Here is a 57,671-nt window from a genome sequence, read left to right as displayed (position 1 = left end):
CAATGGCGGCATCCCCGCGCTCAAGGCGCTCGCAGCACCCCTCGCCGCCGCCCGCTTCTGCCCGACCGGCGGGATTACCGAAGACAATGCCCGCGACTGGCTCGCGCTCAATGCCGTGCTCTGCGTGGGCGGAAGCTGGGTCGTCCCACCCGGCAAGCCCGATACCGCAGACATCGTCAGGCGCGCCAAGGCGGCGGCGGGGTTAGAGCGTTCCTGATGGAATGACCGTGGGACGACGGAGGCGTCAGTCCACCCGTTCTTTTCTGGCGCATCTGGCAAGACCCGGGAGCGACCCGTCGAAGGTGCGCTCCCGGAGAATGATCCAGCTTATTTGAAACCGGCCTTCAGCAGATAATTCGCGCTCTCGCGCAGCGCGGTTTCCGGATCGCTGACGGTATCCTGTTCGACGAAGTAATGCTCGACGCCGGTCTGTTCGGCCGCCGCGAGAATGGCCTTGAGGTCGATCGCACCATCGCCGAGATAGGTCATGTACGGGAACAGTTTGATCCACTGATCGGGGGTGCCGCCGTCCCCGTCGAAGTGATGGATCTGCTTCATGTCCTTGAGGTGCAGCATTCGATACCGCCCCTTGTAGCGGTTCAGATAATCGACGGGATCGCCGCCGCCCGCCACGGTCCAGTAGATATCGAGCTCGAAGAAGACATGGGCCGGATCGGTGCCGCTCAGAAGGATGTCGAGAGGGCGCTGGCCATCGGTCGGCTTTAGGCCATAACCGTGATTGTGATAGGCGAATTTGACGCCGTGTCTGCTCGCATCAGCGCCAACTTCATTGAAGAGTTCGGCGGAGCGCTTGAAATCGTCGAGTGTCTTGCGATGCTGCTCGGGAAGCGAGGGAAGGGTGACATAGGTGGCGCCAAGCTGGTGAGCGGCTTCGGCGAGAGGCCCCATATGGTTCTGGAGGGTCAGCAGATCGGTGTGCATGGATGGCACGGTCATGCCGTTGGCGCGCAATATCGACCGTGCCTCCTGAAGCGTCTTCCCGAAAAAGCCGCTGCCCGAGAAGCCGAGACTGGTCGTTATCCGTTTCCAGTTCTCGATCTGCTTCGGGTCGCTGAACGTGTACGGCCCGTAGGTTTCGATCTCCCGGTATCCGAGCTTTGCCAGAAAGGCGATCGCCTTCGCATAGTCCTGCTCGAGCAGCTTCGGGATCGAAAAGAGCTGGATACCGAACTTTCTCGCCTGACCGGCGGCGAGGGAAGGGGCGGCGCCGAACAGTGCGGCAAGGGCGCCCGCATTGGCGAGAAAGTGCCTCCGGTTCATCAGATCACGCCTCCAAATATATTCAGCGGTCTATCTGCCGCCAGTCGATAATGTAATCGGTAACATAAATGCTGGCAAATTCCGAGTTCGACCTTCGAGGTTATCGCGCCGGTCTGCTCAGATGCCGAGGATGTCGCGGTTGCGCTGGTCGTCGCGGGCCTTGCCGCCGACGAAATCGTCGAAACCGTGCTGGGTGACGGGAATGATATGCCGCCGCACGAATGCGGCGCCCTCGCGCGCGCCGACGCCCGAATCCTTGAGCGCACATTCCCACTCGACCACAGCCCAGCCGGCGAAATCATATTGCGCCAGCTTCGAGAAGATCGCTCCAAAATCGATCTGGCCATCGCCCAGCGAGCGAAACCGGCCCGGGCGATCGACCCAGCTCTGGTAGCCGCCATAGAGGCCGCTGCGGGCGTCCGGCCTGAACTCGGCATCCTTGACGTGCATCATCTTGATGCGCTCGTGGTAGAGGTCGAGGAAGCCGAGATAATCGATCTGCTGCAGATAGAGGTGGCTCGGATCATAGAGGATCGACGCGCGAGGATGGTTACCGACGGCCTCGAGGAACCGCTCGAAGCTGACGCCGTCGTGCAGATCCTCGCCGGGGTGGATCTCATAGCAAAGGTCGACGCCGACATCCGCATAGGCATCGAGGATCGGACCCCAGCGCCGCGCGAGTTCGGCGAACCCCTCCTCGACGAGGCCCGCCGGCCGCTGAGGCCAGGGATAGACGGTGTGCCAGAGGAGCGCGCCCGAGAAGGTGGCGGACGCATCGAGCCCCAGGCGGCGGCTCGCCTTGGCGGCGAACAGCAGCTGCTGCCTCGCCCAATCCAGTCGTTCTCTGTCCGAGGCGCCGCGCAGTGCTTCGGGCAGGAAGCCGTCGAATAGGGTTCGATAGGCCGGGTGAACGGCGATCATCTGTCCCTGAATATGCGTCGAAAGCTCGGTGATGACGAGGCCATGCTCGGCGAGCGTGCCTTTCAGTTCGTCGCAATAGGTGTCGCTTTCGGCGGCGAGCGCCAGGTCCATGCAGCGGGCGTCGTTCGACGGCAGCTGAACGCCCACATACCCACATTCGGCCACCCATGGGGCGATAGAGGCCAAGCTGTCGAACGGTGCCTCGTCACCCATGAACTGGGCGAGGAAGAGGGCGGGGCCTTTGAGGGTGCGCATGAGGGGCTCCGGCGCGATCAGTTCTTCACCGTGACCCACGTGCGGGTCCGGCTGCTTTCCAGGGCGGCATCTACGAAAGCGAGGCTGCGCAGTCCCGCATCGATGGTCGGCAGCGCCAAGGCATGGCCTTCGGAGCCGCGGAGATGGAGGGCGAAAGCCCGATAGAGATTGGCGAGAGCCTCGATATAGCCTTCCGGATGCCCGCCGGGCAGTCGCAGGGCTTCCCGTGCGGCGGGATCGGAGAGCATGGCCGGGCTTGCCGAGAGAGTGGTGGAGCGACCGGCGCCGTCGGTCAGGGTCAGCTGGGACGGCTGTTCCTGAGCCCAGCGAAGCGAGCCTTTCGATCCGAACAGTGCGACCTCCAGACGGTTCTGGTCGCCAGCGCAGATCTGACTGGCGATCAGGGTTCCGCTCGCTCCACCTGCAAGACGGAAGAGTGCGCTGCCGTCATCGTCGAGTCTGCGGCTGTCGAAGCTGCTTTTCAGATCGGCCATCACCTCGGAAATCGTCTCTCCCGACAGAAACTCTACCATGCTCTGCGCATGCACGCCGATGTCCCCGAGACAGCCGCTCGCTCCGGATCGGGCCGGATCGGTGCGCCATGCCGCCTGGGCATTGCCATCGCGCTCGACGCGCTCCGAGAGCCATCCCTGGGTGTAGCTGACGGTGACGCGGCGCAGGTCTCCAAGGACCCCGGCGGCGATCAGCGCGCGTGCCTCCTGAACCATCGGATAGCCCTGATAGGTATAGGCGACCGCGATCCGGTCGCGGTGCGCCGCCGCCAAATCCGCCAAGGCGCGCGCTTCACCGATATCGCGCGCCAGCGGCTTCTCGCAAAACAGCGCGAAGCCGCGCTGCAACGCTGCCACCGACAGTTCGGCATGGACGTCGTTCGGAGCCACGATGCTGACCAGTTCCGCGCGCTGTCCGGGGGGCAGCGCCGCTTCGCGGTCGAGCAGGGCGATCGCATCGGTGCTCGATCGTTCGGCCGAGACGCCGGCGTCCACCGCTGCGGCGCGGTTGCGGGCTTCATCGGTGCTGAAGGCGCCGGCGACCAGCTGTATGAGGCCATCCATGGCTGCCGCGCGTCGGTGAACCGGACCCATGAAGGATCCCGGGCCGCCACCAATCATCGCCATCCGTACCGGGTGCATCGTCTCCCCTTTCCGGTTTCGGTTTAAGCAGCAATGTAAACAATTACAATAGTCGTCGATGACAGCCTGCCGTCGGACATGGCGGAGTCGATACAGCGCAGCAAATCGAGCATATAGATCGACCGATCTTGACAGAATCGGAGGTGCGGTTGCAGTGTGAAAACGGTTTCATTTCGGTCGGCGAAAGCTTCGATATCGCTCGGGAGCAGGGCGGAGGCATCGACGGAATCGAGACGCCGATCCAGAGGGGCTGAACGTGGCTAGAGATTCAGATCCGAGTGCGAATATAGGCATGCTGGCGTCCGCAATGGACCGCCGCACCGCCCTGCGGGCGGGAGGCGTGCTTGCCGCCCTGCTCATGTCCGGTGCGCTCGCGGGACCCGCAGCCGGCGATGCCGGTCTGGCGCCGCTGTTCCGGACGGTCGGCGACATCATCATCCCGCCCACGGATACACCCGGCGGCGGAGCGGCGGACGCTTTCATATTCGTCTCGCGCGCCGTGGAGAGAAGAATTCTCGGGGCGCCGGCCGATCTGCTGCAGACCATCAAGCGTGAACTGAATCGCCGCGCCGGCGGTGATTTTCTGTCGCGGTCCGCGAGCCAGAAACTGGGGATCGTCACGGGGCTCGATGCAGAGAGCTTCGGCGCCAATGTTCCGATCGACGGCGTCTGGCTGACCTATAAGGCACTGGTTCTGGTCGGCTATTACACCTCCGAGGCGGGCGGCTCGAAGGAGCTCGATTATGAGCCCGTGCCGGGGCGCTACGATCCCGACATACCGATCGGGCCCGGTCAAAAGGCGCTCTCCAATGACTGGCAGGGCCTTTCGATCCGCAAGGGAGCGATGAAGACATGAGCGAACAATTCGACGCCATCGTGGTTGGGTCGGGCATCACCGGTGGCTGGGCCGCGAAGGAACTGACCGAACGCGGCTTGTCGGTCCTCCTGATCGAGCGCGGCCCGATGCTCGAGCATCAGACGGACTACAAGACGGAGATGCTCGCGCCCTGGGAGCTCCAATATCGCGGCCATGGCGATCCCAAGCTGTTCGACGAAGACTATGCGATCCAGAGCAAGGGAATGTCGTTCAACGAATGGACCTATACCCATTTCGCCAACGACCGCGAGAATCCGTACCAGACCACGGAAAAGGACCCGTTTCAGTGGCGGCGCGGCTATCAACTGGGTGGCAAGTCGCTGCTCTGGGGGCGGCAATGCTATCGTTGGAGCGACGTCGATTTCGGCGCGAATGCCGCCGACGGCCATGGTTGCGACTGGCCGATCCGCTACAGCGACGTCAGCCCCTGGTACGATCATGTCGAGCAGTTCATCGGCGTCTCGGGATCGAAGGAAGGGCTTCCGCAGCTTCCTGACGGGCATTTTCAGCCACCCATGGCGATGAACGCGGTGGAACTGGCGCTCAAGGCCAAGATGAACGAAGCCTATTCCGACCGGAAGCTGGTCATCGGCCGCAGTTCGAACATGACCGAAGCCAAAGGGGATCGTTCGCCCTGCCAATATCGCAACATATGCGCGCGCGGCTGTTCGTTCGGCGCCTATTTCAGCACACAGAGCTCGACGCTTCCGGCCGCGCGGGCCACGGAACGCCTGACCCTGATCACCGACAGTCTGGTCGACTCGCTCGATTATGATGTCGCGACTAAGCGGATCACAGGCGTCAGGGTGCTCGATACAAAGACCAAATCACGCAAGACCTACACCGCCAAGGCGGTCTTCCTATGCGCGGGAACGATCAACAGCGTCAGCGTCCTGCTGCGCTCTGCGAGCGATGCGCAGCCCAATGGCCTGGCCAACAGCAGTGGCACGCTGGGTCATTATCTGATGGATCACGCGCTGACGATGTCGGTCGTCGCGGAGGTTCCCGGTTTTCTCGACCATGGCTATTTCGGCAATCGCCCGAACGGCATCGTCATTCCGCGCTTCTACAATCTCGACAATCGCGAATCCGAACTGTTGCGTGGCTACTCCTATCAGGGCGGCGCCTATCGCCGCGGCTGGGCACGCGGCGCCGCCATGGAGGGCGTCGGCAAGGCGTTCAAGGAAAAGCTCCATGGCCCGGGTGAATGGAACATGCTGCTTGGCGCCTTTGCGGAATGCCTGCCGCGCGCGGACAACCGGATCACGCTCGATCGCGCCAAGGTCGACGCCTTCGGTATTGCCCAGACGCGTATCGATTTTTCCTATGGAGCGAATGAGCGCCGCCTGCTGGAAAAGGCGGGGCGCGAGGCGAAGGAGATGGTAGCCCTCCTCGGCGCCCAGGTGCTCAGCTATTCGGAAGAGCCCGGCCTGGGCGGTACGGCCGTCCACGAGATGGGCGGTGCGCGTATGGGCAAGGACCCGACAACGTCGGTCCTCAATGCACATAACCAGGCGCACGACGTCGCCAATCTGTTCGTGACGGACGGTGCGGCGATGGCGTCGTCGGCATGCCAGAACCCATCGCTGACCTATATGGCGTTGACGGCGCGCGCGGCCGCTTATGCCGCGGAGCGCATCAAGCAGAACGCATTGTAACAGAGTCCCCTCGATCGAGCGAACCTTGATCGCGATGGCGGGGGCGGGGCCGGTCGACCGGGGTGACTTGCCGGCCCCGCTCCAGATCGATCGCCTATCGGCGGCGACGCCAGTCGTTCACGGCGATGAAGCCGAAGACCAGAACGAGCGCGAGCGGGATGAGCATGACCGCCTGGAAGGAGGCGGTCGCGGCAGCGCGCAGCGGCGCTTGCAGCGCTTCGCCGCTGAGCTGCGCCAGCTGTTCCGCGCCGCCGGCCGCGGCAAGCTTGGCCTCGTCATAGATGCGACCCAGCTGCGGAAGGACGATATAGGTCGCGACGGCGCCGGCCGATCCCATAAGGCCATAGACCAGCGTTCCGCCGCGGGGATAGCGTTCCGCCACCGTGGCGAGCATCGTTGGCCAGAAGAAGCAGACGCCGATACCCCAGGCCGTCGCGGCGGCAAAGGCGGTGAAGGGACTGTCGGCGAGGCTGAGGCCATAGAGGCCCAAGGCCGCGAAGATCGAGCAGGTGAAGAGAAGCCCCACGTTCGAAAGCCGCTTCACCAGCGGGCCGGCGAAATGCCGCATAACGAACATGAGCACGCTCACATAGATCAGCAGCAGGATGCCGCGCATGCCGACGATCGAGCTGAGCGCGAAATCGACCCACTGGCCCGGCGCGAACTCGGTCGCGGCCGTCATCGTCATCACGCCAAACCATAGGAAAATAGAGGGTTGGCGGATCACAGCGGCCAGCATTTCGCGCATCGACGTGCCCTGCGTCACATCGGTAGCAGCGGGGAAGCGCTCACGCAGCGCGAGCAGCAAGACAGTGAAGGCGATCGCAGCCAACGGCGCGGCCGACCAGCGCCAGTCGATTCCGACCGCGTCTATACCCAGGCCGAGCAGCGATCCGGCGACGATCCCCGCCGGATACCAGGCATGCAGCATATTGAGCCAATGGGTCTTCTCGTCAGGATAGAGGCTGCTGGTCAGCGGATTGATGACCGCCTCGACCAGGCCCCAACCAATGCCCTGCAACAGCGTCGCGAAGGTCAGAAGCCATAGGATGGACGGACCCTGCGCGATCAGGCCCGCACCGGCCACGAGCGCCATGCCGATGATCAGAAGCGACGCGGCGCCGATGAGCGCGCGGCGCATCGTTATGATGTGGAGCAGGGGGCTGACGACAAGCAAGGTCACCGAGAAGCCGGCAAAGGCGGTGCCGAGGACACTGCCGAGATTCTCGCTGGCGTGCAGCGGATCGAGCGGATCCAGGAAATCCGCACGGATATGCGAGGCTATCGCTGCGCGGAGCGCTACGGTCCCGGCGGCGGCGAACAGGGACAGGATCATGATCAGGAAGATGCGGTTACGCCGTATCTCTAAACCATCACCACGCGCGTTGCTTTCGAAGCCCACGTCCATGATCCTGCTCCCTTAAAATCTTGTCACGCCATGGGTGGAACCAAGCGTCGATTGCCATCCGATGTAAATGATTACATTTCGTGCTGCAATGGGCTTTGCACGTTGGGGGGCGTCTAGCTCTTGGCGCGCCGTGTCGGGCGTGCGCGTCGCGGGGGCGCCGTCGACAACCGCCGTCCCGTCGATTCCCGCACGATCAGTTCGTGGGGCAACACGACGCGCTCGCCTGGCGCGACGCTGGCCGTGAGGACCCGGATCATCAGCCGCATCGCGGTCTCGCCGATCTCGATGGTCGGCTGGGCAATGGTCGTGAGGGGCGGCACGGCATATTGTGCGAACCGAATATCGTCGAACCCGACGACCGCAAGGTCCTCCGGCATGTCGAGCCCCAATTCCCGGGCGGCTTTCTGGGCGCCGATCGCCATTTCGTCATTGGCGCAGACGACCGCGCTGGGGGGAGGGTTCAGCGCCAAGAGCTGAAGCATGGCCTGATAGCCCGACCGAATTGAGAAATCGCCCTCGACGACGAGTTGTCGATCGAAGCGAATCTGCGATTTCCGAAGTGCTGCGCGATAGCCCTGGAGGCGATCGACGCTGAGGGTATTGGCTGACGGCCCGCTGATCGTGCCGATGCGTTCATGCCCCTGACCCAGCAGATGCTCGGTCGCGAGGCGCGATGCGGCGACGTTGTCGATTTCCACGCTGGGGCTCAACAGACCATCGAAACGTTCGCAAGCGAGGACCAGCGGGACGGGAGATTCCTTTCCAGCATTGATGCTTTCGCGCACCACGGTCGGCAGCAGCGAGCCGAGAAGAACAAGGCCGTCGGCGCCGCGGCTCGCAATCATCGCTGTGTAACGATCCAGCCGATCCTGATTGTCCTGCGTCTCGCCCAGCAGAATCTTGTAGCCATTGTCATGGGCGATGTTCTCGATTCCCTGCACGATCCCCGAGTAGAAAGGATTGTGAATGTTGGGAACGACGACGATGATGTTGTCGCTGCGCTGTCGGCGCAGGCTGCTCGCGACCGCATTGGGGCTGTAATCGAGCGCCGCGATGGTGCGCTTGACCTTTTCGATCGTCGCCGGACGCACGACTTCCGGCTTGGTAAGTGCGCGAGACACGGTAGCGACAGATACACCGGCCAGCTTAGCGATATCTCGGATATTCGTCACTTTTTTGCACACTTTACAGGTTAGAATGCCGAACGCGTAACAGGCTTTCCGCTATAAATCGATGGCGGAACTCGGCGAAGCGATTGCTGTGATCGCACTTCAGCGGACCAGCTTCATGCTCGATGACGGGCGCCCGATAAATTGCGCTTCCATTCTGTCCCAAAATGTAAGATGTAAACGATACCATTTAGGCGTGACCCCAATGGGTGCAAGCCGAAAGTGGTGAAAAACCGCGCTTTTGGCACGAATTATGTAATCGATAACATTCTGGCGAGAGGAGTCGGAGGCATGATTGGGAGGTATGGCTTGTCCGGACATCGGAAGCATGCCGCAGCCAAGAGGCGCGGCTCGATCGGTTCCAGCGAAAATCCAAGGGGTCGCCAAGATCTCGGCGGTCATCATATTTCTACCAACATCAAGTCCGGAAAGGGGGACGATATGGCCAGACTCGTAACTTTCGAAAAGCGGCGCCTGTTGATGGGGGCGGCAATGGCTGCCGCGATCCTGGCTCCGAGCGTCGCCATGGCTCAGGACGCCGATACCGGCGACAGCGTGGGGATCGCGGAAATCGTCGTGACCGCCGAAAAGCGTGAGACGACGGCGCAGAAGACACCCATCGCCATGTCGGTGCTCGATGCGAGCGCGCTCGAGCGGAATGGCGTTTCCAACCTGCTCGACCTCACCTCTCTGGCGCCGAGCCTCAACTTCGCCCAGAACTCGGTCAACACCATCATCACGATCCGTGGCGTTTCGAGCCGCGACACCACCGAAATCGGTGATCCGGCGGTTTCGATCAGCCAGGACGGCTTCTATTATCAGCGGCCATTCGGTTTCAACGACACGATCTACGATCTCGAACGCGTCGAAGTGCTGCGCGGCCCGCAGGGGACGCTTTATGGCCGCAACGCGACCGGCGGTGCGATCAACGTCATCACCGCGAAGCCGACCAAGGAGTTCAGCGGCAAGGCATCGATCGGCTACGGAAATTATAATGCGATCACCGCCGAAGGCGCCGTGAACGTCCCGCTGTCCGACACGATCCAAGCGCGCGCATCGTTCATGATGAACAAGCGCGACGGTTATCGGAAGAACAACTATAATGGCCGCGACGGCGACGACGCCGATTCCGTTTCCGGTCGCCTCCAGGTCAAGTTCACGCCGACCGAGCGGCTTTCGCTGCTGCTGTCGGGCCAGGTGACGAGCATCGGTGGCGTTGGTCCGACCTTCTACGGCGTGCCGTTCAACGGACCCGTCAACAACAACGTGCGCCCGCCGCTCGATCGGAACGGTTCGGTCTTGGGACTTCCGCGGCAGAGTCTCGACGGCACCAACAAGTCGATCCAGCTGACCGCGGACTATGATTTCGACTTTGCGACCCTGACCTATCTGGGCGGTTACCGGAACCAGAAGTATCGCCAGGTGCGCGATCTCGACGGCATCGCCAAGTCGGACGCCTATTTCCTTCCCAGCGAAGATGCGCGCGACTGGCAGCACGAGGTTCGGCTGACATCGAACGCCGATGGTCCGTTCAAGTGGCAGGCCGGCGCATTCTACTTCCGCGAGAAGAACAGCACCGAGACCTTCTTCTCGACGTTCACCAGCCCGATCGCCCCCGGTCAGGCGCTTGCCCGCTTCGCCTTCATCTATCCGAGCGTCATCGCACGTTCGAAGGCGGCTTTCGGCCAGGCATCGTACGAGATCATTCCCGGTCTTCAGCTTGAAGCCGGCGTCCGCTATTCGAAGGATTACAAGGCGCGGCGCGGTTATGCGAACACGACCAACACCGCCTATACCGGTATCGGCAATGTTCCGACCGACGTGAGCACGAGCAGCAGCAAGTGGACCACCCACTTTGCCGCCAACTATCAGATCAATCCGCGGATCCTGGTCTACATCAAGCGCGATACCGGCTATAAGGCGGGTGGTTTCAGCGACGTGCAGAACATCGGCAACGTTCCCTATGGCCCCGAGAACATCACGTCCTACGAGATCGGAACGAAGACCCGTCTGCTCGACAATCGCCTGCAGCTGAACATTTCTGCTTATAATTACGATTACAAGGATCAGCAGATCAGCCAGTTCAACAACGGCTTCACGGCGATCTTCAACGCCGGCAAGTCGAAGATCCGCGGCGTTGAGGTCGAAACCGTCTTTCAGCCGATCTCTGGCCTGAGGTTCGACAGTTCGGTCGCCTACATGGACGCCGAGTTCAAGGACTTCCTCGTCGGCACAGTCCAATATGCCGGAAACACGCCCCCGAGCTCGCCGAAGTGGCAGCTTGGTGCCGGACTCGAATATGACATCATGGTCGGCGACGGCAAGGTGACGCCGCGGATCCAGACGCACTACGAGACCGAATCCTATCTCGCCTTCACCAACTTCGGTCGAGAGCGCCAGGGCGATTTCTCGCGTACGGACATGATGCTGACCTACACCGCTCCCGACAATCAGTGGAGCCTGCAGGGCTGGATCCGCAATATCGAGAACCGCAAGGTCATCACAGCCGCTGCGGCCAGCGGCCTGTTCGGAGCCTATACCTACCAGCTCACGCCGCCGCGGACCTACGGCGCCCGTCTGAGCTACAACTTCTGATGAAAAGTCGATCGCTGCGGGCTCCGGGCCGTCGGGGTCGACACAAGCGAGGCGCGATCGGGGCGGTAATGGCCCTGGTCGCGCTGACCGCGCTCGGCAATGGCCCGGCGCAGGCTGCCGAATGGCATCCCCTTTTCGACGGCCGCAGCCTCGATGGCTGGATCCCCAAGATCAATCATCATCCGCTGGGCGAAAACGCCTACCGCACTTTCGAGGCGGCCAACGGCATATTGCACGTGCGCTATGATCGGTATCCGTCATTTTTCGATCAGTTTGCGCACCTTATCTATCATCGACCTTTCTCGAGCTATCGGCTGCGCTTCGATTATCGATTCGTCGGTACCGACACGCCCGGCGGCCCTCCCTGGAGCAAGCGCAACAGCGGCGTGATGATCTATGGGCAGGTGCCCGCCACGATCGGGCTCGACCAGCCCTTTCCGATCTCGATCGAGATTCAGTTGCTCAACGGCGAGGGGGCCGATCAGAAGACGACCGGCAACATCTGTACGCCCGGCACGAACGTGGCGGTCGACGGCAAAAGGGTGCCGACGCACTGCGTCCTGTCGTCATCCCGGCCCTATGAGGGTGAAGCCTGGGTGCATGTCGAGATCGAGGTCAACGCCGGAAGCACCACGACCGTCGATGTCGACGGGGTGCAGGTCGCCAAGTTCGACAAGCCAGAACTAGACCCGACCGACCTTACCGCCATGCCGGTGTATCTGGCCGGCGGCGCGCGCACCGTCAGCCTGACGTCGGGCTATATCTCGTTGCAGGGGGAGGGCCATCCGATCGACTTCCGCCGGATCGAGATCCTGGACCTTTCGGAAAAGCAGCGCTGATCGCGCGGTCGAAGCCGGTTCAGTCGATCGCTTCCGCATCATAGACGACGACGCGCTCCCACAACGGCGACAGATGCTCGACGAACGCGAGGTGGATCGGATCGACCTGATAGGAATCCTGATCCGCCTTGCTGGCGAAGACCAGCATCCAAGAGACGGAATAGGATTTGTCGATCACCGGCCGGTCGGTCGCGGCCGGAACGCCGATATGGTGAGCCTTGATCGTCTTCACCGAGGACAGCGTCTTCAGTCCGTCGATGAGCCTGGCGCGATCCCCGGCGCTGTTGGGCTGCTTGAGCCAGAAATAGACGTGGTGGACGAAGGTGCCCGAAAGGTCTTGCGCCGATGCGGGGCTGCCCGCGACGCTGCCCATGGCGACCGCCGCTGCCGTCATTATGGCCAGCGACCAACGAACCCTCTTCTTCGGCATCATCGCCTCCTGCATATGTAACCGATTACGGTGGTGCCTTCCCGGGACATCGGATGTCAACTGCTCCCCGTCGGGATTTGGTCGGCGGAAATCGTGTCGATCGATAGGACTGCCATTGACAAAGCCGCGTCCAAATTGAACGATGATAACGATTACATCTTTATTCTCAGGAGTCAGTGCGATGGATCGACGGCAGTTTCTGGAACGGTCTGCGCTCGCCATGCTGGCGGGGGCGCTGCCGGCGACCGGATGGGCGGCACATCGGGGAGCGGCGCGGCGTTGGGGGTTGCAGCTCTTCACCGTCATTGCGCCGCTGGAGCAGGATTTCGAAGGGACGCTGCGCCAAATCGCGCGCATCGGTTACAAGGAGGTCGAGACGATCGGCAGCTTCGGGCGGGATCCTGCGCTCGTGCGTGGTCTGCTCGACAAATATGGCCTGGTGTCGCCGTCGCAGCATATCGCCTCGACCGAGTTGTACGCGTCCTTCTCGGCCTGGTCGAAGCGCCAGATCAGCACCGAGCAGAACCGTGCCAATTATGTCGCTCTGCTACAGCCCGACAAGGCCGCGGCCCTGGTCGACGAAGCGATCCGCTCGGCCAAGATCCTGGGCCAGTCCTATGTGGTGTGGCCGATCCTGATGACACCGCACCTGGCGACGCGCGACATCCTCGACGCCTTCATCCGCGCCTTCAACGCCGCGGGCCAGGCGTGCGCGCGGGAAGGGTTGACCTTCGCCTTCCACAACCACGACCGCGAACTGGCGCGGCTGGGCAATGACGTGATCTACGACCTCATCCTGAAGGGTACCGATCCCGACAGGGTGAAGATGGAGATGGACTTCTACTGGTTTCGCAAGGCCAAGGCCGACCCGATCGCCTATCTGCACAATTATCCCGGGCGGTTCCGGCTCGTCCACGTCAAGGATATGGCGCCCGATGGGGATTTCACCGTCGTCGGCGGTGGCATCATCGATCTCAAGGCGCTGATCCGAAAAGCGCGCAAGGCGGGGGTCGATCATTTCTACGTCGAATATGATCGTTCGGCGGACCCGATGAAGGAAATCCGGACGTCGTTCGACTATCTCCGCAAGATCGGCTGATCGGCTGATCGGCTGGATGACGGGCGGCCGCGCGGGCCAGAAACGTCGGAGTCGGGCCGCGACCAGGTGGTCCGACATCCCGCCCAGGCCCGGACCAGGGTGGGTCGACGTATCTGCAATCGCCGCGTTCCGCTGATGTCAGCCGCTTCCGACGATGTCTCCGGCACGCTCGATCTCGTCCGCTACATCCTGACCCAGGCGTCGCTGCCGCATGACGGGCCTGGGGACCTCAGTGCTCGATCTGCTGGTGCGGCATCTGGTGCTGCACCATTCCGATGTTACCGCCAATCACGGGCCACTTCCCGACAGCGTTCGGCGCGCCGAAGCCTATATGCGCGACAATCTCGCTGAATCCGTGACCCTGACCGATCTGCCAGCATCGGTGCGCAGCTCTCCCAGGACTCGGACGGCCGCGCGAACGGCAGCTTACGGGACAGCCGGAAGTGACCTCGAACGACCGACATTGAGGCGTGTTGCTGCCAGACGGTTTCACGCCGGCCGAGCGACGGGTGTTAGCAGAAGCTGTCGTTGAAAGCGCGACCCGCGGACGACGTGGTTTGGTCGGGAACTGCCCGTCCGCTTCTAGCCGAAGACACGCGGAAGCGGACGTTCGGCTAACCCCGCGAACAGGCGACGCTGAACCTTAGTATAGGATCCCTCATTCTCGACGCCTTTTCTTCCCTCCCGTACAACGGACGCTGTCGAAAGAGATTTCGGACGCGAGATATTCCTTCGGATAACTCATTCGAATTTCAGGAAAAGGACAGGATCATGCCCAGGAACATATTGATCGTCGGTTCGGGTTTCGCAGGGACGATGGCCGCGCTCGAAGCGTCGCGCATGCGTGACGAAAAGGGTGTGTCGCCGGATGAACTGGCGATCACGGTGGTGTCGCCGGAGCCGGTGATGGTCATCCGCCCGCGCCTGTACGAACGCAATCCCGAGACCATGGTCGCGCCTCTGACCGACCTGTTCGCAGCTACTGACATCCGCCATCATGTGGGCCGCGTCGAAGCGATCGACAACGGCGCGTCGACCATTACCGTCGCAGCGTCCGATGGCAGCACGAGCAGCCTGCCCTATGAGCGCCTGGTCCTCGCTGCCGGCAGCGAAGGTTTCAGCCCCCCCATCCCGGGCTTGGCCGAATTCGGCTTTGCCGCCACGCAGTTGGACGAAGCGGTCATGCTCGATCGTCACCTGCAGGGGCTGGCGGAAAAGGCGGCATCGCCCGGCCGCAACACCGTCGTCGTCGGGGGCGCAGGGTTCACCGGTCTAGAATATGCGACCGAGATGCCCGCCCGCCTGCGCGAGATCCTCGGCGAGGACAGCGCCGTTCGCGTGGTCATCGTCGATCGCTCGGACCATGTCGCAGCGGCGATGGGCGACGAGCCACGGCCCTTCATCGAAGAAAGACTGCGCGCGCTGGGCATCGAGACCCGGCTCAACGTCGGCGTCGCCGCGCTCGATGCGGATGGCGTTACGCTCAGCGACGGCGAGCGCATCGAGACCTCCACGGTGATCTGGTCTGGCGGAATGCGCGCATCGCCGCTCACCGCCCAACTTCCGGCAGATCGCGACAATCTCGGTCGCACGATCGTCGAACCCGACCTTCGCGTACCGGGAGCGCCGAAAATCTTCGCGACCGGCGACACTGCGAAGGCACAGACCGACAGTCAGGGCAACGTCGCCGCAATGTCGTGCCAGCATGCCCGCCGCCTCGGCGCGTTCGCCGGGCATAATGCCGCCGCCGATCTGCTCGGCGAACCGACGCTGCCTTATGATCAACCGGCCTATGTCGTCTGCCTCGATCTGGGTCCGGATCACGCCATCTTCGCTCGTGGCTGGGACTCGAAGGTCGAAGTCACCGGCGCCCAGGCCAAGGGGATCAAGAAGGAGATCAACGAGGTCTGGATCTATCCCCCCGCCGCCGATCGGGCAGCGGCCTATGAGAATGTCCTGGCCGCCCGCACGATCGACTTTTGAGGGCCGCCGCCAACCAAGACACCGACGGCAACGGGCTTTCGGGCATCGATTTCCCGTTGCCGTTCCCCCCAAAGGAGCTGCGCCATGCTTCTCGAAACGCATAATTGGTCTGGCACCGAATGCTTGGAGATCTCCACGCCGCCTTCCACTGCCGATGCTCCTGTCGGGCATCCGGCCAGCGCGCAGAAGTCGCTGCCGCCGGGGCTTACCGGGCGCGAGCAATGCGTCGTGGCGATCTCCCTCTTCGATCATCGCTCCAGCATCTACCCGCCCGTGGGCATGGCGCGCCTGTTCGGTCGGCTGTTCGGATCTCGCCCGGTGAACCAACTGGCAGATCCGAAGCTGGAGGCACTGCGCCGCTACTGCATCCTGCTGCGTACCAACGACGAAGCGCTGCCGCCGATGGAAATCGACCGGATCCGCACCGCCGGCTACTCCGATGCAGCGCTGGCCGAAGTGCGCCGGCTGCTGGCGGGCGCTCGTCCCCGCCGCTGAAACAAACCGCACCAGGCGGCGCATAGCGCCGGGGCGCTGCCAGACCTGTCTCCACCGACAGCGACCTCAATCGCAGCCTACACAGGCCGCGTGCTATTGCGCTCGAAGCGATAAAACGCTCGCGCCCCGTTGGCATGGCGATACCCGCCGGTGCTTCCGATGCCTAGCCCACATGTCAGCGCCCTCAAGGCGGCATCCCAGCCGCGACGGCATCCGCTCGTCCGATTTCCGTTCGCATCGCTGGCTGTAGGATCGAAGCTGTGCGCCTAGCGCAAACCCGCCCGCGGCCACTGCTCGAGGTATCAGCCGCCCCGCCATTCGGATGCCGGGACCTATACCATCGTATGGCCCGCTCCAGCCCTCGACCCAAATCGACCGCCGATCCGCACCGACCTAGTTTTCTCCCTGTCGCGATGAGGCGGCGGATGAGGAGGAAGAACATGAAGCTGGATATTATCGCACGCCCCGCCGATCCGGGCACCGAAGACATGGTCCCGTCGCGGTACGCGCTGCGGGTCGGCGAGCTCGATGTGCTCGTGGTCAGCGACGGGGTCCTGCCCCTGCCCACCGAAACCATGGCTACCAATGCAGATCCACTGATCCGGGCGGCATGGCTCGAGTCCATGTTCCTGCCGCCAGACGCGTTCGATTGGCCGCTGAACGTGCTCGTCGTGCGGAGCGGGGATCACGTCATCCTGGTCGATTGCGGTTTGGGCGGGCAGTTTCCCGGTTTCCCGCGCGCCGGCCTCTTTCCGCAGCGGCTCGCCGCGGCCGGAATAGATCTGGCGTCGGTCACCGACGTCGTCCTGACCCATATGCATATGGACCATATCGGCGGCCTGCTCGTCCAGGATGTGAAAGATCGGCTGCGTCCCGACCTGCGGATCCACGTCGCGGCGGCCGAAGTCGATTTCTGGGCGACGCCCGATTTCTCGAACACCGAAATGCCGAACCCGGTGCCGGACGTGCTCCGCTCGACCGCCGCGCAGTTCATGGACGCCTATCGTGGCCAGCTGCGGACGTTCGAGCGGGATGTCGAGGTCGCCCCGGGCGTCACCGCGCATCTGACCGGCGGCCACACGCCCGGCCACGCCGTGGTCCGCCTGGTGTCGGGTGGCGAGCGGCTGGTCTTCGCTGGCGATGCCATCTTCCCGGTCGGGTTCGATCATCCCGATTGGCACAATGGCTTCGAGCATGACCCCACCGAGTCGGTGCGCGTGCGGATCGCCCTACTCCGAGAGGCTGCCGCGACCGGCGAACTGCTGGTCGCTACGCACCTGCCTTTCCCGTCCGTCGGCCGCGTCGCGATCAGCGGCGATGCCTTCCGCTGGGTGGCGGGCTTCTGGGATTATTGATCATCCTGCCAAGCCGGCCGGCGCGCGCCAATCCCACCCCGCCAGCGCCCGGTCGGCCCTACCCAACACCCAACAGCGTCCGCGCTTGCGCGGCCAGACGCCGATCACGATCGAAAGGAGATGGTCATGTCGAATATTCCGGCTTGCGTTGGCCTGTCAGTGCTGTCGGGTCCGCCCACACTTGCCCAGGCTCTCGAACCGAGCACCCAGGGCTTTGTCGGCGTCCTCGTGCGCGCTGCACCGATCGACACCTTGCCCGTCGCCGACGCCCGAAACGGGCTGGCCGGCACGCAAAAGTCGGTCGACGTGAAACTGGCTCCCGCCATGGCCCAGGACCGCGTCCTGAACGTTGGGCCGATCGGGACAGGGATCAATCTGCGCGCCGATGGCGGCATGGCGTTGCTGTGACGGATACGGAAAATCGTTCCGGACCCGCCCTTGCGTCCATGGTCGGGATTCATATCATCCCGCCACGGCGCAGATGACAGGGGATATATGATGACCGACGCAGCCACTGCGGAAGAGCCACCCCTCGTCCTCATCGTCGACGATGACGAGGACGTTCGCGAAGCCATACGCGAGCTGTTGCTATCGGTTGGGCTCGATGCGCTCTGCTATGCTTCGACCCGCGAATTGCTCGACTCCCCGTCGCTCGAACAGACGGCCTGTCTCGTCCTCGACGTGCGGATGCCCGGACTGAGCGGCCTCGACCTGCAACAGCGGCTGGCCGCGGGCGGTATAACCAAGCCGATCGTTTTCCTGACCGGTCATGGCGACATCCCCATGTCGGTCCAGGCGATGAAGGCGGGCGCCGTCGACTTCCTGACCAAGCCCGTCCGCGACCAGACTTTGATCGACGCCGTCATCTCGGGCATCGAGCGCGACGCCGTGCAACGGGCAAGTGCGCGCATCGTCCAGCAGCATGTCGACCGTTTTTCGAAGCTAACGCCGCGCGAGGGCCAGGTGATGCGCGAGGTGGCGCGAGGGCGCCTCAACAAGCAGATCGCCTATGATCTCGGCATCACCGAGATCACCGTCAAACTCCATCGCAGCAATGTGATGAAGAAGATGGGTGCCGCGTCGATCGGGGAACTGATCCGGGCCTGGGAGAACCTGCCCGCCAATATCCGCGAGGCCAAACCCGCCTAGAGTCTAAACCCGACCCTACACCTTGGTATGATTACCGTCGGGCGCCGAGCGCGCGACAAGCACATGTCGGCCATGGTTGCCCAGTATGAGGATTGATTCGCTTTGTCCCAGGTCCATATGGTCGCAATCGTGGATGATGATGAGGCGATCCGTGAAGCCTTGTCCGATCTGCTGATGGTGGAAGGCTTTGCCTGTCGCACCTTTGACGGCGCTTCCAGCTTCCTGGCGCAATATCGACGCCTCGCCTTCGACTGCCTCATCACCGATATCCGCATGCCCGGCATGAACGGGCTCGAGCTGTTGCAGCATCTGCACAGTCTCGGATCGTCGTTGCCGGCCATCGTACTGACCTCGGTGATCGACGAGCAAAGTCGCGGACAGTCGCTCGCCTTGGGCGCCCGCGCCTGGCTGACCAAGCCGGTCGCGGACAATGCGCTGCTCGGCGCAATCAACGACGCCCTCGGGATCGGGCAATGACGCTCACCGTGTCGGGCGCGATGGCGGCAAGGCCGGACCTCCACATTGCCGACATGGCCTCGGACAGCGTGATCATCCTCGATCATGCAGGCACCGTCCAATATTGGAATCCCGCATCCGAAGCCCTCTACGGCTGGCCCGCGCTGACGATCGTCGGCCAGAGTATCGACCGGCTTTCGGAGCAGAACGACAAGGAGCAGAACCATTGGCGCCTGCTGCTGCAGGAGGGGGTCTGGCAGGGGCAAGTCACTCGCCGCAACTTCTCCGGCACGCTGGTCACCGCCGATGTCAGGCAATATGTCCGCTTTCATGCCGACGGCACCCCCGGCGAAGTGGTCGAATATGGGCGCCGCTCGCTGACGCAAAACGAATCGGGTGGGAGCGACTGGCACATCCCCGATCGGTTGACGGCGGCAAGCTGGGAAATCGACATCAGCGACGCGCGAACGATCATCGAAGAGATCATCGCGGCAGATTCGGCCGAAGTGGGACGGGAAGCACGGCTGTTCGATATCGTGCAGGCCGCCCGCGTCATCGACGTCAACGACCGCACCGTCCGCCTGGTCGGCGGAAACCGCGGTCGCGCGGTGATGATCGGGCAGTCTGTCGCGGCGTTCTGGCCCCTCGACAGCCGTGCCATCCTGGCGGATCTTCTCGTCGAGGCGGCATCGGCGAACACGCCTGGAAAAATCTGCCGGAGACAGCTCGCCTCCGACGGGATCCTGCGTGAGCCGGTGGTGACGCTGTGGTTGAGCGACCGGCCGAACCGGGTCTTCGTCGCCGTGAACGGCACCGCCGACGACGACCGCTCCTATCTCTATCTGCGCGCCAGCGAAGCGCGCTACCGCAAGCTGATCCATTACATGCCGACGGCGCTGCTTCAGGTCGACGCCAGCAATATGGGCAAGATCTACGCCGGGCTGAAATCCAGCGGCGTCGAGGATTTCAGCCAATATCTAGACGATCACCCGGAGCTTCTCGATCTCGCGAATGAAACAGTCACCGTAACCGACGTCAACCGCCGGGCGGTGGAAATGTTCGCCGGCAACAGCGCGCTCGATCTGAACGGCCCGGCGGGCTTCCTGTTCGCGGCCAGCCGCGCCACGCTGAAGAATGTCATGGTCGGCCGCTTCAATGGCCAGGCGAGCCACAGCGAACTGACCAAGATCCGCACCTTCGACGGCAGAATCGTCGATGTGCAGCTTTCCGTGACCTACCCGATCCCGCCGGGCGAGTTGGACGTCACCATCTTCAGCGTGCAGGATGTGACCACACAGCTTCAGATGGAAGCGCAGCTCCGCCAGCTTCAGGCGGATTTCACCCATGCGGCGCGGATTTCGACGCTCGGGGAATTGACCACGTCGATCGCGCACGAAGTCAATCAACCGCTCGCCGCGATCCTCACCAATGCCGAGACCAGCCTGCGCTGGCTGTCGCGCGAAGATCCGAACCTCGCCAAGGTCAAAGAGCTGACGACGCGGATCGCAGCAGGAGCGCGCCGCGCGAACGACATCGTGCAGCGCATTCGGGGCATGGCCGCAAAGCGTCAACCAGAACGGTCCGCCCTCGACATCAACAAGGTGGCCCAAGAATCGTTATCGTTTTTGCGCCATGAGATCGAATCGCGAAACATCCGGATATCGACGGCCTTCGGCCGGGACATGCCGCAGTCAGAAGGCGATCGCATTCAGCTCCAGCAGGTGATCGTTAACCTCCTGCTTAATAGTATCCAGGCCTTGGCGACGCAGCGTCTCGGTGATGGCCTCATCACCATTCGAACGGGGACGGACGATAAGAATAGACTGTTTTTGTCAATTAGGGACACCGGCCCGGGGATTCCAGACGCCCATATCGACCGTATCTTCGAAGGGTTTTTTACCACGAAGGAGGACGGTCTAGGGATAGGCCTTGGCATATGCCACTCGATCGTCATGGCGCATGACGGCTTCATTACCGCTTCGAACCACGAGGAGGGCGGTGCCGAATTCTGCTTCACCCTTCCCGCAATGGGAAAGCCTGCCGCCTAAATGAAGCGCGGCTCGCGCCGGCTATGCCGACCGGAGCGCTGGGCGAGCGTATTGCGTTGCAAAGATCGAGATATCTTGCCGCGTAGCGTAACGATGCGGCTCGGCCTGACGGCAGGACAGGCGCACGACGGACTGGTCGCTGACACCCTGCTTGACCATCTCGGTCCGCACACCGTCGTGATGACAGACAAGGCCTATGATGCTGACCGCATCCGTGAACTGATCGAGGGGCGAGGAGCCACGCCGAACATCCCGGCCAAATCCAATCGGAAGTGGAAACCCTGCTTCAGCAAGCGCCTCTACGGCGAGCGCAATCTGATCGAGCGGTTCTTCTCCAGGCTGAATCACCTCCGCCGTGTCGCCACCCGATATGACAAGCTCGCCGCCGACATCCTCGCCATGGTCCAACTCACCTCAATGCGGCTACGGCTCCGCGCTTATGAGTTTACGACCTAAAGCAGGCTATTTGCCACTGCCTGAGCGCCGACGCTATCGATCCTCTCTGGAGCGGTTGGTCGGCCCGATTTAGATAAGCGCCTTGAAGCAGGCTCACCGCCATCGACCCCGGCGCATCGCGATCAACGATCACTTGTAAGGGGATAAGGAGAAATCGCCTCGTCGCTGACCACGTCGTCAACATCGGAATCCACGCAAAGAATCCTGGCTGTTGCGTCGCCGATCTTCACATAGGCATGGCCCACGCCGCTGTCGAAGAACACGCTCTCCCCCGCTCTGAGGCGGAGCGGTGCGTAAATTTCGGTATGCACCTCGATCTCGCCTTCGATCACATAGACGAACTCGTCGCCCTTATGCTTCATCATGTGCTCGAAATCGCCCAGCGATGTCGCATGGATTTCGATAAGCGACGGGATGAAGCGCTTTTTGATGAGATCGTGGGCGAGATAATTGTAAGTATAGGGTCGGGTCGAGACCTGGAAGCCCTCACCCGTTCGATGGACGCTGCGCCGCCCCGCGAAGGACGGGGGCGGGGCCGATGGGCGCGTACGATCGCCGAACAGGCGCGAGACATCGACCGACAGCTTTGCGGCGAGGGCGACGAGCTTGTCGTAGCTCAGCGACCGCTGGCCGTTCTCGATCTTGGACAGGGTAGAGATCGACAATCCGGTGACCTTGGAGGCGTCGGCAAGGGTCCAGCCATGCTCCTGACGGATCGAGCGCAAGGCGGATGCCAGCGTCAGTGCCTGTTCGGCCCTGTTGTCCATGCGCTCTCAGCTCCAGCCTGCCCCGACGATCGGACCAGACCTATGACCGGACGGGTGGGATTGCAACTCGTCCGCCGGCCCAGCGGCAACAATTTGTACGAAACGGAAATTCTATCTCGCCGAGCGCCCATCGGAGGGCGGAGGCCAGGCGTTCAACCGCCCGGACCCTCGCGCAGCGCGGCCCTCGCCAATATCGCCGCAGCATAGAGGACGATAACAACGACGAGCCAGCGCAGCGGCTCGACCGGCATGTCGCGCACGAGGAACGCGGCGACCAGCACCGCCGGAGCACCGCCCATAGCCATGCCCAGGACCACGCGCAGGTCGATATCCGCCGCACGCGCCAACCGGATTCCGGAGGTGCTGATCGAAAAGGCGCCTGCGCTGGTCATGATCGGAAAGGCCAGTCGCGGATCCATGCCGAACAGGCTGAGCATCGCCAGCGTCGGGGCGTAGGCGCCGACGCCGAAATTGAGCAATATGCCCAGCACGGCATGGGCGGCGATCGCCGCGATCATCAGTCCGATCGGCAGCGCCGCGGCGGTGCCCCCGCCGGGCATCCAGCCGAGATTCGCCAAGGCGTAGAATATCGCCGCCAGGCACAGGCCGATCGAGACGAAGCCCTGCACCACGCGCACCGGCGCCAGCCGTGCCAGCGGCACGCCCACATAGCCGCCGGCGATCATCGCGACGATGCATCCGATCAGCAGGGATGGGTCGACCTGCACGCCCAGCAGGATCAGGAAGACCGTCGCCTGCACGATCGTGGGGAGCGAATGGCCCGCGAGCATGGTCGGCGGGATGAGATTGTCGGGGACGAGCGACCGGAACTTCATCCAGGCCATGGTGGGCGCGAAGGAGCCTATCCCCAGCGTGTCGAAGAAGTTGGTGACGGCGCCCAGCGCGACGGCTTCGGCCTTCGGTCGCAGCGCGTGCGTCGCGATGCAGCGCCGGAGGAGCGCGCCTGCATAAAGGGCCGCCATGAGACCGAGGGGCACCAGCAATAGGACAAGGATCATCGGCATTGCCTCGGCGGCGCCGGTCTTCTCGAAGGAGGAGCCGGTCGGGACGGCCATCGTTATTGCGGACAGCTAGATTTGACAATTAGGAAAATAATATACAAAACGGAAATACAGCTTGGGCGAAGGGCGAGGATCCATGGCAGAGCTTCAGGGCATGGAACGGCGGGCGTTCCTCACATATGGCGTGGCCGGCCTGGCGCTGGTCGCGGCCGGATCTGCGCGGGCGGAGATGGCGGGCGTCGCGGCGGAGCAGGGGCTTTCCCCCTTGCCCGGACGGCCGGCCGGTATCGCCGGCCTGGAATATCTGGCCCGCATCGCCAAGGCGCAGGCTCTGATGCGGCAGCAGGGGCTGGCCGCGCTGATCGTCGAGCCGGGATCCAGCCTGGTCTATTTCACCGGCGTGCACTGGCGCCGCAGCGAAAGGCTGACCTGCGCGATCATCCCGGCGCAGGGCGGGATCGCGCTGGTCACGCCCTTTTTCGAGGAGCCGTCGGTGCGCGAGACGCTGGCGGTGCCCGCCGACGTCCGCACCTGGCTCGAGGACGAGAATCCGCTCGCGAAGGTTGCCGGCTTCCTCGCGGAGCGGGGGCTGGCTTCGGCTGCGATCGGCACCGAGGAGACCAATCGCTATTTCATCATCGACGGGCTGCAGAAGGCGCTGCCAACGGTGACGGTGAAGAATGGCGCGGGGGTGGTGCGCGGCTGCCGCATGATCAAGTCGGCGTCCGAGATCGCGCTGATGCAATATGCCACCGACATCACCATCGCCGCCTATCGCCACACCATCGCGCGGATTCGCGAGGGCATGCGCCATGTCGACGTGCAGGCGATCATGAAGGACGCGACCGAGCGGTTGGGCGGCCGCTCCGAATTCGAGGATGCGCTGATCGGCGAATCCGCCGCCTATCCGCACGGATCGGACAAGCCGCAGATCGTCAAAGCGGGCGAGATCATCCTGATGGACTGCGGCTGCACGGTCGACGGCTATCAGTCCGACGTGTCGCGCACCTTCGTCTTCGGCACCCCCACGGCGCGTCAGCGCAAGGTGTGGAACGACGTGAAGGGCGGCCAGCAGGTCGCCTTCCGCGCGGCCCGTGTCGGCGTCACGGCGGGCAGCGTCGACGATGCGGTCCGCGCCTATTACGAGAAGCTCGGCTACGGCCCCGGCTATCGCCTGCCGGGGCTGTCGCACCGGACCGGCCACGGCATCGGTCTCGACGGCCATGAACCGATCAACCTCGTCCGCGGCGAGGGCGGGGTCCTGCAGCCGGGGATGTGCTTCTCGAATGAGCCCGGCCTCTACATCCCCGGCGAGTTCGGCGTCCGGATGGAAGACTGCTTCTACATGACGGAGACGGGGCCGAGATGGTTCTCCACCCCGTCGGTATCGATCGAGCAGCCGGTCTGAGGCGGACGGGCCGATGGCAGTCGACATCAAATCCACGCTTGGCACCGCGCTGCGGGCGATCCGCCACGATCGGGGCTGGAGCCTGGCGGACGCCAGCCGGCGCAGCGGCCTGGCGATCTCCACCCTCTCCAAGATCGAAAATGGCCAGCGGTCGCTCACCTATGACAAGCTGATCGGCCTGGCGGGCGCGCTGGAAGTCGACATCACCCGGTTGTTCTCGACCGGCCCGCGCACGACCGTCGATCCGCAATCCTTTCTCGGCCGCCGCAGCGTCCATCGCCAGGATGCCGGCTTCGTGATCGAGGCCGGCGTCTACAGCTATCGCTATCTGGCCGACGAACTGGTCGCGAAACGCTTCTCGCCGATCATCATGGAATTGCACGCGGGATCGATCGAGGCCTTCGACGGCCTGCTGCGCCATGCCGGGGAGGAGTTCGCTTTCGTGCTGGAAGGCGAGGTCGAGCTTCACACCGAACTCTATGCCCCGCTGCGGCTGAAGATGGGCGAGTCGATCTATTTCGACAGCAATGTCGGCCATGCCTATCTGAACGTCGGCGACGGCGTCGCGCGGATCCTGACGATCGCATCGGCCCCGGCGGTCAGCGACGATCCGCGCGACCAGCCGATGGCGCAACCGTCGCGCGGCTGATGTCCAGCCCCCGATCCCTTTTTGCCGAAACGGAAATATGATGCCTGCAGCCCATCCTGGACAGCGTCGCGGGAGGACGCCGTGCCCCTGCGACTGACCGATGCGGAACGCGCCATGCTCGACGGCGCCGCCGGCGCCGGGACGGCGCTGGCCATGCGCGTCCTGATCAAGACCGCGGAACTGCTCGGCGCGCGGGACCTGACGCCGATCGGCTCCGCCCATATCGACGGCTGCCTCTATCATGGCGACAGCGGGACGCTGTTCGCGGACCGGCTCGTCGAGCAGGGCGCGACCGTGGCGGTACCGTCCACCCTGAACGTCGGTTCGCTCGACCTGATCCATCACCGGCGCGATCGGCTCGACGCCCATGCGGCGGCGATGGCGCGGCGGATGATGCAGGCCTATGTCGCGCTCGGCTGTCGCCAGACCTGGACCTGCGCGCCCTATCAGGCGGGGCATCGGCCGGCGCCGGGCGAGGATGTCGCCTGGGGCGAGAGCAACGCCGTCGCCTTCTGCAATTCGGTGCTGGGCGCACGCACCAACCGCTATGGCGACTTCCTCGACATCTGCGCGGCGATCGCGGGACGGGCGCCCCGCACCGGCCTTCACCTGCCCGGGAACCGCCATGCGACCATCGCGGTCGATACGTCGCGGCTTCCCGCCGGCTTCTGGGCCGACGACGCGGCCTGGCCGATCCTCGGCGCCTGGCTGGGGCGGGCGGTGGGGGCCGATGTCGCGGCGTTCACCGGCGTACCCCGCACCGGCGAGGACCAGCTCAAGGCGCTCGGCGCGGCCGCGGCGTCGAGCGGCGCCGTCGGCCTGTTCCACATCGTGGGCCTGACCCCCGAGGCGCCCGATGCCGATACGGTCTTCGGCGGGGTCCCGCCGGTCGAAACGATCACCCTCGACATGGCGATGCTGCGCGATGCCCGGGCGCGCCTGTCGACATCGGATGCCCGCCCGGGCGCGGCGATCGATGCGGTCGCGATCGGCAGTCCGCACCTGTCGGCGGCGGAACTGCGCAGCGTCGGCCACATGCTCGGCGAACGGCGCTGCGCCGTGCCGATCTATGCCTGCACCGGCCGCCATGCGCTGGCCGAAATCCGGGAGGAGGGGTGGGAAGACCGGCTGGCCCGGCAGGGCGTGGTCGTCGTCGCCGACACCTGCATCGTCGTCACGCCGATCCTGCCGAAATCGAGCGGGCTGCTGGTCACCAATTCGGGGAAATTCGCCCATTATACCCCGGGCAACACCGGCTACGACGTCGTCTTTGCGACGCTGGCCGATTGCATCGAGAGCGCCGTCGCGGGTCGGCTGATCATGAAGGCGACGGCATGATGGCGACGCTGCTCGTGCCCAGCCGGCCCATGCGCGACGTGACCGGCACGGTGCTGCATCTGGTCGATCCGATCAGCTTCTGGGGCGGCGTGTCGCCCGAGGACGGCCGCCTGCTCGAACCGGCCAATGCCGCCCAGGGCCGGTCGGTCGCGGGCCGCATCTTGCTGATCCGGGAATTGCGCGGTTCGTCCTCCGCCAGTTCGGTGCTGCTCGAACTGATCCGGCGGGGGCAGGCGCCGGCGGCGATCGTGCTGGCGGAGGCCGACGCCATCCTCGCGCTCGGCATTTTCGTCGCGCATGAAATGGATTGGCCCACGCCGCCCCTGCTCCGGATGGCGGTCGACCGCCAGCGGCGGATCGGGGCCGACGAACGGGTCACGATCACCGCCGAGGGCGACCTTCGCCTCGGCGGAAGCTGAGGCCGGGAAGCGGTTGCGACCCCGGCTCGGCCATTTTCCGCGATATTTCCAAAAAGGAAATTTGATTGGACAAATTGTACAAAACGCGATATCCCGGCCCTAGCAGAAGAAGGGGAAAGTCATGTCGAACAAGATCATCGGTATCGGGGCGGTCTCTTCCGGCCGGGCTCCGTCGCCCCGCGGGGCTTTGCGCCTGACGGCCGGGGTGGCGCTGTTCGCGCTCGGTGCCACGGCCGCCGCGCCGGTTCTGGCGCAGCAGGCGCCGGCCGAGAGCGGCGTCGCGGAGATCGTCGTTACTGCCTCCAAACGCAGCGAGAACCTGCTCAACGTCGCGGGCTCGGTCAGCGCGCTGACCGGGGACCGCTTGTCGCAGCTCGGTATCAGCAGCCTTCAGGATTTCACCCGTCTGACACCCGGCGTCTCCCTGCAGAGCACGACGCCCGGTCGCACCCAGATCAGCATCCGCGGCATCAATGTCGGCACGACGCAGCCGAGCAGTTCGGTCGCGCAATATTTCGACGAGACGCCGATCACCGCGGCGGCGACGGCCGCCCTGTCGGGAGAGCTCAACCCCGATCCCGATCCCTTCGACATGGAGCGGATCGAGGTGCTCAAGGGGCCGCAGGGCACGCTGTACGGCGCCAACGCGCTGGGCGGCGTGATCAAATATGTCTCCAAGGCGCCGCAATTCGATCGCGTCGCCGCCGCCGGGCAGCTCGGTGTCGGATCGGTGCACAAGGGCGGCACCGATTATTCGGGCAAGGCGATGGTCAACGTGCCGCTCGCCGACTGGGCGGCGTTGCGCGTCGTCGGCTATTATCGCAAGGATGCCGGCTATATCGACAATGTCGCGGTCGGCGACAAGGACGTGAACTGGTCGAAGAACCGCGGCGGCCGTGCGATCCTGGCGCTGCGCCCGACCGAGGATCTCGACATCAAGCTGACGGCGCTGACGCAGAAGCTTTCGACGGGCGGCGACTCCTCGGTCGACGCGATCCGCACCACGCTGACCCCGGCCTTCGGCGATCTGACCCAGACACGGCCGGTCCCCGAATATGTCCGCGACCGCTTCAACCTGTTCAACGCCACGGTGAGCTATGACTTCGGCTTCGCCACGCTCCTGTCCACGTCGAGCTGGACCGACCAGAAGTTCGGCCGGTCGATGACCGAGGCGTCCTTCTCGCCGGGAACCCGCGACCTGTTCGTCAGCTTCGGCAAGAATCTGAAGTTCGTGCAGGAGGTTCGCCTTCAGTCCGAAAGCGCGAACGCGCAGGGCCTCGAGTGGCAGGTGGGCGGGTTCTACACCAACGAACGCTACAGCTATAATTACGAGGGCCCGACCGTCACGCTCGCCACCGGTTCCAGCGTCTTGGGCTATAGCGGCGGCCAGTCCTCCCGCTACGAGGAGAAGGCCGGCTTCGCCAACGCCACCTATTATTTCAGCCAGCGCTTCGATATCGCCGGCGGCATCCGCTATGCCGAGAACAAGCAGCGCGGCTTCGGCATCAACAGCGCCGGCAATTTCGACGGCCGGTCGGGCGCCTCGAAGGACAGCAAGGTAACCTGGACGGCCACGGCGCGCTACCACCCGATCGAGAACATCATGCTCTACGGCAATGTGTCGCGCGGGTACCGGGCGGGCGGCGCCAATTTCTTCGCGGTCGGGCAGGCGGTTCCGCCGCAGTTCGATCCGGAAGTGCTGACCAACTACGAGGCCGGCATCAAGGGCAGCACCGACGACAAGCGGCTGACCTTCAGCCTTTCGGGCTTCTACATCGACTGGGCGTCGATCCAGCTCCCGCTGGTGGTCAACGGGCTGACCTTCCGCGGCAATAACGGCACCGCGGAAAGCAAGGGTTTCGAGGCGTCGACCAGTTTCCTGCCGATCGACGGGCTGAACCTGACGGCGACGCTGTCCTACACCGATGCCAAGATCACCTCGGACGAGCGCACCGGCGTCGGTGCGGTCCCGGGCGAGCGCATGGCCGGGGCACCGCGGTGGAGCGGCTCCTTCTCCAGCGACTATGAGTGGGATCTGAGCGACGCGCTCAAAGGCTTCGTCGGCGCGACCTATACGGGCAGCAGCAGCCGCACCAACAGCTATAGGCTGAGCGTGAACACGCCGTTCGTCGCGATCCCCGGCTATTCGACGGTGGGGCTGCGGGCCGGCGTCAGCCAGGACAATATGCGCGTCACCCTGGCGGTCGACAATGTCTTCGACAAGCGCGGGGTCACCGACGACTATACGTTCGAGCGCTATTATGGCGAGGCGTTCGGCGGCCTGGGCACCTATTATGATGCGCTCGGCATCATTCGCCCCCGCACGGTCAAGCTGACCTTCGACGTCAACTACTGACGGGCGCGATCGGGCATGGCATGACCATTTTCGTGCGAATGGCCGACGCGCCCCTTTCCGAGGCCGGGTCGCTTCCGCATCTGGACGCGGCCCGGCTGGGGCGCCTGCTCGACGGCGCACCGGTCGTCGAAAGCCTGCTGGCCGTCTATCGGGGGCGGCCCGCGACGCCGTTGCGGCAGCGTTTCGGCCAAGCCGACGGGCGTGAGATGATCGTCATGCCGACATGGGGCGATCCCTATGGCGGTGTGAAGATACTGACCGTCATCCCCGCCAATGCCGGTACGGCGCTGCCCGTGATTTCCGGGCTGTTCACGCTGTACGACATGGAAAGCGGCGCGGCGCTGGCGACGATGGACGCCAGCGAGCTCACCGCCCGGCGCACGGCCGGGGTCGCTGCCGCGGCGGCCGATCGGCTGGCGCGGCCCGACGCCCGGACGCTGACGCTGGTGGGGGCGGGGCACATCATCCCCAGCCTCGGCGCGGCGCACGCGGCCGTCCGGCCGATCGACCGCATCCTGGTCTGGGCGCGCCGGCCGGAGGCCGCCCGATCGGCCGCCGACAGGCTGCGCGCCCGGCTCGACCCGGATCGCGGCATCATCGTCGAGGCACATGGCGATCTCGAAGCCGCAATACGCCAGGCGGACATCGTCAGCGCGGCCACCCGCGCCACGACGCCGCTGATCGAGGGAGCCTGGCTGTCGCCCGGCACCCATGTCGATCTGGTCGGCGGCTATCGTCCCGACATGCGCGAGATCGACGATGCCGGAATCGCGCGGTCGACCATCTTCGTCGACGATCGGACCGGGGCGCTGGCCGAGGCCGGCGACCTGATCGACCCCATCGCCAACGGGGTGGCGACGCCCGCATCGATCAGGGGGGACCTCGCCGATCTTGCGCTGGGGTTGACCGGTCGGTCGGGCGCGGATGAAATCACCCTGTTCAAGTCGGTCGGCGTCGCGGCGTCCGACCTGGCGGTCGCCGTCCTGGCGTGGCGCCGCCACGCGGAGCGGCGGGCGCAGCAGGCCTGAGGGTCGAAGGCCGGGATTCATGGCAAGGGGAGCGGATATGGCGACACGGCGCGGCATCGATCGGAAGGGCTACCGGAGGCTCGCCACGCGGGCGGTGGCCGCCGCGCTGATCGGGGCATCGATCGTCGCCGGCGTCGCCCAGGCCGCCTCTCTGGAGGATTACCGGCGTGCGGATCGCATCCGCCTGTTCGACAACCGCCGCACCGGCGGCACCATCTTCCCGCATTGGCTGGCCGACGGGCGGCGCTTCTATTATCGCTCCTTCGCCGATCATGAAGCGCCGGGAACCGTTTTCCTGGTCGATCCCGCCGCGGGTACGAAGCGCGCGCTGTTCACCGTGCAGGCGCTGGCCAAGGCGCTGTCGACGGCTTCCGGCAGCGCGGTGGACGCCGACGAACTGCCCGCCTGGCGCCTGACCGGCGACGCCGCCCTGACCGCGCGGATAGGCGCGACCGACTATGGCTGCGACGTCGCTTCGCTGCGCTGCCGCGCCGCACGGCCCGATGCCGGCGAAGCGATCCCCGACTGGGCGGTGCGCTCCCCCGACGGCCGGTGGGACGCGTTCGTGTGGAACCACAATGTCTATATCCGGCCGGCGTCGGCGCCGCTGCCGGCCGACACCGCCTTCCGTCCGCTGAAGGAGGACCGCAACGGCAATCACGCCTTTCCGCTGGCCGACGACAGCCCGGACCTGGCCGCGTTCCAGCCCACCGGCCAGCGCGCCGGATGCGACTGGCCGGCGCCGCCCGGACCCAATCCCGTCGCCGATCCGAAGCCCGTGCCGCCGCCCGAAGGCGCCATCGCGCTGACCACCGACGGGGAGCCGCTCTACAGCTATGGTCCGCTCTGGAAGATGGGCCTCGAGGTCGCGGGCTTCGACGCCGATCGTTATCGGCCGCGGCGCGGCTCGATCATCTGGTCGCCGGACTCCTCGAAGCTGGTCGTGCGGCGCGACGACTTCCGGGGAATGGCCACCTATCCGCTCTACTCCTCGACATCGGACCAGCCGGTCGACCACAGCTATTTCTATGCCTGGCCCAGCGCGAAGGCGATCCAGCGCTACGACCTGTTCGTGGTCGACGTCGCGACGCGCCGCGCGGTGAAGATCGACGTGCCGTCGACCGGCGCGGTATCGCGTCCGGGCGGGGCGCAATGGCTCGCGGATTCGCGGCATCTCGACGTGATCTCGTCGGATCGGGCACCGCATGAAGTGACGATGTCTTCGGTCGATGCCGCGACCGGGCGGACGACCCGGCTGATCACCGAAAAGTCGAAGACCTATGTGGAGATGAGCAATGGCGGATGGCGCACCATCGCCGCCGCCTCGCCCGGCGGGGACGATCTGATCTGGTTCTCGCAGCGCGACGGCTGGGGCCATCTCTATCGCTATGGCGCGGACGGCCGGTTGAAGAACCGGATCGACGGCGGCGAAAACTCGGTCGCCGAACTGATCCACGTCGATCATGCCCGCAAGCTTCTCTACTTCACCGCCTGGGGGCGCGCGGCGGGCAATCCCTATTACCGCCATTTCTACCGGGTCGGTTTCGACGGCCGTGGCATGACCGCGCTGACGCCCGAGCCCGGCGACCACGACATCGAATGGGCCCCGGACGGCAGCTATTTCCTCGACCGGCAGGAATCGACCGATCGGCTGCCGGTGACGCGGGTTCGCGCGCCCGACGGCCGGATCCTGATGGAGCTGTCACGCGGCGACGCCGCCGCCCTGCGCGCCGTCGGCTGGCACCCGGCAGAGGAGTTCACCGTCAAGGCGCGCGACGGGAAGACCGATCTCCACGGCATGATGTACCGGCCGAGCCATTTCGATCCGACCCGCCGCTATCCGATCATCGTCAACATCTATCCCGGACCCTTCGCGGGCAGCGTCGGCCGCTATTGGCGCTTCCAGGGCGGCGACAGCTATGGACTGGCCGAACGGCCGCGTCCGCGCGTGACGCATGGCGAGGGCATGGGCCAGTCGCTGGCCGAACTGGGCTTCATCATCATCAAGCTCAACGCGCTCGGCACCGCGCAGCGGTCCAAGCCGATGCAGGATTTCAACCATGGAAACCTCATCGACAACGGCCTGCCCGACCAGATCGCCGCCGTCCGCCAGCTGGCGCAGCGTCATGGCTGGATCGATACCGACCGGGTGGGCATCACCGGCCATTCCGCCGGGGGCTACGCCGCCGCCGCCGGCATGCTGACCCATCCCGAATTCTTCAAGGTCGGCGTCGCCCAGGCCGGCAACCACGATATGCGCACCTATGGCTGGTATTGGGGCGAGCAATATATGGGGCGGCTCGAAAGTGCCGAGGACCACGCACGCTACGCCCGGCAGGCGAACCTGACCTATGCCGCGAACCTGCGCGGCAAGCTGCTGCTCATCCACGGCGACATGGATTGCAACAACCCGCCGGCCCAGACGCTGCGCCTGGCCGACGCGCTGACCCGCGAGAACAAGGATTTCGACCTGATGATCGTGCCGGAGGCGGGACACCAGCTTCCGGCCTATGCGATGCGGCGCAGCTGGGATTATTTCGTGACGAACCTGGCCGGCGAGGCAGCTCCCAAGGCGTTCGACGCCAGGGAGCCCGGCTTCTGACCGGCGCCGAACGCCCCGTCGCGTGGAGGGCCGAATGTCCGTGAGCGCGCCGCAGACATGGCGGACGGGGCGCGGATCGTCGTCTTGCTCATATAGGCTCCACCTTCTCAGGAGCAGGAGCCTCGGGCAAACCCGGCGCGGTTCATCCCGATCTACCGCTTGCATCCAAAGGGGCGTCCACGGAAGTCATTCGGCGGGCAGCGAACCTCTGGGCCGATCGCGCCCCCTTAACGCCATCGGGCGCTGCGGCGCAGCTGTGATGCGAAGCCACGGCCAGGCGGTGCGCGGCCACCGCAGAAGCCTTCTTCCGCGCTACAGGCTTCCCGCGCCGTGACGGCATGTCATTATGCCGGATTACGGGGCGGCAGTTCGAGCATCGCGCGCGCTTCGGCTGGTGTCGCCGGCTCACTGCCAAGCAGGTCGAGCAAGTGTACGGCCTGTTCGACCAGTTCGCCGTTTCCGCGCGTCAGCTCGCCCCGGCGAATGTAGATATTATCTTCCATACCGACCCGAACCTGTCCGCCAAGCAGATGTGCCGCTGCAAGGATCGGATATTCATGGCGGCCGATTCCGAACGCCGACCAGATCGCACCGTTGGGGATCAGCGAGCGCATATAGGCAATCGTTTCCACTGTCGACGAACAGCCATATTTCACGCCTGAGACGATCTGGAAAAATGGCTTTCCGGGGATGAGTCCTTCCACGATCAGATCGTTGGCGAGGTGAATGTCACCGCTATCGAATACCTCGATTTCGGGCTTGACCCCCGCGCCGACGATAGCCGCCGCCATCTTGCGGACGTTAGCGGGTGTGTTGATGACGACCTGCCCACCCGAATTCATCGTATTGAAATCGAGCGAGCAAAGATCGGGCTTCAGCGCGACGATATGCTCGACGCGAAGCAACGGATGGACCAGCGTCGTGCCGGGAGCGGCGACCTTCGGATCGTTGTCCGACGGCACGAAGCGCTGACCCTCACCGGTCGTAAGGTTTATGATCACGTCACTGCCGCTGTCGCGGATACGATCGACCACCTCCTTGTAGAGATCGAGACGCATGGAACCCCGCCCGGTCTCGGGATCGCGGACGTGGATATGGGCGATCGCGGCACCCGCAGCGCGCGCGTCAAGCGCCGCCTGCGCGATCTGCTTCGGCGTGACCGGCAAGCCGGGATGCTGTTCCGGCTTCACGAGATTGCCGGTGACGGCGCATGAGATGATGGTCTTGCTCGCCATGGTGGCCGGGTTCTTTCGATGTGGGGAACGTGCGAAGTCGATGCTGGCGGAACCAGCACCAAATCGGCCGTAGTCACGCAACACCGATTGCCGGATCTTCCGTTCTGCGGAAAGTTCCGTCGTTCGGAAAGTTTGAACTCGACGCTATTCTTCGATCGTGATTTTCCTTCAAAAACGGGGCTCGGCGCAGAGGCGCACAGGCGTGGAGAAGAAGAGAATGGCGGCTAAGACGTCGAATGGAGACGAAATCGAGATCCGTCGCCTCGTCGGCGACGCCACGCGGCTTCCGGGGATCGCGGTATGACCGTTCAGTGCGGCATTTTCGTCAAGACCGCCTCGCCGCATATCGTAGAAGTACTCGGTACCTGCGGACTCGATTTCGCTATCGTCGATGCGGAACATGCACCGTTTGACCGGGCTGCAATCGACTTGATGATTCTCGCAGGCCGCGCCGCCGGACTGCCGATCTTCGTTCGTGTTCCAGACGACCGCCACTCGACTCTGCTTTCGGCTCTCGACCTGGGGGCGGCCGGCCTGTTGGTGCCGCATGTCGATTCCGCGGCGCAGGCGGAGGAGATCGTCCGCAACACCCGTTTCTCGACCGGCCAGCGCGGCTATTCGGGTGGTCCACGCTTTGCCGGCTATGGCTCGCTGGGCATGGCTGAGGCGCTCAAACGCGGCGATCAGGCGATCATTCTGGCACAGATCGAAAGTGGCCCCGCCGTCGAGGCGTGCGAGGCGATTGCCGCGACGCCCGGGATAGACGGCGTGTTCATTGGCCGATCGGACTTGTCGTTATCCATCGGCGAGGCGAATGCCGCCACCCCTGCGGTCATGGCCGCTACCCGGCGCATCATCGCTGCGGGCGGTGCCGCCAACAAACGCATCGGCATGTTCGTCGCCTCGCCCGAGGAGGGCGCCGAGTTCGCTCCATTGGGAGCCGACTGGTTTGTCATCGGATCCGATCAATCGATCCTGCGGCAGGGCGCGCGCAACATCGCCGCCTTTGCCGCCCAGCAGAATAAGGGGCATGCAGCATGAACAGTGCACGCGCAGCAAACGGCGCCTGGCATTATCGAGACGCGCCCCTGACCGATCTGGAGCAGGGCGCTGAGAACTGGATCGCGCGTGGTGCGAATTTCGTCACGGTGGTCAGCAGGGCGATGGCGGGAACGCGCCTGGAGCGCGCTGACAATCCCGACGAATACATGATCGTTACGGACAAGATCGGTGCGACGGTCTCCGCAGGCGGCGAGACGGTCGAGATCGCACCCGACAGTCTGACGATCGTGCCACCGGGGCCTAGCAGCGTCACGTTGAACGGCGATGGCGAAATCATTCGTATCTTTTCAAGCCGGGCTTGCGATCTTGCGGCGCGCGCTAGCAACGCCGCGGTCTATGCAGAGCGACCCGTCGATGTTGCGCCGCTCGATCCCTGGCCCCTTCCGATCGGCGGCTATCGTCTGCGCACCTATCGCCTTGCCGATCACGTCCGCGAAGGCACCAACATGCGGATCTTCCGCTCGACCAATCTCATGCTCAACGTCATGACAGCCAGGAACGTGCCACGCGACACGAGCAAGCTGACGCCGCATTCGCATGCCGATTTCGAACAGGGATCCCTTGCGATCGGCGGCACCTACATCCACCATATCCGCTACCCTTGGGGCCCCGATTTTGCGGCCTGGCGGGACGATGAGCACATCGAGATGGCGAGCCCGTCGCTGCTGGTGATCCCTCCGACGGTTGTCCACACCAGCCGCAATATCGGTGGCGAGCCCGGCCGTCTGATCGATGTGTTCGCGCCGCCGCGGATGGATTTCTCTCTGCGTGAAGGGCTGGTCGCGAATGCCGAAGACTATCCCATGCCGTGAAACGGCCACGCGGCGAAGACCGTGAACACATTGTGGAACGGGGGGCACCGAGGAGCGAGAAGCCAGGCGCTTAAATATATGTCTGGATAGGTGAATCAGGAGCGCTACGCAGGATTTCGTCACGCGAAATATCCGATCGCAGGACGTGCCGCGAACAGGGGGTGACGCATTCTTTCGCGGTGGAATGAGCGGAAAATCGCACCATCGCTCCGGCGATGCGGCTGAACAATAGTCGGCTGCGGCCGAGGGGAGAGACAGATGGCCTTAATCGGCAGAGCGAGCGTGGCCGATGATTTCAGCTGGCGCGTCTACAATAAGATCGCGCTTCGCATCCTGCCGCTGATCCTGCTTAGCTATATCTTCGCGAGTATCGACCGGGTCAATGTTGCCTTCGCCAAGCTCCAGATGGGGCCTGCGCTTGGGCTCACCGAAACAATGTACGGCTTCGGCGCCGGTGTCTTCTTCATCGGCTATTGCCTGTTCGAGATCCCGAGCAACATGATGCTCCACCGCATCGGTGCGCGCGTCTGGCTCGCGCGGATCATGATCGTGTGGGGGATGTTGTCGACCCTGACGATGTTCGTCCAGACGCCGACCCATTTCTATATCATTCGGTTCCTGCTCGGCATAGCCGAAGCCGGTTTCTATCCAGGTGCGCTGCTGTATCTTACCTACTGGTTCCCAAGCTACGTGCGCTCGCAAGCGGTCGCGGTAATGCTGCTTGGTACGCCGCTCGCCGCGATCATCGGCAGTCCGCTCTCCGGTGCGATCATGCGTTTCATGGATGGCTCGGCCGGCCTTGCCGGATGGCAGTGGGTATTCGTGGTGGAGGGGCTGCCTGCGACTATCCTCGGAGTCATTGTCTTCGTCCAGCTGCGCAGCAAACCGAGCGAAGTGCATTGGCTCGACGACAAGGAAAAGGCGCTGGTCACGCGCGAACTCTCGAAGGAACACGCAGCCCAGGCCGAAGCCGGTATGGGGCATCGCTTCGGCGATGCATTTCGCGACGCGAATATCTGGTGCGTCGTCCTCGCCAATTTCTGCAACCTATCGACTCTCTATGGCATCCAGTTTTGGCTACCGACGATCGTCCAGCGAGTGAGCGGTGCGACCGTGTTCAACACGGGGTTGATCGTCGCTGGGCTTTCGATCATTCCCTGCGTCGTGCTGGTGATCAACGCGCGCCATTCGGACAGGACCCGAGAGCGTCGTTGGCACGCGACCGTCGGCTTCGCGATTACCGCGCTGGGCTTGTGCCTTGCCGGAAGCTTCTCGGACGACGCATGGCTGGCGCTCGGCGGACTCATGGTGGCATATTCGGGCGTGACGATCGTCTCCGGCACGATCTTCTCGCTGCCGGCGACTTTCCTGATGGGGGCCGCTGCGGCCGCCGGCTTTGCGCTGATTACGACGATCGGCAATTTCTCAGGCTACACCACCCCTTTCCTTTTCGGGGTGCTGCGCGACATGACCGGCACCTTCAGTGCGGGCTTTTACGCCATGGCGACGACGTCGGTCATTGGCGCTGCCGCGATTCTCTCGGTGCCGGCCCTTCGGCGGAAACTGCCGGTTGCTGGATAAGCCCGGAAGATTTCGCCTGACGGAAATTCGATCTATGCGCATTGCGGTGGTGCGCCGGCAACGATAATTTCACCTGGTGGAAAAGGTGCGCGCGATAAGCGCGACGGCTGCCAGCCAGGGATTGGATGTCGGACATGATCGGTGATACCGTGGACAAGAAAAGCGACGGCATTCGCGCGGTGGAGCGTGCGATCGATTTGCTCCAAGCGCTCAATCGTCGTCCACTCTCGACGCTACACGACCTGCATCGCGAGACAGGACTGCCCAAGTCGTCGATCGTGCGATTGCTGCGCACATTCGAGGCGAAGGGGCTCGCAGCGCAGTCGTCAAGCTACGGGACCTATCATCTGCTCGGGCGGGTCAAGTCGTTATCAAGCGGCTTTCATCACGAGCCGCTGGTGATCGAGGTGGCAGAGGAGATCATGATCGACTTCACGAAGCGGGAAGGATGGCCTCTGGCGCTCGCGCTCTTCGATGTTAACGCGATGGTCGTGCGCGCCAGCACCATACCGCACACCTCGCTCTCTTTTCTCCACTCGTCTCTCAACATGAGATGGAGCCTGGTCAGCCGCGCGCTCGGGCGCTGCTATCTGGCGCATAGCCCGGCCAATGAGCGCAAAATCCTCATCGAAATCGCCAAGCAAAGCAAGAATCCGGAGGATGCGGCGGCGCACGACGGCGCCGCGATCGCCCAGATGCTTAAGCAGATCCATGAGCGCGGCTACGCACTCCGCGATCCACTGATCGAATCCCGCTCCTCCACGATCGCTGTACCGATCTTTGATGATGAGCGTCTTGTCGCCTGCCTCGGTCTAACTTGGATTACTGCGGCGATGTCCCTCGACAAGGCTGTCGATCGATACGTGCCTCAACTTTTCGAGATGACCGACGCGATCTCGCGGGAGCTGGCCAAGCGATCGGCTCGGCAGCCGCTATCTTCCCACCCTCCGCAGGGCGAGCCAGCCTTCTACTGAGCTTCAGTACCGAGGCGATCGAGCTTTTCACGCCTCAGGAAGGGCGACAATCGATCGGCGACAGCCATGTCGTCCAGATCGACAAAAGCGATGTCGCGTCGCTCAAAAGGCCAGCTGTAGGCAGAAACGCTGTCGCCGCTGACCGCCGATCAGTTCGACGGTGACACTAGGCGGTTATTATATCGCAGCACTCCAAGATGCGGTGAAGATCCTCCGTCGTTCCGACTATGTGCCAGCCACCTCGACGACCAACGAAACCATCAGGGTTTGTGGAGTCATGACTCGTTCGCCAGCGGGTATTCTCGCAGTGGGAAGAGTTACTTTTCATCTGACGGAAATTTCGTAATTCCGACTTTTGCCGTGCGCTTCGGTCTGCATAGATCGGCGGATGAGAGACAGCACAGAGGGGCGGCCAGTGTTTCCACGGATAACGTCATGAGCGATGAAATGCGCCTTTACGATACGCATGCCCATTTGGTGTCAGACGACGAAGTCCGCTATCCCCGCACCTATCCATTTGAGAACACGTCGCTTCGAATGCCGCGCATTCCCGGCACTATCGGAACCCCGGGCGGTATGCACGGGCCCGAGCCCGTCAATGAAAAGCCGACGGCCGAGCTGATGCACACATGGATGGCCGAAGAAAATGTAGTTGGCATCGCGGCCGTGCAGAAGGGCATGATCTACGGCACGGACAACAGTTATATCGTCGATGCAGCTGACGCTTTTCCCAACGAAATGCGCGCCATCATCATCGTCGATCCGCAGGCACCGGAGACGCCCGATATGATCCGCGACTGTGCTTCCCGCGGTATCGTCGGAATCCGCTTTTTCGGCGTGGGCGTGACCGACAAGGGCGCTTGGCTGAGTTCGCCCACCGCCATGAAAGTTTGGGAATTGGCCCACAGTCTCGGCCTGTTGGTCGATATCGAGGCGCCCGCAGTTGGGAGCAACGTGCTGATTCCGGTCATCGAGCAGATGGCCGATCGCTTCCCGGAATTGCGGATCGTGCTGGACCATGTGTTTCTGCCGGACTGCACCCAACGAGATTATGGCATCGACGAAAGATTTGACGGCTTCGCCAGGCGGGAAAATATTTCCGTCAAGTTCACGTCGCTCAGCATGGACGTCATCCGCGAGAAGGGGGTCGCCCCGGAACGAGTGCTCCGCCGTACGGTCGATTTCTACGGCGCCGACCGAACGATGTGGGGATCGGACATCGGCACGTCATCGGGAACGTATAAAATGATGGTTGCCCGCGCCATCGAGGCGACCAAGTTGCTCACTGAAGAGGAACGACGCAAGGTTCTTCATGACACAGGGCGGCGGATCATGCTTGGCTGGACAGCTTAAGGGGCGCCGGTCGCATCATGATGCGCAATCAAGAAATTCCCGCTGATTTTCGCCAGTTCATTGAAAAATTTATGGCGGAATGAACTGTGACGAGGGAAAATCCTAGGGCATGTCGGGAGAGCAAGTCGATGATAGCACGCGCTACTACACGGCGATCCGCCTCACGCTGGCTCGGCGCTTCGCTATTGCCAGCTTTGATTTTGTGGACAGCGGGCGCTCCCGCTCAGGTCGGGCCGATTCAGCTCCAAAGGCAGGGCGCGTTCGAGGCCGGCGGTGCCGTTCTGGGTAGTGGGCAGGCTACGCTTTCCTGCGATCATGGCTATGTCGAATATCAGATTCCCAGACATGCCCGCGACGTCGCCCTGTTCATGTGGCACAGCTCGTCGGCGAAGGTCTGGCAAACGCGTTGGGACGGCGGAGAAGGCTATCAATCGATCTTCCTCCGCCGGGGCTTTCCGGTCTATCTATGGGATGGACCGCGCGTCGGACGAGCCAATTGGGGCTGCGATCGCTATACATATGAGCCGTCCATCGGTCAGGATCAGCAGAATTTCACTGCGTGGCGGCTGGGCGCGAAATATCCTGACTTTTACCCGGGAGTGCAGTTTCCGAGCAAGGATGCGGCGGCCTGGGAGCAGGCCGCGCGCGCGCGCTATCAGGAGTTCGATACGACGCCCAATGCCGAACTGGAAGCCGCCGCGGCAGCGGCGGCGATCGAGCGCGTGGGCCCGACCGTATTGGTGACAAATTCGGCCGGAGGCATGCGGGCGTTGCTGGCTGCGATGAAGACGACCAAGGTCAAGGCGATCGTCGCATATGAAAATCCGGGCTATGTGTTTCCGAGCGACGTAAAGCCGCCCAGCGAACCGACCCGCTTCGGCCCGGTCATCGTATCGCCGGAGGATTTCGAGAAACTCACCCGGATCCCGATCCAGTTCGTATTCGGCGATAATCTCGACAAATCGCCGACATGGACCGCCTACGCGAAAACCTGCCAGAAGTTCGTCGATCTCGTAAATGCGCGCGGTGGCAAGGCGGAAATATTGTTTCTTCCCGCGGCGGGCTTGAAAGGCAATACGCATATTGCCTTCGCGGATCTCAACAACGTTGCCGTTGCCGATCTGCTCTCGGCATTCCTGCGCCGTAACAAGCTCGATCTCCGCTCTAGAAATCGGACACCTTCCGAGCCTCCGACGCCATAGCCGCGCAGCTTCATCCCGGTAGATCGGCCCTGCGGAAAAGCCCATCATAGCCCAGGATACGGCGCACTCCCGAACGATGACGCTGCTTTCGCGCCGCGGATCTGCGTCGCACGGACTATTTTATTCGGCCGCTATTTCAGCATCCAGGGCGCGATGCGCGGAGCAATTTGTTCGTAGTGCAAATGTTTCGATAGCCGGAAACTTCCACCGTGCGGAAAATTGAAATCTAGCACTTTGCGCCAGCCAGCGCGTCCGCCAAGAAATGGCCGTGGGACATTGAAGATCATCAAGGGCGCCAGAACGCTCGGATCGTGAACCACGACGACGCCGCTTTTCGGCGCGGTCGGGGATTTGCTCATGACGGAAAAAATACAGAGGGGAGAGCACGACGTGGCGACTAAATTTGCTAGCAGGACGGCAGTATCGATTATCGCGCTGACGATGTTTTCGATAGGAAATGCCGCTCCCGGTTGGGCGCAGGCTGAAAGCGCATCTGCCGATTCCGGGGCTTCCGCAGAGGAGATCATCGTCACCGGATCGCGGTTAAGCAGAACCAGCTTCAATTCGCCAACGCCCGTCAATGTGATCGATCAGCAACGCTCGCAGAATCTCAACATCACGAGCGTCGGCGATGCCCTCAATCAGCTTCCTTCCTTTCGTCCGATTACCGGCCCAGCCACCCAGCAGTTTCGATCCAGCGCGAACATCGCCGGTCGAAGCCTCGATCTTCGTGGATTGGGCTCGATCAGAACATTGACACTGATCGACGGCAGGCGACACGTCGCAAGTTCCGATGACGGCAATTTCGACCTGAACTCCATCCCGTCCATCATGATACAGCGATCGGAAGTCGTGACCGGCGGCGCATCCGCAGCTTATGGCGCCGGAGCCGTTTCCGGCGTGGTCAACCTGATCACGGATACCAGGTTCAGCGGCGTCAAGGGCGAAGCGAGCTATGGCGTGAGCGACAAGGGCGACGCCCGTAACAAATATATCGCGTTCCAAATTGGCGGAGGCTTCGCCGGCGAACGCGGTCATATCGTCCTGGGGGGTGAATATTCGAAAGAAGGTCCCGTCGGAGACTTCAACAGTCGCGACTGGAGCAGGCGGCATCGCGATTTCGTTCCGAATCCTTTCTTTTCCACTAATCCAGCGCTTAGCAATGGCTTGCCCGCCAATGTCGGCTCGAACAATGTGACGACATCGCTGACGCCCGCCGGAACCATTACCGTCGTCCACCCGCTGCAGGGCATGCAGTTCGACAGCAACGGCAATCTGGTCCCTTTCCAGTTCGGTTACTTGTATAACAGGGCTAGGCCCAGCGCGCTGATGATCGGAGGCGATCCGAGCATTACGGATTACTACGGTGCCGTGGGGCCATTGGTCGTCGGAACGAAGCATATATCTCTGCTCAGTCACGCCGATTACGAGCTGACTGAATCGCTGACCCTGTCCGCCGAACTGGGCTATTCGAAGGTCGACGGCGGCCCGACGGGCGCCAACCCGCGATCCGATCCGAATGGCGCGCTTAGGATTAACCGCGACAATGCCTATCTGACGCCGGGGACGGCGGCGATGATGGATGCGGCGAGGGTCAGCTTCATTCCGGTGAGCCGCATCAACTTCGAGCTCGGCCCGAATGTATATAGTTCCACCAACGAAACCTGGCACGCCTTTGCGGGATTGAAGGGTGAAGTCTTCGGGGACTGGAAATGGGACGGCTATTATCAATTCGGGAGAACTAACGGTCGCCAAAGCAACGCCAACTCGCGACTGGAGCAGCGCTGGAAGGATTCGATCGACGCGGTTTTCGCGCCGGCTGGACTTCCCGGAATCGCAGCCGGGACGATCATTTGCCGCACGACGATCGCCAATCCGACGAACGGGTGCGTCCCCGCTAATATCATGGGGCCAGGAAAGGTAAGCGCGGCAGCCGCAGCCTGGGCCAACACCATTGCCTTTTCCACCCGTCACTTCACTGATCACACTTTCGCGGCAAATTTTCGCGGTACGCTGATCGAAGGCTGGGCGGGGCCGATATCGGCAGCATTCGGCGCGGAGTATCGGACGAGCAACTCCAAAGGCGACAACGATCCAAACAGCAAGGCGGGGCTGTTCTCCCAGATCGCCTGGACCTTCCTGCCCTCGACGACGCAAAAGGTGACGGAGTTCTACGGCGAACTCAACCTGCCGGTGTTCAAGGACTGGGCACTCGGAAAGTCTTTCGAGCTGGACGCCGCGGTTCGTCAGACGCACTATAGCTTATCGGGCAGTGCGACGACTTGGAAGGCTGGTGCAGTATACCAGCTGAACGACGACTACATGCTTCGCGTGACCCGGTCGCATGACATAAGGGCGCCATCTCCTCTGGAGCTGAACCCCAACAGGACCACGACGACATTTTCGCTCGCCGATCCGAAATATGGCGTCCAGTATCTCATGCCGACCTTCAGCGGCGGCAACCGGAACCTGAAGCTGGAAACGGCCGATACGTTTACGGCGGGCATTGCCATCAAGCCACATTGGTTTCCGAAATTCGCCCTATCCGTGGACTTCTATGACATCACGGTAGACGGCGCGATCGACATTCCGTCGGCTAACCTGGCCGTCAACATATGCCGTTCGGGTAGCAATCCGGCGATCTGCACGCTGGGTACGGACGGGAACGGCAATCCGGATCGGATATTGGCGCTCTTTGCCACCTACCAGAATATCAACAGGCTGCGGACTCGGGGATGGGAGTTCGTGGCCAAATATTCGATCGATCTCGCGGATGTGAGTGGCTTCCTCGGCGGCAATATCGACATCGCCCTCAACGGCTCGCTCGTAAACAAACTAACGACTGAGCTGCCCGACGGGACCAAAAAGGAGCTATCGAACTTCACGGGTAACTCCGGCGGCGTAACCAACATCGTGGGTGTTCCGCGGTGGCGCGGTGATGCGGTGATAACCTATTCACAGCCGACGTTCTCGATCACCGCTCATGCTTCCCACATTCCAAAGGGGCTGCAGAACCCGGACTGGATTGGTCCCGAGCAAGACGGATATAGTCCGTACCTCCCGAACAGCGTGACGTATAACCATGTATCGTCACGAACCTATTTCGATCTGAGCGGCAGGGTGAAATTGTTTGGAGACGAAGGCCGCAACATCGAAATGTTTGGAGGGGTGACCAATGTCTTTGATACTGATCCCCCGCCAGAACTGCGGCTGAACGGTAATGGATTGTATTTCAACCCCATTGGTCGGGCCTATAAGATAGGACTCCGCGCAAGGATGTAGATTTTACCAGAAATCATTCTCAGTTAATGAATATGACTGAGAATGATTTTGGTCAGAGAGGTTTGGTCATGTCGCATTTAATAGGCAAATTCATTCTTGCTATCGCTTTGGCAGTTGTCCCTGCTGCGATCTTGGCCGAACCCCTACGCGTTGTCGGGAACACCCAGGTCTTTGAATCCGGCGCCCTGGCTCTGGCGGCGGAAACGTCCCCCAAAGGAACGGTGGAGTTCAGCCTGGGCGGGGTGCCCAACCTTTGGGATACCGGGCTGCCTGCGTTGACGGCGGTCGTTACCGCCGGAGGTCCAGTAGCGCCTACGTCCCATGACAGGCTCGCGGATCTGGCGGCCAACGCCGAAACCCAATTCCTGCGTGCCACGGTTGCCCATCCCGATGGGCGCTATCTTTTCACCGTGGTCGAGGGAATTTATCGCATTGTTGGCCGCAAGTCCAAAGGCATCGCCCATGAAACGGACTTGAAGGGAAAGCGCATCGCCACATATCCTGGCACGTCGGCGGCGTTCTATCTGCGCAAAGTGCTTGAGCGATCGGGCCTGACGGAAAAAGACGTCACAATCGTGCAGTTGCCGCCGAAAGCCTGTGCCGAAGCGCTGATCGCGGGGACGGTCGATGCGATGTCGATGTGGGAGCCCCACGCCGAAGATGCGATTCGTACGATTGGTGCCGACGTGATCACCTTCCAGCCTGCGGACGGGTATCGGGAAATCTATTCGCTCTACGCAACCGCCGCGACCCTGAACAATCCCACCAAACGAGCGCAGATCGTGGCATATGTTCGCGAGATGATCCTGGCTTGTAAGCAGGGGACGACCAATCCGGGGCGCATTCAGGCTCTTCTTTCCGTAAATACGGGCCGTTCGAAAGAGGACATTGCCGCTGCCTGGAATTATAATCTTTTATGCGCCACCTCGCCGAATATCCTCGACGTGATGGTCGAGGAGGAAATCTGGCTTGCGGCGCAGGACGGTCGTGAACCCAGGACTCGGCAGCAAATAGCCACGCTGATCGATTCGAGTGTGTTGGATGAGGCAAAGCGCCTGAAATGATAGCCGCGGATCATGGCGCCGCATTCTATGCCATGTCGTTAGTCTGATGTGGCCTTCTCATGCCGGAGATCGGCCTTTGATGCCTGCGGATTATCGGTTCGCCCAAGATACGCTACCTTTCGGCGGGCTGTACCTAGTTCGTCGACGTGATCCTGTGGTGGCGAGTCCGCGCTGCGCCACCACCCGCCGTAAGGCGTAGCCCGTGACCATCCGGCCACGAGAAGCGCAGACACTGGGCGCTTTCAAGGCGCGGAAATCCCGGCCGTCGAAGTGCGGGATGTCGAAGTGATGAACGATAGACCAAGGTCGCGATGGTCGATCGCGGTTTGCTGGTGAGGGCCATGGATAGTTTGAAATTTTATATCGACGGCGCATGGACCACCCCCCTGTCGCCCTTGGCGCTGGACATCATCAATCCCGCCACGGAGGAAGCGTTTGCGCGGATCAGCATGGGTTCGCATGCCGATGTCGATCGTGCCGCCAGAGCCGCCCGCGTCGCCTTTGCCCAATTTTCCCGGACAAGCGTGGAGGAACGGCTCGGCTATCTGCGACGGATTATCGACGGTTTCCGCTCCAATCTGCAAGAGCTCGGACGCATGATGACGCTCGAAATGGGCGCGCCGATAACCTTCGCAACCGAGCGTCAGGCAACCGTTGCGCTCTTCCATTTCGAAGAAGCGGCACGTGTGCTGGCGAATTACAGGTTCGAGGAACGGATGGGCCCGGGCATTGTACGCCGCGAGCCGATCGGCGTCTGCGGCCTGATCACGCCGTGGAACTGGCCGCTCAACCAGGTCGCCTCAAAGGTCGCACCTGCGTTGGCAACGGGCTGTACGGTCGTTCTCAAGCCGAGCGAGATCGCTCCGCTCAGCGCGATGCGCCTGGCGGAGATCATCCACGATGCCGGCGTTCCGCCCGGCGTGTTCAATCTCGTCAATGGTCACGGCCCGACAGTCGGCGAAGCTATCGCATCGCATCCCGAGATCGACATGGTCTCGATCACCGGATCGACCGGGGCGGGCATCAAGGTGGCCAAGCTCGCAGCAGATACGGTCAAGCGCGTCGCGCAGGAACTGGGCGGGAAATCCGCCAACATCATCCTCGCGGACGCCGACCTGCCGGCCGCGGTGACGGAGGGCGTACACGCCTGCTATGTCAACGCCGGCCAGAACTGCCAATCGCCCACACGTATGCTGATACCACGTGCGGCACGCGCCGTTGCATTCGAGGCCGCGCGTGCGGCGGTCGGTAGCATTCGTCTTGGTGACCCGCTCGATCCGGCAACGACAATGGGCCCCCTCGTCAGCAAAGCGCAGTTCGACAAGGTCCAGGCCCTGATTCAGACCGGCGTCGATGAAGGAGCCACCCTGATAGCGGGAGGCGTGGGACGTCCCGCCGAACTGAATCGAGGATTTTACGTTCGGCCGACCGTGTTCGGCGACGTCACCCCCGATATGACGATTGCCCGCGAAGAAATCTTCGGCCCCGTGCTGTCGATCATGAGCTATGATGACGAAGAGGAAGCCATTGGCATCGCCAACGATACGCCATTCGGGCTCGCGGGCTTCGTCCAGTCGGCCGACCGCGATCACGCGCTTCGGGTGGCCGCACGCATTCGAGCGGGCCGCGTTTATCTCAATGGCGCGCCATTCGACCGGAGCTTGCCGTTCGGTGGCTATAAGCAATCCGGAAACGGACGTGAATTCGGCATTTTCGGCTTCGAGGAATATCTCGAGGTGAAGGCGATCCTGGGCTAGGGCCACCGCGGCGGCGAGCTGGTGTCCGCCCAACGGCGTCGCAACATGTCCGGCCCGTTCCTGGCGGCCAGCCGTGCCAGACCTCATTTTGGCCTATCGCACGGTGGCGCGTTTCGGCGGGAGTTTTCCCGATCAGCTCGGTTTGAAAATCCCGCATCCCCCTTGGTAGACACGGCATCTTTCCCGAACCTCGTGCTGTCGCCTGGCGGCATATTCGCTGAGTGTGACGGACCAAGACGCCTCATGGCAGCATTCAAATCGAAGTTCCGTAGAACGGAAACTTCAGTCTCTTGCGTTGCACCTGTGCATATCCCTGGTGAAGTTGGCCTTGGGTTGGCCTTGGGTTGGCCTTGGGTTGGCGATGGCCTGTGTAGGGAGGTTAGCGATCTTGAATATGACCGAACGCCAGGCGCTGATAGCAGGGCTGGAGGCGGCGCGGCGGACGCGTGCCGCGGTAGCATTGCCGCGTGTCGATCATCCCGAGCTGACGCTGGAGACGGCCTATGTCGTGCAGCAGGATTGGGTCGCATCACGTATCAAAAACGAGGGGCGGCGGGCGATTGGCTACAAGGTGGCGTTAACAACGCGCGGGCTACAACGCGCATTCGGCACGGACGGGCCGGTGTTTGGCGTGTTGCTCGACGACATGGAATTTGACGAAGGCGCGCCGATTCCAATTGACCGGTTCGTTGCGCCGAAGGTCGAGATGGAACTTTGCTTTCGCATGGCCAGACGACTAGCGGGCCCGTGCAGCGAGGCGGATGCGATTGCCGCGATCGACTGGATCGCGCCGGCGATCGAGATACTCGATAGCCGCACAGTGATGTTCGATCCCGCGAGCGGTCAGGCGCGGTCCGCCATCGATATCGTCGCAGACGCGGGTGGCGCGGCGGGCTTCGTCGTGTCGCCGCGTCGAATGAGCCAGGGCGACACGGATCTTAGTCGCATGGGAGCGGTGCTCTACCACAACGGCGAAGCTGAGGATTCCGGGCTATTTTCGCTTGTGTTCGGACGGCCGGAGCGCGCGCTGACGTGGCTCGCCGGGGCACTGGCAGAGCAGGGCCGGGCAATCGAGGCGGGAGACATGGTTCTCTCGGGATCCGTAATCAAACCTTATCCCGTCGCGCGCGGGGATCGGTTCGAATTCGACTATGGTTCCTCTGGAACGATCGCGTTACGCTTCGAGTAAATCTTTGATCGCATCCGTGTGGTGGCGTGGGTCTCGACACGAGACGCGGACCGCCTCAAACTCAGCCGGTATACTACACCTCGGGCTTGAACATCTGCGCTCCGACCTCAAAGCGCCGCGATATAGCCGCCGTCGAGCGCGATGGTCGATCCGTTGACATAAGCGCCAGCGCGGGAGGCGAGGAAGACGCATGCACCCTGGATATCCTGCGGTGTGCCGGCGCGCTTGACCGGGATGTAGGTCTCGATACTTTTCCTGACCGCCTCCGAGCCGGTATCGGTAAGGCGCGAATGAAATGGACCGGGGGCGATCGCGTTGACCCGAATCTGCTCGAGGCCGAGCCGCTTGGCCAATGCGCGCGTCAGATGATGGATCGCTGCCTTCGACGCGCCGTAGGGATAGGCTTCCCAGTTCGGGATGTGCAGCCCCCCGATTGAACCGATATTGATGACGCTTGCATGATTTTCGGCACTCGCGGCGGCGCGTAGCAAGGGCAGGGCTTGCTGTGTAAGCAGGAATGGTGCGCGCAAGTTGACGTCCATCACGTCGTCCCAAGCTTCTGCGCTGACGTCGGCGATAGGGCCGCGATTGTTGGCGCCGGCATTATTGACGAGGATATCGAGCCTCGTTTCATGCGCTTTGAGCGCGTCGATCAAGGCGGCAGCGCCGTTCGCCTCTCGGAGGTCTGCGGCCAAGCCGACACAATGCCCGCCCGCGACCGCGATTTCGGCAGCTGCTTCCCGGGCGTGGTCAAGGTCGCGCGCTGCGATATAGGTTCTGACACCGCGCCTGACATATCCTTCAGCGATCATCGCGCCGATCCCGCTGGTTCCGCCAGTGACCAAGGCAACCTTGCCCGCCACGTCAAAAAGGTCGTCTGCCATCGCCGTCACCATCCTTCACTTTGCATCGCTGCCGCGCTGGAAATGACATGTGCGATTGGCAGCATGCTATCAACGGGACGATCCGTACATTCCGGCATGCAGAAAATTGCGATCCCAACGAACGTACGCAGCCCACACCCGCTATCTATTCTGCAGCGCTATGGCCCGCCGACCAACATCCCGCCTAGCCGGGCGCTCGCGGCATGATCCGGCATGGCCATCTGCCTTGCCGGAACAGCAATGCTGTCTCGTCGTGCAACGTCGAGTTCTCTTGCGACACAAACGGGCTCGTCCGATCTCTGTCCGAGATGTTCGAAATCGCGCTTCCGGAAACTACTTGATGCGGGTGAGCGCCATTCAGAACGTCATTACCGGAGGCATCTTCAAACCGGTGTCGATGCCGACGATCGTATAGAGCAGCACGAGCATGCAGCCATGCGCCATCGAAGATCAATCATGATGGCGTATCCGTTTGGCGCGATAACGGGTCGAAAATGGTCAGCGCATCATCGTGTCCTGACGGCAGAAAGATTCGCGCACGATATTCTCTCTCAATAAAATGGACGTCGGGTATCGAGAGAAACGCAGCCGCATTCCAAGAAACTGCGTGTATCCCATAGAGGATCACCAACTATCGGAACGCTGACAGGCGGACCGGAAGTCGATCTGTCCTCGTCTGGGTGGTCCATCGCCTATGATAGTTTGGATCCCGAAAGGGACGTCGAATGCCGAGCAAGAAGCACGAGCCGGAATGGATGATCGGCAAGCTGCGTGAAGTTGAGATCGTGCTGGCGCAGGGCGGAACTGCGGCCGGAGCCTGACGCGCAGAACGTCGTTTCCTCGGCGACTTCCGTGCCTGGTGGGGCTCGCGGCTTGCAGCTGTTCGCAAGCGGCAGCCAGGGCTTGGCGCGTCGCAAGGGCGACGGCCTTGCATGCGGCTGATGGCTCAAAAATCAGAAGCGGGTCTTGCGAACCGGAATTGCGGTGGTCTGCTTGATTTCCGACAGGGTCACCGTCGACTGGACATCCTGTACGCCGGGCAGCTTCAAGATCACGCGGAAGATGAACTTCTGATACCAGTCGAGCGATTCCGCGATGATCTTCAGCAGCACGTCGCGCTCGCCGAAGATCGTGTGGCACTCCATGATCTCGGGCGTATTCTCGATTTTCCGGTTGAACTCGGCGCGCAGCTCGTCGCTCAGGGTCACCATCTTCAAGGTCGCGAAGATATAGAGGCTGTCGCCGAATTTCTTGCGGTCGAGCACCGCCACCTGTCCGGTGATATAGCCCTCGTCGCGCAGCCGCTGGAGCCGCCGCCAGCAGGGCGATTGCGACAGGCCCACCCGCTCGGCCAGTTCGGTCGTCGACAGTGCGGCGTCCTTCTGGATCTGCTCCAGTATCTTGATGTCGATCGGTGTCAGCGCTTCGGTCATGGGGCCCTCGTCCGGTTGCGAACATGTTCCGAGAGAGCCGGCTTTCGCGCAACATAAATTTTCCGGGTATAATGCGATTATCGGCCAACATTATCTGCGGACGCGCCGGATTGTCATAGCGGCGGCACGGCATGGCGGGGCCGTGGCGTGTATATTCGCCTGCCGCCCGGAGAATATTCTATGCAGTCGCGTACCGCACGTCGCTAAACTTCGCATAACCATTTCGCGAAGCCATCCATAAAGTGACCTGATCGGAGGGCCTCTCGCACATGATGATCAGAACCGCTTTCGTCCCGTTCGTCCTGGCATCGGTGACCGGCCTTGCCATCGCCCTCGCGGCGCCCGCGATAGCCCAGCAGGACGGCGCGCAGCCGGTTCGCGACCAGGTCGATCATCCGGCCGTCGTCACGAAGCACAAGGGCCGGTTCGGCGGGCAGAGCATCGCCTATACCGCGACGGTCGAGGGGATATCGGTGATGACGGGCGCCAATGAAGGCGCGAAGATCGTCAGCTTCGCCTATACCCGCGACAAGGTCGATCCGGCGAAGCGGCCGGTGATGTTCCTGTTCAACGGCGGGCCGATCGTCGCCGCGCAATATCTGCATATCGGCGGCATCGGGCCGAAGCGGGTCGCCTATCCCGACGATGTGAAGGCCGATCCGTCGACCTTCGCCCTCGTCGACAATATTTATTCGCCGCTCGACGCGGTCGACATGGTCTTCGTCGATCCCGCCTCGACCGGGTTCAGCCGGGTCGCGCCGGGCACCGATCCCAAGGCCTATTTCTCGGTAAAGGCCGATGCGGCCCAGTTCGCCGCCTATATCCGCGCCTGGCTGAAGCAGCATGGCCGCGAAGGGTCCCCCGTCTACCTGACCGGCGAAAGCTACGGCACCAACCGCGCGGCGGAAATTGCCGGGCAACTCGCCGACGGCCCGGTCCCGCTGCCGCTGGCCGGCATCTTCCTCTATGGGCAGGCCGCCAACATCATCGAATATTCGCAGCGTGCGGCCAACGTCACCAGCTATGTCGCTTCGCTCCCGACGATCGCCGCGATCGGCTTTTATCACGGCAAGGCCGATCGCAAGGGGCGCTCGCTCGAAACCTTCCTCGCCGAAGCGCGCAGCTTCGCCAAGGGCGACTATCTGACCGTCCTTTACCAGGGCAACGCTGCGTCGGATGGCGACAGGCGCCGGATCGCCGATCGCCTGGCGGAATATAGCGGCATCGCTGCCGACTGGTATCTCGCCAACGATCTGAAGATCACCAAGGAACGCTACCGGGTCGAGCTGCTCAAGGATCAGGGCCTGCTGCTCGGGCGGTCCGACGCCCGCTATACCGCACCGATCACCGACAAGGGCAGTGGCGCCGACCCGGCCGACGTGCTGATGCAGGGCGTGCAGACGTTCATGCCCATCTACCTGCGCCAGGATCTGAAGGTCGACTGGAAGGATCCTTATGTCCCCGCGGTCGCGATCGCCAGCCTGGAGGATTGGGGCTGGGGCGACGGTACCAGCCCCTTCGCCGACTGGCCCTATTACAAGGGCATCACCAGGATGATGACGCTCAACCCCGGCTTTCGCCTCCTGATCGGCAACGGCACCTACGATACCCAGACGACGATGGGTGCGGCCGAGCTGCTGGCGACCCAGTCGGGCTGGGATCCCGCCCGCGTTACGCTGCGCTATTATGATGGCGGCCACACCGGCTATTCGGTGGCGGCAACCGCCAAGGCGATCGGCGACGACATCCGCGCCCTCGTCCGCTGATCCCGGGGAAATTCGATGGAGATTGCTTTCCACGATGTCGGACAGGGCGAACGGCTGTTCGACTATCCCGACCGCATCGCGGCGATGCGCGGCCTGCCGGAGGCCGGCAAGGCGCTGCCGCCGCGGCAGATCGTCCACGGGCCGGACGACGCCACCATCGGTCCGGCCGGCGAAATCCACGCCGGCATTCCCGTCGGGCACGAAAGCCCCGACCAGATGACGACGTACAAGTCCCTCCTCCCTGTCGTGCAGGATCTCGCCACCACGGCGTACGTCCATGCGCGCGCCACTTCGGAAGGCTCTGCCGCGTGAAGACGCCGTTTCTCAATACCCTCCTGGGCGTGCTGCTGCTCGGCGCGTCGGCCACCGCCTTCGCCGCGACGGAGACGTTCTCGATCCTCTCCAATGGCGAAAAGGTCGGTTCGGTCGTCGTCGACAGCGAGGGGGACCGCGCCAGCGTCGACTACCGGATCGACAATAATGGCCGCGGCCCCAAGCATCGCGAGGAGCTGACCTTCGGCGCCGGCGGCATCCCCACCGCCTGGACGATCAAGGGCACGTCGCTGATGGGCGGCACGGTGGACGAGAGCTACCGCTGGTCGGGCGGCCGTGCGCAGTGGAGCAGCCAGGCCGATACCGGCAACATCAGGGCGAAGCGGGCCCCGCTCTATGTCGTCAACGATGACAGCCCCTATGCGGTCTGGGTCTATGCCCGCGCCGCCCTTGCCCGACCCGACCACGCCATCCCGGTGCTGCCCTCCGGGAAGATCGCCCTCGAACAGCTCAAGACGATGACGATCGGCGAAGGCGACGCCGCGACCGAAGTCACCGCCTGGCGGCTGACCGGCGTCCAGCTCAACCCCAGCTATCTGCTGCTCGACAAGGACCGCAAGCTGTTCGCGCTGTTCGGTCCCGGCGGCGACGGCACGACGATCCGCGAGGGCTATGAGGCGGCGGTGCCGATGCTCGGCAAGCTCGGCGGCGAGCTGGAGACCGAGCGCGCCCTGACGCTCCAGCAGAAGCTGGCGCACCGCTTCGATGCTCCCGTCCGCATCCGCAACGTCCGCGTTTTCGATCCCGACAGCGGCACGCTGTCGCCGCTGTCGACCGTCGTTGTGATGCGCGACACGATCACCCAGGTGATCGCCGACGACCGGCTGCCGGTGCCCGAAGACGAGGTGGCGATCGATGGCGAGGGCGGCACCGTCTATCCCGGCCTGCACGACATGCATTCGCACGCCACCCTGCCGTCCGGTCTGATGTACCTCGCCGCCGGGGTCACCGCGACCCGGGACATGGGCAATGACAATGGCTTCCTGCAGGACCTGCTCACGAAGATCGATGCCGGACAGGTCGCCTGGCCGCGCATCCAGCCCAACGGCTTCATCGAGGGCCGCAGCCCCTATTCGGCGCGCTTCGGTTTCATCCCCGCCTCGGTCGACGAAGCGCTGAAGGACGTTCGCTGGTACGCCGACCGCGGCTATGCCGAGATCAAGATCTACAATTCGATGAACCCCGACTGGGTGAAGCCGATCGCCGCCGAGGCGCACCGGCTCGGTCTGCGCGTCACTGGCCATGTCCCCGCCTTCGACACGCCCGACCGGGTGATCGAGGACGGCTATGACTCGATCGCGCATCTCAACCAGCTGATGCTGGGCTGGATATTGCGCCCCGAGGAGGATAGCCGCACCCCGTTACGCCTCACCGCGATGGCGCGCGGCGGATCGCTCGACCTCGATTCGGAGCGGGTCCAGAAGACCGTCCGGCTGATGAAGCAGCGTGGTACCGCGCTCGATACCACCATCGTCATCCTCGAACAGCTGATGATGAGCCGCGCGCGGCAGGTGCCGATGGGGCAGGAGGATTTCCTGTCGCACATGCCGGTCGGCTTCCAGCGCTACCGCAAGCGCTCCTTCGTCACGATCGCCGACAAGGCCGAGGCCGACGCCTATCAGGCGGGCTATGACAAGATGCTCGAGACGGTGGGCATGCTGCACAAGCAGGGTATCCGGCTGCTGCCCGGCACCGACGACGCGACCGGCTTCTCGGTCCAGCGCGAGGTCGAGCTCTATGTGAAGGCGGGGCTGACCCCGGCCGAAGCGCTGCGCGCCGCGACCCTGGGGGCGGAAGAATTCCTTGGCCGTGCCGATCGGCTCGGCAGCATAACGAAGGGCAAGCTCGCCGATCTCGTGCTGGTGCCGGGCGATCCGACAAAGGACATCAGCGCAATCCGCCGGCCGCGCCTGGTGATGAAGGGCGGGACGGTCTATTTCCCGACCGAGATCTACACCGCGCTCGGCATCGAACCCTTCACGACCGCGCCCGCCATCCGTCCGGCCGTCAAGGTCGCGCAGCGGGACAATGGCGGCGACGCGGTCGGCTTCGGCTATGGGGAGCATTTCCATGGGGATTGATCGCGCGCTGATCGGATTGGCGATCGCGCTGGCCGCACTTCCGGCGACCGCCGCTCCACCCCAGGCGACTGCGCCCGCCGAGGTACCGGCACAGCCACGCGTCCTTCGATCGGAAGGGCAGGGGACGTTCGGCGGCACGAAGCTGCGCTATGCGGCGGCGGTCGAGGAGTTCCTCCTGCCGGGTGCGAGCATCTTCGCCACCAGCTATGTGCGCAGCGACGTCCGCGATGCGACCGGCCGGCCGGTGGTCTTCGCCTTCAACGGCGGGCCGGGCTCGTCCTCGCTCTGGCTGCACCTGGGCGTGATGGGGCCGCGCCGCGTCGATTTCGACGATGAGACGAAGCCGCGCACCGTCGCGCCCTTCGCCACCGTCGCCAATCCCGACAGCCCGCTCGACGTCGCCGACATCGTGCTGATCGATCCGCCGGGCACCGGTTACAGCCGCGTCCTTCCCGGCGGGAAGACCAGCGAGTTCTACGGCGTCGAACAGGATGCGCGCGCGATGGTGCAGGTCGTCCAGCAATGGCTGCGCCGCCACGGCCGCACCAATTCGCCGAAATTTCTCGTCTCCGAAAGCTATGGCACCGTCCGCGCGGCGGTGATGGCGCGGATGATGGCCGGCGGCCCGACCCAGACCGGTACGATGGACGCGCTCGCGCTCAACGGCGTCGTCCTGCTCGGCCAGGCGATGGACATGCGGGGCGGCGACGACGACCGCGCCTATCTCGCCATTCTCCCCTCGCTCGCCGCCACCGCCTGTCATTTCGGCAAGGCCGCGGCCGGCTGCACGCCCGCGGGGCAGGCCGAGGCGGCGAGGCACTTCATCGAGAGCAGCTATCTCGCGGCGCTCTATGCCGGGTCACGCCTGCCTGCCGAGCGCAAGGCGGCGGTCGCGCACGAGATGGCGGCGCTGATCGGCCTGTCGGAGAAGGATATCCTCGCCGCCGACCTGCGCGTCTCGGGCCCGGCCTTCGCGAAGCTGCTGCTGGCCGACAGGGGCGAGCGTATCGGCATGTACGATGCGCGCTTCACCCTGCCGCTGCAGGGGGCGGGCGGCGATCCGGTCGCCGACGATCCGGCGATGGGCCAATATGTGCCCGGCTTCGTCGGCGCCTGGGCCGATTATGCAGCGAAGATATTGAAGGTCGATCTCGATATTCCCTATGAGCCGATCGCCTTTCGCGACGTGAACGGCCGCTGGGATTATGGTTTCGGACCGGGCGTCCCCGTGGGAAAGAATTATGCGCTCGACCTTGCTGCCGCGATGAACCGCAATCCGGCGATGCGGTTGATGGTCGGTACCGGCTATTATGACCTGGTGACCCCGCTGGGCAGCGCCGACTATGTCCTGGCCCATGCCGGCGTGCCGCTCGCCCGTACCAGCGTCCGCGGCTATGCGTCGGGCCATGGCCCCTATCTGGGCGCCGAGGCGCGCACCGCCCTGGTCCGCGATCTCCGCGCCTTCCTGGTCGCCGCCAAGTGAACGCCCCTGCCGAACGCGCGACCCTGCGCAAGAGCGTCGGACTGGTCGGCGTCGTCACCTTCGGTGCCGGCACCGCGATCGGCGTCTCGATCTTCTCGATCCTCCAGCCGACCGCCGCGGTCGCCGGATCGGGCCTGCTCGCCGCGATCGGCGTGGCGGCGGTACCGATGCTCGTCTTCGCGGTCGCCTATGCCTATCTCGGCTCGGCTCTGCCGGTCTCCGGTGCCTCCTATGAATGGCCGACCCGCTTCATCCATCCCGGTGTCGGCTTCATGATCGCCTGGCTGCGCGTCATCGCCAATGTCGGTGCGCTGACGATCCTGTCGCGGGTGATGGTCAGCTATCTCGGCATGGTCTTCCCGATCCCGCTGAAGCCGGCGATGGCGGTGACGATCACCGCTGTCTTCGCGCTCAACTACGTCGGCGTGTCGATCGCTGCGAAGGTGCAGGCGCAGCTGATGGCGCTGCTGCTGATCATCCTCGCCGTCTTCGTCGGAACCGGCCTGCCGCATTTCGATCCCGCCCTGGTCGGCAATCCGCTCGATACGCCGCCGCTCGCTATCCTCGCGGTCGTGCCGCTGATGATCACCCTGTTCCTTGGGATCGAATCCGCGGTCGAGATCGGCGAGGAGGTGCGCGACGCCCAGCGCAACGTTCCGCTCGGCATCGCATTGGCGATCGGCCTGACCGCGCTGGTCTACGGCCTCGTCGCGCTCACCGCCCTGGGCCTCATCGGACCGGAGAAGCTGGCGGTCAGCCAGGCGCCGCTGCTCGACGCGTCGAAGGTGGTGCTGGGCGACCTGGCGATCCCGCTGATCGTCGGCGCCGCCTGCTTCTCGATCATCAAGTCGATGAACGCCGCTACGCTCACCTTTTCGCGCAGCCTGTTCGCGATGGGCCGCAACGGCGCGTTGCCCCACGCGATCGGCGCGATCCACCCGCGCTTCGGCACGCCGCACCGGG

At 63.4% G+C, this 57,671-nt stretch carries 47 protein-coding genes and 1 pseudogene (2 of these 48 running past the window's edge); 36 read left to right on the top strand and 12 right to left on the bottom strand.

The window, feature by feature from the left end:
• Window positions 1–217 carry the 3' portion of a bifunctional 4-hydroxy-2-oxoglutarate aldolase/2-dehydro-3-deoxy-phosphogluconate aldolase gene (gene eda, locus ASE22_RS20815; RefSeq protein ID WP_056364051.1) on the top strand. The gene continues 398 nt to the left of window position 1, outside the view, so 217 of the gene's 615 nt are visible here — the last part of the coding sequence; the start codon falls outside the window, past its left edge; its stop codon occupies window positions 215–217.
• Between the two features lie 110 nt (window positions 218–327).
• Here the strand turns inward: eda and ASE22_RS20810 are convergent, their stop codons facing one another.
• The 3 genes from ASE22_RS20810 to ASE22_RS20800 all read right to left on the bottom strand — a co-directional run bounded on the left by ASE22_RS20810 (window position 328) and on the right by ASE22_RS20800 (window position 3,590).
• A complete protein-coding gene (locus ASE22_RS20810) occupies window positions 328–1,281 on the bottom strand; it encodes a sugar phosphate isomerase/epimerase family protein (RefSeq protein WP_056364049.1) in 954 nt (317 codons plus the stop codon).
• Between the two features lie 117 nt (window positions 1,282–1,398).
• Entirely contained in the window at window positions 1,399–2,457 is a 1,059-nt protein-coding gene (locus tag ASE22_RS20805) for a sugar phosphate isomerase/epimerase family protein (protein WP_056364046.1), read from the bottom strand.
• Between the two features lie 17 nt (window positions 2,458–2,474).
• On the bottom strand, window positions 2,475–3,590 hold the full coding sequence (locus ASE22_RS20800) for a Gfo/Idh/MocA family protein (RefSeq protein ID WP_268801327.1): 1,116 nt from the start codon (window positions 3,588–3,590) through the stop codon (window positions 2,475–2,477).
• 313 nt (window positions 3,591–3,903) lie between these two features.
• Here ASE22_RS20800 and ASE22_RS20795 point away from each other — a divergent pair, with 313 nt between their 5' ends.
• Together ASE22_RS20795 and ASE22_RS20790 are read left to right on the top strand one after the other, a co-directional pair.
• On the top strand, window positions 3,904–4,467 hold the full coding sequence (locus ASE22_RS20795) for a gluconate 2-dehydrogenase subunit 3 family protein (RefSeq protein WP_082545378.1): 564 nt from the start codon (window positions 3,904–3,906) through the stop codon (window positions 4,465–4,467).
• Window positions 4,464–6,146 (top strand): FAD-dependent oxidoreductase, encoded by a 1,683-nt coding sequence (locus ASE22_RS20790; RefSeq protein WP_056364040.1) that lies wholly within the window; start codon window positions 4,464–4,466, stop codon window positions 6,144–6,146. The genes ASE22_RS20795 and ASE22_RS20790 overlap by 4 nt, the downstream gene beginning before the upstream one ends.
• Window positions 6,147–6,240: 94 nt before the next feature.
• On the opposite strand, the gene ASE22_RS20785 is transcribed toward ASE22_RS20790, so the two are convergent.
• Together ASE22_RS20785 and ASE22_RS20780 are read right to left on the bottom strand one after the other, a co-directional pair.
• A complete protein-coding gene (locus tag ASE22_RS20785; protein WP_056364038.1) occupies window positions 6,241–7,554 on the bottom strand; it encodes an MFS transporter in 1,314 nt (437 codons plus the stop codon).
• 113 nt (window positions 7,555–7,667) lie between these two features.
• The gene (locus ASE22_RS20780; protein WP_056364036.1) at window positions 7,668–8,726 is read right to left on the bottom strand and encodes a LacI family DNA-binding transcriptional regulator; all 1,059 of its coding nucleotides are present in this window, start codon (window positions 8,724–8,726) and stop codon (window positions 7,668–7,670) included.
• Window positions 8,727–9,164: 438 nt separating this feature from the next.
• Here ASE22_RS20780 and ASE22_RS20775 point away from each other — a divergent pair, with 438 nt between their 5' ends.
• Together ASE22_RS20775 and ASE22_RS20770 are read left to right on the top strand one after the other, a co-directional pair.
• The gene (locus tag ASE22_RS20775; protein ID WP_056364034.1) at window positions 9,165–11,318 is read left to right on the top strand and encodes a TonB-dependent receptor; all 2,154 of its coding nucleotides are present in this window, start codon (window positions 9,165–9,167) and stop codon (window positions 11,316–11,318) included.
• A gap of 68 nt (window positions 11,319–11,386) precedes the next feature.
• Complete coding sequence (locus ASE22_RS20770) at window positions 11,387–12,157, top strand: 3-keto-disaccharide hydrolase (protein WP_056364032.1); 771 nt, start codon at window positions 11,387–11,389, stop codon at window positions 12,155–12,157.
• Window positions 12,158–12,176: 19 nt separating this feature from the next.
• On the opposite strand, the gene ASE22_RS20765 is transcribed toward ASE22_RS20770, so the two are convergent.
• Window positions 12,177–12,551 carry a Dabb family protein gene (locus tag ASE22_RS20765; protein WP_056364216.1) on the bottom strand — a complete coding sequence of 125 codons (375 nt, stop codon included), beginning with the start codon at window positions 12,549–12,551 and terminating at the stop codon, window positions 12,177–12,179.
• Window positions 12,552–12,768: 217 nt separating this feature from the next.
• On the opposite strand from ASE22_RS20765, the gene ASE22_RS20760 reads away from it, so the two are divergent.
• The 9 genes and pseudogenes from ASE22_RS20760 to ASE22_RS20720 all read left to right on the top strand — a co-directional run.
• Window positions 12,769–13,686, top strand: coding sequence for a sugar phosphate isomerase/epimerase family protein (locus ASE22_RS20760; protein WP_056601636.1), 918 nt, complete (start codon window positions 12,769–12,771; stop codon window positions 13,684–13,686).
• 771 nt (window positions 13,687–14,457) lie between these two features.
• Window positions 14,458–15,669: an NAD(P)/FAD-dependent oxidoreductase gene (locus ASE22_RS20755; RefSeq protein WP_056364029.1), complete on the top strand. Its 1,212-nt coding sequence runs from the start codon at window positions 14,458–14,460 to the stop codon at window positions 15,667–15,669.
• Window positions 15,670–15,753: 84 nt separating this feature from the next.
• Window positions 15,754–16,164, top strand: a complete 411-nt coding sequence (locus ASE22_RS20750) for a hypothetical protein (RefSeq protein WP_056364027.1) — start codon at window positions 15,754–15,756, stop codon at window positions 16,162–16,164.
• 440 nt (window positions 16,165–16,604) lie between these two features.
• Window positions 16,605–17,519: an MBL fold metallo-hydrolase gene (locus ASE22_RS20745; protein WP_082545379.1), complete on the top strand. Its 915-nt coding sequence runs from the start codon at window positions 16,605–16,607 to the stop codon at window positions 17,517–17,519.
• A gap of 126 nt (window positions 17,520–17,645) precedes the next feature.
• Window positions 17,646–17,927 carry a hypothetical protein gene (locus ASE22_RS20740; RefSeq protein ID WP_156397183.1) on the top strand — a complete coding sequence of 94 codons (282 nt, stop codon included), beginning with the start codon at window positions 17,646–17,648 and terminating at the stop codon, window positions 17,925–17,927.
• 90 nt (window positions 17,928–18,017) lie between these two features.
• Window positions 18,018–18,668 carry a response regulator transcription factor gene (locus ASE22_RS20735; RefSeq protein WP_056364214.1) on the top strand — a complete coding sequence of 217 codons (651 nt, stop codon included), beginning with the start codon at window positions 18,018–18,020 and terminating at the stop codon, window positions 18,666–18,668.
• 117 nt (window positions 18,669–18,785) lie between these two features.
• Entirely contained in the window at window positions 18,786–19,145 is a 360-nt protein-coding gene (locus tag ASE22_RS20730) for a response regulator transcription factor (protein WP_235538182.1), read from the top strand.
• Window positions 19,142–21,172 (top strand): ATP-binding protein, encoded by a 2,031-nt coding sequence (locus ASE22_RS20725; RefSeq protein ID WP_056364022.1) that lies wholly within the window; start codon window positions 19,142–19,144, stop codon window positions 21,170–21,172. The genes ASE22_RS20730 and ASE22_RS20725 overlap by 4 nt, the downstream gene beginning before the upstream one ends.
• A gap of 96 nt (window positions 21,173–21,268) precedes the next feature.
• Window positions 21,269–21,628, top strand: a pseudogene (locus ASE22_RS20720) (transposase); the annotation flags it as partial.
• A gap of 122 nt (window positions 21,629–21,750) precedes the next feature.
• Here ASE22_RS20720 and ASE22_RS20715 read toward each other — a convergent pair.
• Together ASE22_RS20715 and ASE22_RS20710 are read right to left on the bottom strand one after the other, a co-directional pair.
• The gene (locus tag ASE22_RS20715) at window positions 21,751–22,395 is read right to left on the bottom strand and encodes a helix-turn-helix domain-containing protein (RefSeq protein WP_056364020.1); all 645 of its coding nucleotides are present in this window, start codon (window positions 22,393–22,395) and stop codon (window positions 21,751–21,753) included.
• A 152-nt stretch (window positions 22,396–22,547) separates the two neighbouring features.
• Window positions 22,548–23,471, bottom strand: coding sequence for a sulfite exporter TauE/SafE family protein (locus tag ASE22_RS20710; protein WP_200933127.1), 924 nt, complete (start codon window positions 23,469–23,471; stop codon window positions 22,548–22,550).
• An 82-nt stretch (window positions 23,472–23,553) separates the two neighbouring features.
• On the opposite strand from ASE22_RS20710, the gene ASE22_RS20705 reads away from it, so the two are divergent.
• The 7 genes from ASE22_RS20705 to ASE22_RS20675 all read left to right on the top strand — a co-directional run bounded on the left by ASE22_RS20705 (window position 23,554) and on the right by ASE22_RS20675 (window position 33,217).
• A complete protein-coding gene (locus ASE22_RS20705; RefSeq protein ID WP_235536468.1) occupies window positions 23,554–24,825 on the top strand; it encodes a M24 family metallopeptidase in 1,272 nt (423 codons plus the stop codon).
• Between the two features lie 13 nt (window positions 24,826–24,838).
• Window positions 24,839–25,474: a helix-turn-helix domain-containing protein gene (locus tag ASE22_RS20700; protein WP_056364016.1), complete on the top strand. Its 636-nt coding sequence runs from the start codon at window positions 24,839–24,841 to the stop codon at window positions 25,472–25,474.
• An 81-nt stretch (window positions 25,475–25,555) separates the two neighbouring features.
• Window positions 25,556–26,812 (top strand): aconitase X, encoded by a 1,257-nt coding sequence (locus ASE22_RS20695; RefSeq protein ID WP_082545381.1) that lies wholly within the window; start codon window positions 25,556–25,558, stop codon window positions 26,810–26,812.
• Complete coding sequence (locus ASE22_RS20690) at window positions 26,812–27,231, top strand: aconitase X swivel domain-containing protein (protein ID WP_162257098.1); 420 nt, start codon at window positions 26,812–26,814, stop codon at window positions 27,229–27,231. The genes ASE22_RS20695 and ASE22_RS20690 overlap by 1 nt, the downstream gene beginning before the upstream one ends.
• 121 nt (window positions 27,232–27,352) lie before the next feature.
• Window positions 27,353–29,587, top strand: a complete 2,235-nt coding sequence (locus tag ASE22_RS20685; RefSeq protein WP_056364013.1) for a TonB-dependent receptor — start codon at window positions 27,353–27,355, stop codon at window positions 29,585–29,587.
• 20 nt (window positions 29,588–29,607) lie between these two features.
• Window positions 29,608–30,615, top strand: coding sequence for a hypothetical protein (locus ASE22_RS20680; protein WP_056601640.1), 1,008 nt, complete (start codon window positions 29,608–29,610; stop codon window positions 30,613–30,615).
• Between the two features lie 37 nt (window positions 30,616–30,652).
• Entirely contained in the window at window positions 30,653–33,217 is a 2,565-nt protein-coding gene (locus ASE22_RS20675) for a S9 family peptidase (protein ID WP_056364010.1), read from the top strand.
• Window positions 33,218–33,561: 344 nt separating this feature from the next.
• On the opposite strand, the gene ASE22_RS20670 is transcribed toward ASE22_RS20675, so the two are convergent.
• Window positions 33,562–34,536: a 3-keto-5-aminohexanoate cleavage protein gene (locus ASE22_RS20670; protein WP_235536469.1), complete on the bottom strand. Its 975-nt coding sequence runs from the start codon at window positions 34,534–34,536 to the stop codon at window positions 33,562–33,564.
• A gap of 216 nt (window positions 34,537–34,752) precedes the next feature.
• On the opposite strand from ASE22_RS20670, the gene ASE22_RS20665 reads away from it, so the two are divergent.
• The 6 genes from ASE22_RS20665 to ASE22_RS20640 all read left to right on the top strand — a co-directional run bounded on the left by ASE22_RS20665 (window position 34,753) and on the right by ASE22_RS20640 (window position 41,436).
• Entirely contained in the window at window positions 34,753–35,493 is a 741-nt protein-coding gene (locus ASE22_RS20665) for an HpcH/HpaI aldolase family protein (protein ID WP_056364005.1), read from the top strand.
• Window positions 35,490–36,326, top strand: a complete 837-nt coding sequence (locus tag ASE22_RS20660; RefSeq protein WP_056364003.1) for a hypothetical protein — start codon at window positions 35,490–35,492, stop codon at window positions 36,324–36,326. Before ASE22_RS20665 ends, ASE22_RS20660 begins: the two co-directional genes overlap by 4 nt.
• A gap of 258 nt (window positions 36,327–36,584) precedes the next feature.
• The gene (locus ASE22_RS20655) at window positions 36,585–37,907 is read left to right on the top strand and encodes an MFS transporter (protein ID WP_056364001.1); all 1,323 of its coding nucleotides are present in this window, start codon (window positions 36,585–36,587) and stop codon (window positions 37,905–37,907) included.
• 125 nt (window positions 37,908–38,032) lie between these two features.
• Entirely contained in the window at window positions 38,033–38,881 is an 849-nt protein-coding gene (locus tag ASE22_RS20650) for a DNA-binding transcriptional regulator (RefSeq protein ID WP_200933128.1), read from the top strand.
• 435 nt (window positions 38,882–39,316) lie between these two features.
• Window positions 39,317–40,234, top strand: a complete 918-nt coding sequence (locus ASE22_RS20645) for an amidohydrolase family protein (RefSeq protein WP_056363999.1) — start codon at window positions 39,317–39,319, stop codon at window positions 40,232–40,234.
• 128 nt (window positions 40,235–40,362) lie between these two features.
• Window positions 40,363–41,436, top strand: coding sequence for an alpha/beta hydrolase (locus tag ASE22_RS20640; protein WP_200933129.1), 1,074 nt, complete (start codon window positions 40,363–40,365; stop codon window positions 41,434–41,436).
• A 131-nt stretch (window positions 41,437–41,567) separates the two neighbouring features.
• Here the strand turns inward: ASE22_RS20640 and ASE22_RS27180 are convergent, their stop codons facing one another.
• Complete coding sequence (locus ASE22_RS27180; RefSeq protein WP_162248204.1) at window positions 41,568–41,999, bottom strand: hypothetical protein; 432 nt, start codon at window positions 41,997–41,999, stop codon at window positions 41,568–41,570.
• A 19-nt stretch (window positions 42,000–42,018) separates the two neighbouring features.
• Here ASE22_RS27180 and ASE22_RS20635 point away from each other — a divergent pair, with 19 nt between their 5' ends.
• The 4 genes from ASE22_RS20635 (at window position 42,019) to ASE22_RS20620 (ending at window position 48,728) form a co-directional block, all read left to right on the top strand.
• Window positions 42,019–44,718 carry a TonB-dependent receptor domain-containing protein gene (locus ASE22_RS20635; RefSeq protein WP_056601643.1) on the top strand — a complete coding sequence of 900 codons (2,700 nt, stop codon included), beginning with the start codon at window positions 42,019–42,021 and terminating at the stop codon, window positions 44,716–44,718.
• Between the two features lie 32 nt (window positions 44,719–44,750).
• Window positions 44,751–45,782, top strand: a complete 1,032-nt coding sequence (locus tag ASE22_RS20630; protein WP_162248205.1) for an ABC transporter substrate-binding protein — start codon at window positions 44,751–44,753, stop codon at window positions 45,780–45,782.
• Between the two features lie 311 nt (window positions 45,783–46,093).
• Window positions 46,094–47,539, top strand: a complete 1,446-nt coding sequence (locus tag ASE22_RS20625; RefSeq protein WP_235536470.1) for an aldehyde dehydrogenase family protein — start codon at window positions 46,094–46,096, stop codon at window positions 47,537–47,539.
• A 394-nt stretch (window positions 47,540–47,933) separates the two neighbouring features.
• The gene (locus tag ASE22_RS20620; protein ID WP_156397762.1) at window positions 47,934–48,728 is read left to right on the top strand and encodes a 2-keto-4-pentenoate hydratase; all 795 of its coding nucleotides are present in this window, start codon (window positions 47,934–47,936) and stop codon (window positions 48,726–48,728) included.
• A 107-nt stretch (window positions 48,729–48,835) separates the two neighbouring features.
• On the opposite strand, the gene ASE22_RS20615 is transcribed toward ASE22_RS20620, so the two are convergent.
• Together ASE22_RS20615 and ASE22_RS20605 are read right to left on the bottom strand one after the other, a co-directional pair.
• Window positions 48,836–49,612 (bottom strand): SDR family oxidoreductase, encoded by a 777-nt coding sequence (locus tag ASE22_RS20615; protein ID WP_056364200.1) that lies wholly within the window; start codon window positions 49,610–49,612, stop codon window positions 48,836–48,838.
• Window positions 49,613–50,565: 953 nt separating this feature from the next.
• Window positions 50,566–51,045 (bottom strand): Lrp/AsnC family transcriptional regulator, encoded by a 480-nt coding sequence (locus tag ASE22_RS20605; RefSeq protein ID WP_056363985.1) that lies wholly within the window; start codon window positions 51,043–51,045, stop codon window positions 50,566–50,568.
• A gap of 269 nt (window positions 51,046–51,314) precedes the next feature.
• Between ASE22_RS20605 and ASE22_RS20600 the strand changes: the two genes are divergently transcribed.
• The 5 genes in view from ASE22_RS20600 to ASE22_RS20580 are tightly spaced (at most 15 nt apart) and all read left to right on the top strand, a layout consistent with a single transcriptional unit that may run on beyond the window.
• Window positions 51,315–52,811, top strand: coding sequence for a S10 family peptidase (locus tag ASE22_RS20600; protein ID WP_056363983.1), 1,497 nt, complete (start codon window positions 51,315–51,317; stop codon window positions 52,809–52,811).
• 15 nt (window positions 52,812–52,826) lie between these two features.
• Complete coding sequence (locus ASE22_RS20595) at window positions 52,827–53,123, top strand: hypothetical protein (protein WP_056363980.1); 297 nt, start codon at window positions 52,827–52,829, stop codon at window positions 53,121–53,123.
• The gene (locus ASE22_RS20590) at window positions 53,120–55,225 is read left to right on the top strand and encodes an amidohydrolase family protein (protein WP_056363978.1); all 2,106 of its coding nucleotides are present in this window, start codon (window positions 53,120–53,122) and stop codon (window positions 55,223–55,225) included. Before ASE22_RS20595 ends, ASE22_RS20590 begins: the two co-directional genes overlap by 4 nt.
• Window positions 55,215–56,708 carry a S10 family peptidase gene (locus ASE22_RS20585; protein ID WP_056363976.1) on the top strand — a complete coding sequence of 498 codons (1,494 nt, stop codon included), beginning with the start codon at window positions 55,215–55,217 and terminating at the stop codon, window positions 56,706–56,708. Before ASE22_RS20590 ends, ASE22_RS20585 begins: the two co-directional genes overlap by 11 nt.
• On the top strand, window positions 56,705–57,671 hold the 5' portion of the coding sequence (locus ASE22_RS20580) for an APC family permease (RefSeq protein WP_056363974.1). It continues 368 nt past the right edge of the window; only the first 967 of its 1,335 coding nucleotides appear in the window; it begins with the start codon at window positions 56,705–56,707; the stop codon falls past the right edge of the window. Before ASE22_RS20585 ends, ASE22_RS20580 begins: the two co-directional genes overlap by 4 nt.

The sequence above is a fragment of the Sphingomonas sp. Root720 genome (genome assembly GCF_001428605.1).
Taxonomy (GTDB): Bacteria; Pseudomonadota; Alphaproteobacteria; order Sphingomonadales; family Sphingomonadaceae; genus Rhizorhabdus.
The sequence above is the reverse complement of the archived record's forward strand: the minus strand, read 5'-3'. Positions and strand labels throughout refer to the sequence as shown.

Bases quoted from the DNA above. Each gene is read 5' to 3' on its own strand.
- ASE22_RS20810 (WP_056364049.1), bottom strand. From the start codon at position 1,281: ATGAACCGGAGGCACTTTCTCGCCAATGCGGGCGCCCTTGCCGCACTG.
- ASE22_RS20805 (WP_056364046.1), bottom strand. From the start codon at position 2,457: ATGCGCACCCTCAAAGGCCCCGCCCTCTTCCTCGCCCAGTTCATGGGT.
- ASE22_RS20800 (WP_268801327.1), bottom strand. From the start codon at position 3,590: ATGATTGGTGGCGGCCCGGGATCCTTCATGGGTCCGGTTCACCGACGC.
- ASE22_RS20795 (WP_082545378.1), top strand. From the start codon at position 3,904: ATGCTGGCGTCCGCAATGGACCGCCGCACCGCCCTGCGGGCGGGAGGC.
- ASE22_RS20790 (WP_056364040.1), top strand. From the start codon at position 4,464: ATGAGCGAACAATTCGACGCCATCGTGGTTGGGTCGGGCATCACCGGT.
- ASE22_RS20785 (WP_056364038.1), bottom strand. From the start codon at position 7,554: ATGGACGTGGGCTTCGAAAGCAACGCGCGTGGTGATGGTTTAGAGATA.
- ASE22_RS20775 (WP_056364034.1), top strand. From the start codon at position 9,165: ATGGCCAGACTCGTAACTTTCGAAAAGCGGCGCCTGTTGATGGGGGCG.
- ASE22_RS20770 (WP_056364032.1), top strand. From the start codon at position 11,387: ATGGCCCTGGTCGCGCTGACCGCGCTCGGCAATGGCCCGGCGCAGGCT.
- ASE22_RS20765 (WP_056364216.1), bottom strand. From the start codon at position 12,551: ATGACGGCAGCGGCGGTCGCCATGGGCAGCGTCGCGGGCAGCCCCGCA.
- ASE22_RS20760 (WP_056601636.1), top strand. From the start codon at position 12,769: ATGGATCGACGGCAGTTTCTGGAACGGTCTGCGCTCGCCATGCTGGCG.
- ASE22_RS20755 (WP_056364029.1), top strand. From the start codon at position 14,458: ATGCCCAGGAACATATTGATCGTCGGTTCGGGTTTCGCAGGGACGATG.
- ASE22_RS20750 (WP_056364027.1), top strand. From the start codon at position 15,754: ATGCTTCTCGAAACGCATAATTGGTCTGGCACCGAATGCTTGGAGATC.
- ASE22_RS20745 (WP_082545379.1), top strand. From the start codon at position 16,605: ATGAAGCTGGATATTATCGCACGCCCCGCCGATCCGGGCACCGAAGAC.
- ASE22_RS20740 (WP_156397183.1), top strand. From the start codon at position 17,646: ATGTCGAATATTCCGGCTTGCGTTGGCCTGTCAGTGCTGTCGGGTCCG.
- ASE22_RS20735 (WP_056364214.1), top strand. From the start codon at position 18,018: ATGACCGACGCAGCCACTGCGGAAGAGCCACCCCTCGTCCTCATCGTC.
- ASE22_RS20730 (WP_235538182.1), top strand. From the start codon at position 18,786: ATGGTCGCAATCGTGGATGATGATGAGGCGATCCGTGAAGCCTTGTCC.
- ASE22_RS20725 (WP_056364022.1), top strand. From the start codon at position 19,142: ATGACGCTCACCGTGTCGGGCGCGATGGCGGCAAGGCCGGACCTCCAC.
- ASE22_RS20715 (WP_056364020.1), bottom strand. From the start codon at position 22,395: ATGGACAACAGGGCCGAACAGGCACTGACGCTGGCATCCGCCTTGCGC.
- ASE22_RS20710 (WP_200933127.1), bottom strand. From the start codon at position 23,471: ATGGCCGTCCCGACCGGCTCCTCCTTCGAGAAGACCGGCGCCGCCGAG.
- ASE22_RS20705 (WP_235536468.1), top strand. From the start codon at position 23,554: ATGGCAGAGCTTCAGGGCATGGAACGGCGGGCGTTCCTCACATATGGC.
- ASE22_RS20700 (WP_056364016.1), top strand. From the start codon at position 24,839: ATGGCAGTCGACATCAAATCCACGCTTGGCACCGCGCTGCGGGCGATC.
- ASE22_RS20690 (WP_162257098.1), top strand. From the start codon at position 26,812: ATGGCGACGCTGCTCGTGCCCAGCCGGCCCATGCGCGACGTGACCGGC.
- ASE22_RS20685 (WP_056364013.1), top strand. From the start codon at position 27,353: ATGTCGAACAAGATCATCGGTATCGGGGCGGTCTCTTCCGGCCGGGCT.
- ASE22_RS20680 (WP_056601640.1), top strand. From the start codon at position 29,608: ATGACCATTTTCGTGCGAATGGCCGACGCGCCCCTTTCCGAGGCCGGG.
- ASE22_RS20675 (WP_056364010.1), top strand. From the start codon at position 30,653: ATGGCGACACGGCGCGGCATCGATCGGAAGGGCTACCGGAGGCTCGCC.
- ASE22_RS20665 (WP_056364005.1), top strand. From the start codon at position 34,753: ATGACCGTTCAGTGCGGCATTTTCGTCAAGACCGCCTCGCCGCATATC.
- ASE22_RS20660 (WP_056364003.1), top strand. From the start codon at position 35,490: ATGAACAGTGCACGCGCAGCAAACGGCGCCTGGCATTATCGAGACGCG.
- ASE22_RS20655 (WP_056364001.1), top strand. From the start codon at position 36,585: ATGGCCTTAATCGGCAGAGCGAGCGTGGCCGATGATTTCAGCTGGCGC.
- ASE22_RS20650 (WP_200933128.1), top strand. From the start codon at position 38,033: ATGTCGGACATGATCGGTGATACCGTGGACAAGAAAAGCGACGGCATT.
- ASE22_RS20645 (WP_056363999.1), top strand. From the start codon at position 39,317: ATGAGCGATGAAATGCGCCTTTACGATACGCATGCCCATTTGGTGTCA.
- ASE22_RS20640 (WP_200933129.1), top strand. From the start codon at position 40,363: ATGATAGCACGCGCTACTACACGGCGATCCGCCTCACGCTGGCTCGGC.
- ASE22_RS20630 (WP_162248205.1), top strand. From the start codon at position 44,751: ATGACTGAGAATGATTTTGGTCAGAGAGGTTTGGTCATGTCGCATTTA.
- ASE22_RS20625 (WP_235536470.1), top strand. From the start codon at position 46,094: ATGGTCGATCGCGGTTTGCTGGTGAGGGCCATGGATAGTTTGAAATTT.
- ASE22_RS20620 (WP_156397762.1), top strand. From the start codon at position 47,934: ATGACCGAACGCCAGGCGCTGATAGCAGGGCTGGAGGCGGCGCGGCGG.
- ASE22_RS20615 (WP_056364200.1), bottom strand. From the start codon at position 49,612: ATGGCAGACGACCTTTTTGACGTGGCGGGCAAGGTTGCCTTGGTCACT.
- ASE22_RS20605 (WP_056363985.1), bottom strand. From the start codon at position 51,045: ATGACCGAAGCGCTGACACCGATCGACATCAAGATACTGGAGCAGATC.
- ASE22_RS20600 (WP_056363983.1), top strand. From the start codon at position 51,315: ATGATGATCAGAACCGCTTTCGTCCCGTTCGTCCTGGCATCGGTGACC.
- ASE22_RS20595 (WP_056363980.1), top strand. From the start codon at position 52,827: ATGGAGATTGCTTTCCACGATGTCGGACAGGGCGAACGGCTGTTCGAC.
- ASE22_RS20585 (WP_056363976.1), top strand. From the start codon at position 55,215: ATGGGGATTGATCGCGCGCTGATCGGATTGGCGATCGCGCTGGCCGCA.